The organism is Streptomyces sp. 5-10 (assembly GCF_014712245.1).
Lineage (GTDB): Bacteria > Actinomycetota > Actinomycetes > Streptomycetales > Streptomycetaceae > Streptomyces > Streptomyces violaceusniger.
Window position 1 is genome coordinate 284,222 of record NZ_JACVYG010000003.1, and the last position, 57,671, is coordinate 341,892.

The window sequence follows — 57,671 nt, forward strand, 5'->3', positions numbered from 1 at the left end:
ACTTGGTCGTCTCCTGCTTGGTGAAGGCGTGGTACTGCCCGGCGTGGCGGACCACGAAGGTGTCGATGTAGTTGGCGGTGTCCAGGCCTTTCAGCGGTGTGGGCGTGGTCCACGACGACAGCGCGGCGTTGGTGGCGGTGAGCAGGTGCGGCCGGAAGATGTACTCGGGTGTGGCGGTGGTGTCCAGCGAGACGATGATGTGGACGCCGCCGTCGTCCACGAAGAACTCGGGCGCCCAGGTGCGCTCGAGACCGGCCACCGGGAGGGTGTGGTTGCGGACGAAGGTCCAGTTGACGCGGTCGCGGCTGCGCGCGAAGCCGATGGTGTTCCCGGTCCAGTCGGTCGTGTAGACGATGTAGTAGTAGCCGTCGGTGTGCTTGATGACGCTGGGGTCGCGGATCAGCCCGGACGGCGGGGTGTAGGCGGGTCCCTTGAGCAGGGTGTACGTGGTCGCGTCGGACGACTGGTAGACGTACATGTTCGACTCGCTGCTGTTGGTGAACGCCGTCATGGTGAAGCGGGTGGCGGCCGTGGCGTCCCGCGCGGGCGCGTCGGCCACGGGCACACCGAAGTCCGGGGTTCCGTCGGCCTTCCAGCCGAGCGCCTGGACGCGGGTGTGCCGGTTGGGGTCGTTCAGCGGGTCGCCGGTGATGTCCTTGTACTGACGGGCGTGGTAGACGAGGAGATCGGTGCGGCCGTCCTCGGCGACGGTGAAGGAGTTGTGGCCCGGCCCGTACTGCTTGGTGGTGTCATCGCTGGTGAAGACCGGCCGCGGGCTCTTCTTCCAGGACGACGCGGCGAGCAGGTCGCTGCCGGCGGAGGCGGTCAGCAGCCCCATGCAGTAGTTGGCGTCGGTGGCGCTCGCGGAGTAGGTGAGGAAGACCCGGCCGTTCCGCTGGAGGACCGAGGGGCCCTCGTTGACCTTGAAGCCACGGGTCTCCCAGTCGTACGTCGGCCGGGAGATCTCCACCTGGGGCCCGGTGATGGTCCATGGATTGGCCATCCGGGCGAGGTAGATGCTCGAGTTGTTGCCGATGTCCGGGTTGCTCTGGGCCCAGACGAGATAGCGGATGCCCTGATGGGTGAAGGTGGAGGCGTCGAGGGAGAAGGAGTCGATGGGGGTGACGATGCGGCCCTTCTCGGTCCAGGTCCCGGCGAAGGGGTTGGCGCTCGCGTTCTCCAGCACCCACATCCGGATCTTCCAGACGTCGTTGGCGGGCGCGGAGGCGAAGTAGATGTACCACTTGCCGTCGATGAAGTGGATTTCCGGGGCCCATATGTGGGCGCCCATGTCGCCGCTGGTGTGCTTCTTCCAGATCACCGACTCGGCGGCGGTGGCCAGGCCGCCGATGGTCCTGGAGCGCCGCAGCACGATGCGGTCGTACTCGGGGACGGTGGCCGTGAAGTAGTAGTAGCCGTCCGTGTGCCTGAGGATGTGCGGATCGGCGCGCCGGCGCACCAGCGGATTGGCGTACGCGGGGGCCTTGGCGGCCGCTTGCGGCGCCGCGGGGGTGGCGGCCCGCGCGATGCCGGGCGTTCCGGCGGCCGCCCCCAGGACGAGGGCGCCCATCACCACGCGTCTGCGGCTGGGCTGGTGCTCTTCGCTGCGGCTCATACGGTTCTCTCCTGCTCTGGCGGGTGATGCGCCTGACGTCGGGACGGGCTTGATGCCGTCTATCGGACGGGCTCGATGCCCGTCTGCGTCGGGCGGATCTTCTGGATGGTGCCGTCGGGGCCGAACCGCATCCGGTCGATGGCGACTTCGCGATGGGTGCCGTCGCCGCCGGGGCGGGCGAAGCGGTGGTAGACGATGTACCACTCGTCGCGGCCCGGGACCTGGATGACGGAGTTGTGGCCGGTGCCGAGGATCTGATCGCCGGGGTCCTTGGCCAGGACCGGGTTGCCCGCCGCCTTGGTGAAGGGGCCGAGCGGCGAGTCGGAGACCCCGTAGGCCACGCGGTAGTCCGGGCTGCGGGTGTCGTCCTCCGACCACATCGCGTAGTAGCGGCCCGCGCGCTTGAAGACGGTCGGGGCCTCGTTGTAGCCGGGCGGGGTGATCTTCACCGGCTGGGTGGCGAAGGAGACCATGTCGTCGTTGAGCCGGGCGGCCTCGAAGGCGCCCTGACCGAAGTAGAGGTAGGGGGTGCCGTCGTCGTCGATGAAGGCGTCCGGGTCGATGGACTGATGGCCGAACTGCCCCTTGGCGACCAGCGGTTTGCCGAGGGCGTCGGTGAACGGCCCTTGGGGTCTTGAGGACTTGGCGACGCCGATGGACTGGCAGGCGCTGAAGTACATCCAGTAGGTGTCGCCCTTCCTGACCACCGAGGGGGCCCAGGCGTTCTCGTGGCACCAGGAGACATCGGCGAGGTCGAGGGCGGGACCGTGGTCGGCCCAGTGGACGAGGTCGGGCGAGGAGAAGACGTTGAAGCGGGTGCCGCTCCAGCCGGGGTGGCCGTCCTCGGTGGGGTAGATCCAGTACCGCCCCTTGGCGTACATCACATCGGGGTCGGCGTGGTAGCCGGGGAGCGCGGGGTTGGCGTCGCCGGGCCGTACGGTGGCGGTCTCCCGGATCACGGTGCCGTGGCGTACGGCCCCCGACAGGCCGGGCAGCTCCCGTTTGGCCGTCCAGTGCTCCAGGTCGGGGCTGTCGCTGTAGTAGTACTTCTTGACGGTGTAGCCGTCCATGAACATGCGATAGCCGCCGCCGGGCAGGGCGACGACGGTCTGGCCCTCCAGCAGGCTGCCCCACCCCGCCCAGTCGCCCTTGCCGGTGAAGCGGTACGGACCGGTGACGCGGTCGGCGACGGCGTGCTCGATGAGTTCGCCCGTGGCGTTCTTGATGAACGCGTGGTACGTGGCGCCCTTGCGGACCACGAAGGTGTCGATGTAGCCGTTGTAGTCGCTCTCGCTCGGCGCGATGCCCTCGAGCGGCTGGGGCTCGCTCCACTTGGTGAGGGTGTCGTCGAGCGCGGTGAGGACGTAGGGCTGGAAGTGCCGGTAGGCGGTGGGGCCGGTGGACAGCGAGACGACGATGCGGACCTTGCCGTCGGGCGCGTCGGTGAAGAACTCCGGTGCCCAGGTGTTGTTGGCGGCCACGCCGTGGTCGATGTCGGCGAGATGGGTCCAGGTGCGGCGGTCGTCGCTCACGGCGAGGCCGAAGGTGGTGCCGGTCCATCCGGTGGTGTACGCCACGTAGTAGCGGCCGCCGCGGTGGATGACGCTGGGGTCGCGGACGAGACCGGAGGGCGGGGTGTACGCCTTGTCCTGGATCGACCAGAAGTTCTGGGCGTCGTCGGACCCGTAGACGTACATATTGCTCTCGCTGCTGTTCGTGAAGGCGGTGAACAGATAGCGGGAGACCGTGGAGGGCTGCTGCACGGCGCGTCCGCTCCCGTCGCTCGGGTGGGGCTCCGCGGCGTGCACGCGGCTCGCGGTGAGGGGGACCACGAGAGCGAGGGCGGCCAGCAGCGCGAGCAGCACTGCCGGCGTTCTCCAGGGTCGGGTGGCATGCGGGGGCATCAGAGGGCTCCTGCGATCCGAAGTGATCGAATTTGTTCGGAGATTAAGGGTTCTGATGACTTCCGACAGCCCCTGGAGAGGGTGCGAAAGTTTCGAAAACCGTGGAGCCCTGGAGGACGCGCGATGGGGTGGTGGGGTGGATCAGACGAAGGTCTGGCGCTGCAGCCAGAGGTCCCTGGCGGTGCCGCTGCCCTGGATGAAGACGTAGAGCAGGTTCTCCTCGTTGAGGACGGGGACGCCGACGCCCGCGGAGCCGACGACCCCGCCCAGGGACTGGAAGCCGCTGTAGGCCGTGCCGTTCTCCGTGTTCTGCACGGCGACCCACAGGGCGTTGTCGGTGGCCTTGATGAACACGTTGATCCGGCCGTCCTGGGCCAGGGCGCAGACGGGCCGCCAGACGATCTGGGCGCCGAGGCTCACGGGGGCGCCGAACGTGTCGTAGTCGTCACTCTGTCCGACCCGCCGGACGGACCCGTCGGAGCCGCGATAGAAGATCTGCACCCGGCCGGCCGCGTCCAGGCACACCGACGGGCGGCTGGTCACGTTGGGGGCGTTGAGGGAGAACGCCTCCCAGAGGGCGGAGTTCTCGGTCTGCTGCTGGATGGTGTACAGGGTCTCGCCGGAGCCCTTGACCGCCACCACGAGCCGCCCTCCCCCGTCGAGGATGGGCGAGGGCGTGGCGAAGATGGCACCGCCCAGCGATGTCGCGGAGGTGTAGGTCTCGTACTGCAGATCCTGGTTGCGGATGTACCACAGGGCGTTGTCGGTGCCGGGGAAGAACACATAGATGCGGCCGTCGGCGCCGAGCGCCGCGGCCGGGTCGTCCCCGATGCCGGCGACCAGGGTCTGGGGTGGTCCGTAACCGGAGTTGATGGAGGTCTGGGTGATGACCTCCAGATTGTTGCTCGGGGTGCGGTAGAAGACCCGGACCTTTCCGTCCTTGCCCCGGATCGGCGCCGGGATGCCGTCGACGGACAGGCCCGGATACTGCTGCCACGGCCCCCAAGTGCCGTCGCGGGCCTCCACCCTGCTCCACAGGATGTTCGACCCGCCCCGGATGAAGACCTGCACCCGGTCGTCGGCGAACGTGACCGGGGCGGGCTCGGAGTGGATGCCGCCCTGAAGATTGATCCAGGTGCCCCAGACGGTGCCGGGAGTGGTGGAAACGACCATGAGAGGACCTCCCTCTTCTCGTGAGACCTCGTGAGGCCACGAGAGTGCGCGGATACACCGTCAATTCCCGGGGCAAGCATGGCGGATACCCGAAGAAAGCAAGATGTACGGATATGAACGACTCATGGCCATGAGAGAGGGATATCGGATTGCACACGCTCATTTGCCTCGGGAATTCGTTCGTGTGAGCGGCGAGATACTGATCGCGGGCCCGCCTTGACCTTCCCCAAGGGGGAAGCCGGAGCATCGTGGTCGCCGGGCGAGGTGCCCGGCGACGAGGAGGGCGAACATGGGGCTGCTGACCATCGGTGCGTTCGCGAGGGCGTCGCGGCTGTCCCCCAAGGCGCTCCGCCTGTACGACGAGCTCGGGCTGCTGCCGCCCGCCCGCGTCGATCCGTACTCCGGCTACCGCCTCTACGATCCGGCCCAGTTGGAGCGGGCCCGTCTGGTGGCGTGGCTGAGGCGGCTCGGCATGCCGCTGGCCGACATCCGGGCGGTGTGCGAGCTGGAGCCGGAGGCGGCGGCGCGGGAGGTGCGCGCGTACTGGGCACGCGTCGAGGCCGACACCGCCGCCCGGCGGGACCTGGCCGCCTTTCTCGTCGACCATCTGTCCGGGAAGGACGCCACGATGTCTTCTGACCACACCACCCTGGGGATCCGCTACGCCGTGCTCTCCGACACCGGCTCGGTCCGGGAGAGCAATGACGACGCCGGTTACGCCGGTCCGCGCCTGCTCGCCGTGGCCGACGGCGTCGGGGGCGGACGGCGCGCCGGCGAGGCGGCGATCGAGGCGCTCAAGCCGCTGGACGCGGGCGTCCCCGGCGGTGAACTGCTCAGCGCTCTCGAAGAGGCGGCGCACCGGGCCCATGAGTCGGTCTCCGCTCTGGCCGCCTCCGACCCCGCGCTGCGGGACGTCGGCACGACGCTCACCGCGATGGTGTGGTCGGGCTCCCGTCTTGGCCTGGTCCACATCGGCGACTCGCGCGCCTATCTGCTGCGCGACGGTGAGCTCTTCCAGATCACCCATGACCACACGGTGGTCCAGTCGCTGATCGACGAGGGGCGGATCACCCTCGAGGAGGCCGCCTCGCACCCCCAGCGGGCGCTGCTGCTGCGCGCCGTGGGCGCCGGTTCGGCGTTCGAGCCGGACTTCGCCCTGCGGGACGCCCGCGCCGGGGACCGCTACCTGCTGTGCTCGGACGGGCTGACGGGGGTCGTGCCCACCGAGGAGATCCAGCGCGTGCTCGCCTCGGAGGACGACCCGGGCCGGGCCGTACGGGAGCTGGTCGCCCTCGCCAACCGGGCGGGCGGGCCCGACAACGTCACCTGTGTGGTGGCCCATGTGGCCGAACAGGCGGTGCTGACCTCGGCGTAAGCCGCCGCTCCGGCCGTCTCGCCCGCCCGCGATTGCGGTTGTCGACCGTTGACGAATGGTGTGTGCGAGGTCTTGTCGGCCGGAAGAAGGCGTCCATATGCTCGCGACGGAAACCGGTTTCCACTCCTGCGTGACCGGGAGACGGGCTTGGCCGGCGGCGCGGCGTAAGGGGTGGGCGGATGTCCGCAGGTCCGATCCGGCTCTCCCGGGAAGCGCGCACCGCGCTCCGCCCGGCCACCACGGCGCGGATCACCGGGGGGTTCTGGGCCGCCAGACGCCGCGTCAACGCCGAGGTGAGCGTTCCCCAGGGGCCGGACCGGCTGGAGCGGGCGGGCAATCTCGCCAACCTCCGGGCCGCCGCGGGAGCGGCGCCGGAGGAGTCCGGCTTCCGGGGCGACTTCCCGTTCCAGGACTCCGATGTGCACAAGTGGCTGGAGGCGGCGTCCTGGCAGCTGGCCGACGGCGCCGAGGGACCGGCCGAGGAGGAGCTGTCCCGGCAGGTGGAGCGGCTGGCCGGGCTGGTCGCGGCCGCCCAGGCCGAGGACGGCTATCTCCAGACGTACTACCAGCTCGGCCCGGACGCCCGGCGGTGGGCGGATCCGCACTGGGGGCACGAGCTGTACTGCGCGGGCCATCTCCTCCAGGCCGCGGTCGCCCACCACCGGGCCACCGGCCGCGACGGGCTGCTCGATGTGGCGGTGCGGTACGCCGATCTCATCGACGCCACCTTCGGGCCCGGCAAGGACGAGACGGTGTGCGGCCATCCGGAGATCGAGACCGCGCTGGTCGAGCTGTACCGGGAGACCGGTGAGCGGCGCTATCTCGATCTGGCCGGGTACTTCGTGGACCGGCGCGGGCGGGGCAGCCTCGGCGACGGCCCGCCGGAGGGCTCGCCCGGCCCCCGCCCCGGGGCGCCCTACTGGCAGGACCACGTCCCGGTGCGGGAGGCGACGGCGGTCGCCGGGCACGCGGTGCGCCAGCTGTACCTCCTGGCCGGGGCCGCCGACGTGGCGGCGGAGACCGGCGAGAAGGGGCTGCGGGACGCCCTGGTGCGGCTGTGGGAGGACATGGCCGCGACGAAGACCTATCTGACCGGCGGAGTGGGCTCCCGGCACGAGCTGGAGTCCTTCGGGGACGCGTACGAGCTGCCGTCGGACCGGGCGTACGCCGAGACCTGCGCGGCCGTCGCCGCCATCCACTTCGGCTGGCGGATGGCGCTGCTGACCGGGGAGGCCCGCTACAGCGATCTGGTGGAGCGGACCCTGTTCAACGGCTTCGCGTCGGGGGTGTCGATCGACGGTGAGCGCTGGCTCTATGTGAATCCGCTGCACGTCCGCCAGGACGATGAGCACCGTAAGGCGGCCACCGGCGACCAGAACGCCCACCGGACGCCGTGGTTCCGGTGCGCCTGCTGCCCGCCCAACGTGATGCGCCTGCTGGCCTCGCTGCCGCACTACATGGCGAGCGGCGACGCCGGGGGGCTCCAGCTGCACCAGTACGCGTCCGGCTCGTACGAGGCGGGCGGCGGCGCGGTGCGGGTGGGGACCGGCTACCCCTGGGAGGGGCGGATCGCGGTGGTCGTGGACGCGGCCCCGCCGGAGGAGGACTGGACGCTGTCGCTGCGCATCCCGCACTGGGCGCGGACGTACGAGGCGACGGTCGGCGGGGAGCCGGTGGCCGAACGGGCCGAGAACGGCTGGCTGCGGCTGCGGCGGCGCTGGCGGCCCGGTGAGACGGTGGTGCTGAGCCTGCCCCTGGACCCCCGGCTCACCCGGCCCGATCCGCGGATCGACGGGGTGCGCGGCTGTGCCGCGATCGAGCGCGGCCCGCTGGTGTACTGCCTGGAGCAGCCCGACCAGCCCGCCGGGCTGCGGCTGGACGACATCGACCTCGACCCGGATGCCGCGCCGAGCCCGGAGCACCGGCCGGAGCTGCTGGGCGGGGTGACCGTGATCACCGCGCTGGCCCTGCCCCACGCCGTCGCGCGCGAGGGCTGGTGGCCGTACCGGAGCGGCGGTACGGGCTCCGCCGGGGCCGCGGGTGGCGCGAAGGCCCCCGAGCCGGTCCCGGTGACCGCGATCCCGTACTACGCGTGGGCGAACCGCGAGCCCGGCGCGATGCGGGTGTGGATCCCGGTCCGGACCCCGCCCGGCTGATCCTCGCCGACCAGGGCATGGGTCACCCCGCGTCCGCCGGAACTCGGCGGACACCCCACGCGTTCATCGCTCGAGGAACACGCTCCTGTGCCCGAGCGGCACCGGCCGACGGGAGGTGCCCCGTGAGCACCGGATCCACACCCCCAGGGGACGACGCCGACGACTGGGACGACGTCGTCCTCGACGCGGACTTCATACGGGACGCCGAGGTCACCGAGCCCGCCGCGCGCACCCGGATGCTGACCGCGCGCTGGCGGCGCGGCGCGCCCGAGCCCCAGCCCTGGCGGGCGGACGAGCCGCCGGCCGGCTGGTTCTGGAGCAAGCGCCGCAGGCGGCGCCGGCGGCGCTGACCTCGCCTCTCCGTTACCCGGTCGCAATTGCACGCGTAAAGACACCGCGCCACTTCCGGTGGGAGGATGCGGCCCGACTCACTGATCATGAGATCCGTGGTCGTTCGCCGACCCTGCCCCCGGAGGTGCCGTGTTCGCTCGCTCCGCCCTGCCGCCCGTCATAGCCGTCGCCGCCGTATCCGCCCTGCTGGCCGGGTGCACCAGCACCAAGTCGTCGGGGTCCGGCGGCAAGGACATCAGCCTGGTGAACTCCGGGAAGCTCACGACCTGCACCCATCTGCCCTATCCGCCCTTCCAGTCCAAGCAGGGCAAGAAGATCGTCGGCTTCGATGTGGACATCGTCGATCTCGTGGCCTCGGCGCTCCATGTGAAGCAGGAGATCGTGGACACGCCCTTCGAGGGCATCCAGTCCGGCGAGGACCTCAACACCAACCAGTGCGACGTGGCCGCCGCCGGGATGACCATCACCGAGGTGCGCGAGAAGAACCTGGACTTCTCCGCTCCCTATTTCGAGGCCACGCAGGCGCTGCTCACGGCCAAGGGCAAGCGGTTCACGTCCCTCGCCGACCTCAAGGGCAAGAAGCTCGCGGTCCAGCAGGGGACCACCGGCGAGGCTTACGCCCAGAAGCACGCCAAGGGCGCGAAGCTGGTCCAGTTCGAGGACCTGGCGCTGCTGCTGACCGCCGTCAAGACCGGGCAGACCGACGCGGGCATCAACGACAACGGCGTGCTCTACGACTACGTCAAGGACAACCCCGACACCGCGGTGACGGCCGAGTTCGACACCGGGGAGAGTTACGGCATCGCCGTGCGGACCGGCAATGACGCACTGCGCAAGAAGATCAACGCGGTGCTGAAGGACGCCCGGGCGGACGGCTCCTACGACCGTATCTACAAGAAGTGGTTCGGCACCGCGCCCAAGAAGTGACGCCCGCCGACGGCCATCGGAGCTGAGGAGTCCGCACACTTATGGCAATGACCCGCCGACAGCGGGCGCGGGCGATACGGGCGGTGCAGTACGCCGTGCTGATCGCCCTGCTGCTCGCCATCGTCCTGGCCGCCGACTGGGGTGAACTGCGGCGCGCGTTCTTCGACGCCGAGGTCGCCCGGTCCCTGTTTCCCGACATCATCACCACCGCCCTGGTCAACACCGTCGTCTACACCCTGCTCGGCTTCGGCTTCGGGCTGGTCCTCGGGGTGGTGCTGGCGCTGATGCGGCTCTCGCAGGTGCCGCCGTACCGCTGGCTGGCGGTGGCCTACATCGAGTTCTTCCGCGGGGTGCCCGCGCTGCTGGTGTTCATCGCGCTCGGCTTCGGGGTGCCGCTCGCCTTCCAGGTGGCGCTGGACCGGTATGTCACGGTCATGCTGGCGCTGGGGCTCGTCGGCGCCGCCTACATCGCGGAGACCATGCGGGCGGGCATCCAGGCGGTGCCCAAGGGGCAGATGGAGGCGGCGCGTTCGCTGGGCATGTCCCACAGCCGGGCGATGGCCTCGATCATCATCCCGCAGGCGTTCCGGATCGTCCTGCCGCCGCTCACCAATGAACTGGTGCTGCTGACCAAGGACTCCTCCCTGGTCTATCTCCTGGGGCTCTCCCTGGACCAGTACGAGCTGTCCAAGTTCGGCCGGGACGCGCTGAATCAGCACCGCAGCCTCACCCCGATCCTGGTCGCCGGGGTGTGCTACCTGATCATCACCGTTCCGCTCGGCCACCTGGTGCGCCGGCTCGAGGCCCGTGCGGCGAAGGCGAGGTGACCGGGGTGAAGGAGACGACGGAGGCGAAGGGGACTGGCGAGGCGGACGGCGTCGCCATCCGGGTGGCGGGTCTGCACAAGTCCTTCGGCGAGCTGGAGGTACTCAAGGGCATCGATCTCACCGTCCGCCGGGGTGAGGTGGTCTGTGTCATCGGCCCGTCGGGATCCGGCAAGTCGACGCTGCTGCGCTGTGTGAACCTCCTGGAGGAGCCGACCTCGGGCTCGGTCACCGTGGCGGGCACCGAGGTCACCGACCCGGATGTGGACATCGACCGGGTGCGGCGGCGGATCGGCATGGTGTTCCAGGCGTTCAACCTCTTTCCGCATCTGACCGCCCTGGAGAACCTGACCATCGCCCAGCGGCGGGTGCTGCGCCGCGACAAGGCGGAGGCGGCACGGATCGCGCGGGAGACTCTGCGGCGAGTCGGCCTGGGCGACAAGGAGTCGGCCTATCCGGCGCAGCTGTCGGGCGGCCAGCAGCAGCGGGTGGCCATCGCGCGGGCGCTGTCGATGGACCCGGAGCTGATGCTCTTCGACGAGCCGACCTCGGCGCTCGATCCGGAGCTGGTCGGCGATGTGCTGGCGGTGATGCGCGCCCTGGCCGACGAGGGGATGACGATGCTGGTGGTCACCCATGAGATGAGCTTCGCGCGGGAGGTCGCGGACCGGGTCGTGTTCATGGACGACGGGGTGATCGTGGAGGAGGGCGGACCGGAGCAGGTCGTGTCCGATCCGGTCCACCCCCGCACCCGGGCCTTTCTCACCCGGGTGCTGAACCCGGCCGCGGCGCGGGTCGGGGAGGTGCCGGACACGGGCCCGCACGGAGCGCGGATCGACCGCTGAGCCCTGTGCGCGCGCGGGTCCGTGGGCTGGTCAGCGGGCGAAACGCGGGGTGGTCGCCGTCCGGGGCCAGGAACGAGGTCCGCGGGGCCCGGCCCGGGCAACCTTGTCGCGGGCGGCGGCGACAAGGAGTCGCGGGCCTCCCGCCTCGACGACCGGGGTCTTCCCGGCGACTTGAGGCGGCCTTAGGGTTGGTAACCGATTACTGCCCGGTCAGGGGTTCCACGTGGGCGGTTAGGGAAGGGAGTCTCAATGGCTCGTTCCTCGGGATCGACGGGGCCCACACTGGCGGTCGTCGCCCGTGAGGCGGGTGTGTCGGTGCCGACCGCGTCGAAGGTGGTCAACGGCCGGGAGGACGTGGCCCCCGAGACCCGCCGCCGGGTCACCGAGGTCCTGGACCGCCTGGGGTACATCCGCAGGCCGCGCTGTGAGGCGCCCAAGCCGACCGCGATCGTCGACCTGGTGGTGCACTCACTCGACAGCGCCTGGTCGGGGGCGGCGCTGCACGGCGCGGCGGAGGCCGCGCACGAGGCGGGACTCGAGGTGGTGGTCTCGGCCGCGGCCACCCGGAGCCGGGGCGGCCGGCTCGAGTACGGCTGGCCGGAGAAGCTGTACGCCCGGGGCAGCTCGGGTGTGCTGTTCCATCTCATCGAGCTCGCCCCCGCCCAGTACTCCTGGCTCGATGAGCGGCGGATCCCGTTTGTGCTGATCGACCCCGCGAACGACCCGCCACCCGGGGTGCCGTCCGTGGCGGCCGCCAACTGGCAGGGCGGGATGGCCGCGACCGAGCACCTCATCGGACTGGGGCACCGCCGGATCGCGGTGATCGGCGGCCCGGGGCGGGCGGCGCGCGACGGCGGCCGGGTCGCCGGGTACCGTTCGGCGATGGCGGCGGCCGGGTTACCGGTGCCGTCCGCGTATGTCCGCTACGGCGAGATCAGCGAGGCCGGGGCGCGCCACCGGATGGGTGCGCTGCTGGATCTGCCCGAGCCGCCCACGGCCGTCTTCGTCTGCTCCGATCAGATGGTGCCGGGCGTGTACCAGGCGGTCAGGGGGCGGGGGTTGAGGGTGCCGCGGGACATCAGCGTCGTGGGCTTCGACGATCTGCCGCAGGCCCGCTGGATCACGCCCGCGCTGACGACGGTCCGCCAGCCGCTGTCGGAGATGGCGGGCGCGGCGCTGCGCACACTGCTGCGGCTGATGACCGGCGAGGTGCCGGAGGCCATCCGGACCGAGCTGTCCACCCGGCTCATGGTCCGGTCCAGTACCGCTCCGCCGCACCACGCTCCCTCATGACCGAGGAGTCGAACACTGCACGGATGGCCGGACATCCCGACCCCTCACTCGGCTCCTGAGCGCACACCCCTTCACCGCATCGATCGCTACGGAGGTACGCCCACCGTGTTCATCGATCTGCCCCTGGAGCAGCTGCGCACCTACCGGCCCCCGCTCCCCGAGCCGGACGGCTTCGACGCCTTCTGGACGCGGACCCTCGCCGAGGCCCGCACCCGCGAGCTGAACGCGGTGTTCACCGAGGAGGACACCGGGCTGGCCCGTGTGCACACCTACGACGTGGAGTTCTCCGGCTTCGGCGGGCACCGGATACGCGGCTGGCTGCTGGCCCCGCGGGACGTGGCGGGCCCGCTGCCGTGCGTGGTGCAGTACCTCGGCTACAACGGCGGCCGGGGGCTGCCGCACAACTGGCTGCTGTGGCCGTCGGTGGGCTACGCGGTCTTCGTGATGGACAGCCGGGGCCAGGGGTGGGTCCAGCACTCCCCCGGTGTCACCCCCGATCCGGTCGGCGGCACCGGTCCCGAGACACCCGGCAAGATGACCCACGGCGTCCTCTCCCCGGACGACTACTACTACCGCCGGCTGTACACCGACGCGGTGCGGGCGGTGGAGGCCGCCCGTGAGCATCCGCTGGTGGACCCCGCGCGGATCGTGGTCAGCGGGGGCAGCCAGGGCGGCGCGCTGGCCCTGGCGGCGGCCGGGCTGGTGCCGGATCTGACGGCGGCGCTGGTGGATGTGCCGTTCATGACCCACATCCGGCGCGCGGTCGAGATCACGGATGCCGACCCCTATGGCGAACTGGCCCGGTTCTGCGCGGGACAGCGCGAGCTGACGGAGCGGGTGTTCGCCACGCTCGACCACTTCGACGGGCTCAACTTCGCAGCCCGCGCCAACGCGCCGGCGCTGTTCTCGACCGCCCTGCGCGATGAGATCACCCCGACCTCCTGCGGCTTCGCCGCCTATCACCACTACGCCGGGAGGAAGGACCTCAGGGTGTGGTCCTTCAACGGCCACGAGGGCGGCGGCACCCATCAGCAGGCCGAGCAGATCGCCTATCTACGGAGGCTGCTGGGCTGATCCGGACGTGCCGGGCGGCGGTTCGATCGCCGCCCGGCACGGGGTAGACAGAGGCTACCCGCACCGAAGGAGCCGCCCGTGCCCGCGCAACCGCTGGAAGGCATCACCGTCGTCGCCCTGGAGCAGGCTGTCGCCGCCCCGTTCGCCACCCGTCAGCTCGCCGATCTGGGCGCCAGGGTCATCAAGGTGGAGCGGCCGGGGCGCGGGGACTTCGCCCGCGAGTACGACCGCGAGGTCAGGGGCGCGTCGGCCTACTTCGTCTGGGTCAACCGCGGCAAGGAGAGCGTCGTCCTCGATGTCAAGGACGCCACCGACCGGGCGCTGCTCGGGGCGATGCTCGCCCGCGCCGACGTGTTCGTACACAATCTGGCGCCCGGCGCCGTGGACCGGCTGAGCCTGGGGGCTAAGACGCTGCGGGCCGCCCACCCCCGCCTGATCACCTGCGCGATCTCCGGATACGGGGACAGCGGCCCGTACCGCGAGAAGAAGGCGTACGACCTGCTGATCCAGTGCGAGGCGGGGTTGCTGTCGATCACCGGCAGCCCGGAGGCGCCGGCCCGCCCCGGGATCTCGATCGCCGATATCGCGGGCGGGATGTACGCCTACACCGGCATCCTCACCGCACTGTACGAGCGGGAGCGCACCGGCGCCGGGACCGATCTGAGCGTGAGCCTGCTCGACGCGCTGGGCGAGTGGATGGGCCACCCCTATTTCGCCCAGGCGTACGGCGGTGCCGGAGTCGTCCGCAGCGGCGCCCGCCATCCGTCCATCTCGCCGTACGGCGCCTACCGCTGCGGGGACGGCGGTCAGGTGTTCCTGAGTGTGCAGAGCGACCGTGAATGGGTGGCCCTGTGCGAGCGGGTGCTCCGCCGCCCGGAGCTGATCCGCGATCCGCGCTTCGCGGACAACCCGCTGCGCCGCACCCATGACGAGGAGCTGACGGCCGAGTTGGAGGCGTGCTTCGCGGACCACACCGCCGAGGGCCTGATCGCGCTGCTGGACGGGGCTGGTATCGCCAACGCACGGCTGCGCGACCTCGCGGAGTTCTCCGCCCACCCCCAGTTCGACGCCCGCGACCGCTGGGGCGAGTTCGGCTCCCCGGTCGGGCCACTGCGCGGTCTGCTGCCGCCGGTGGAGGTGGCGGGCCGCAGGGCGCCGATGCGGCCGGTGCCGGGGCTGGGCGAGCACACGGATGCGGTGCGCGCCGAGTTCTCCGGGCCGGTCCCCCGCCCGGGGAATCCGGGACCCGCCTGACAGGCGGCCCGGACTCCTGTGCTAGGACGCCGGTCATGGAGATCGAGCCGATCACGCTGTCCACGCCACGGCCCGTGCGACGGCCGACGCTGGTCCAGCGCTGGGATGAACTCACCTTCCTGCACTGGCCGGTGGAGCCGGAGCACGTGGCCCCGCTGCTGCCCGCCGGTACGCGCCCGGACACCCTCGACGGTGTCACCTATGTCGGGCTGGTCCCGTTCCTGATGCGCGGCGTGGGCTTCGGGCCGGGGCCGGGCCTGCCGTATCTGGGCACGTTCTGCGAGACGAACGTGCGGCTGTACTCGGTGGACGGGCAGGGCCGGCGTGGTGTGGTGTTCCGGTCCCTGGACGCGGCCCGGCTGCTCCCCGTGCTGGTGGGCCGGCTCACCGTCCGGCTGCCCTATCGGTGGTCCACGATGCGGCTGCGCCGCGAGCGTGATGTGATCACCTACAGCTGCGGCCCGCGACGGCGCCGGGCGGCCCGGGGGCGCACGAGCCGGGCCGTGGTGAGGATAGCCGGGGCCATCGCGGAGCCCACACGGCTGGAACGGTTCCTGACCGCCCGGTGGGGGCTGCACGTGGCGTGGCACGGCCGCACGGTGCACCTGCCGAACGACCACGCACCGTGGCCGCTGCACCGGGCCGAGCTGCTCGACCTCGACGACGACCTGATCGCCACCGCGGGCCTGCCGCCCATGACGGGCCCGCCGGTGAGTGTGCTCTACTCCCCCGGGGTCGCCGTGCGCTTCGGGACCCCGCACCGAGTTTCGATCACCCAGCCCCGGAACGCCTCAGCGCGAAAAGAGGGACCTCACAGGTGTTGACCTGTGAGGGCCCTCCGCATCGCCGGGACGGCAGGATGTGAACCCGCCCCCAACCGCGGGCTTCCGCTACTTCGCGCAGAACTCCGCTTCGAATACGTCCTGGTAGAGCTGGCCGTCCTCCAGCCAGTCCCCGTTGATCTGGAAGGTGAGGCTGTGCCTTCCGTCGGCCGTCGTCGCCGCGCTGGTCAGGGACCCCCAGACGACGCCGTCATGGCCGTACACCTTCACCCCACAGGTGAGGGTGCGAACGATCACTCCCAGCCCGTAGTCGTAGAAGGTGCCTGTCTCGACGGTCGTGAGCAGTTCCTTCTGCTGGGCGGGCGGCAGCAGCGAGCCCTTCACCAGGGCGCTGTAGAACCGGTTGAGGTCTCCTTCGGTGCTGATGACCTCGCCCGTGGCACCCGACCAGGCGGGGTTGTACTCGGTGGCGTCGTAGACCTCGGGACCGGGGTTGGCCGCGTACAGCTTGGAGTACCCGATCGGGTGCGGGGAGGGCATGGTGGGGTCGATGCCCGGGAACGTCGTCCGCGTCAGGCCCAGGGGCTGGATGATGCGTCGTTCGGCCTCCTTGGCGTAGGTGCTGCCGGTCACCTTGTCGATGATCATTCCGGCGAGTACGTAGTTGGTGTTGGAGTAGTTCCAGCCCTTGCCCGGTTCGAAGTCGGGAGCGTACTTGAGCGCCATGTCGACGATCTGCTGCGGAGTGCGGGTCTCGTAGCGATGGGCGAGGAAGCCCTCACCGTTCATGTATGCCCGCCACTCCGGCGTGGCCACCATGTCGGGAACGCCGCTGGTGTGGTTGAGCAGCTGCCGGATGGTGACCTTGCTGCCGTCGTTGCCGTTGCCCTGGAGTACCCCGGGGAGGCGCTTTTCCACGGAGTCGTCGAGGCTCAGCCGGCCTTCGGCCTCCAACTGGAGCAGGACCACGCTGATGAAGGTCTTGGTGATGCTGCCGGCCCGGATGTGGTCGGCGGCAGTACGCTCGCGCCCGGTACTGGTGTCCGCGAACCCGGCGGAGCCGAAGGCGGCCTGTCCCGACGTCTCCGTCAGCGCCGCGACGCCGGGCATGTCGCCCTTGGTGTGCAGGGCGTCCAGTGCCTGCTGGGTAGCCGGCTTCAGCCCCGTGGCGGACTCGGAGGCGCTGGCCGTGCCGACCGGGACCGCCAGGGCCACCACCGCGGCGATCACTGTCGCGGCGCGGGTCAGCGGAGAGCGTGCAACGCGTAACGCACATGTGGGCATGGGGTGTTTCCTTCTGTGTCGGTTCCAGTGGGGTGCGGGCCCCGGCGCGCTGCGCAGTGCGTCCGGGCCGTGGTTCGTCAGCCTCGGCGGTGGCGCCCTCGCGCCGCCGCCGACTGGCGACGGCGGGCACGTTCCTGGCCCTTGTGGCGGCTCGGCTCCGGAGAGACGCCCGCGGCGGTGCCGGTTGCACCGTCGAGAAAATCGGACAGGGCGCCGACCGTCGGGTGGCGGAAGAGATTGACCATGGAGAACTCCCGCTCCAGCGCGGCCTCCAGCAGGCCGTGCACCCGGGACAGCTGCAACGAGTGGCCACCCAGGTCGAAGAAGTTCTCCCGCGGCCCGACCCGGTCCAGGCCCAGCACCTCACACCAGATCCGGGCGATCAGCTGTTGTGTCGGCCCAGCCACGTCCGCCTCGTCACGGGGACGGCCGGCGTCGCGGAGGGCGTCTCGGTCCACGGTTCCGGTGGCCGTTCGTGGCAGCTCGTCCAGCTCCACCCGTCGGCAGGGGGCGGGCACACCGTAGCGGTCGGGCAGGGTGGCCGGCGCGTCCGGAGCGGAACCGCAGCCGGCCTCCGTGTAGGCCGTCAGCCGCTCGACGGGGCGAACGGGCGCGTCGAGGCGGCCGCGTATCCAGGGCTTGGCCGGGTCCAGCCCGATGAAGAGGTGAGGTCGGTTCTGGCGCAGAGCGTGGACGAACGACCGCGTTCCCTCCGATCGCCCGATCGCACGGAACCCACGGGCCCGGCCGGGGTCGGCGAAGCCCTGATCGCGACTCATGCCGGTCCCGTCCCACATGCTCCAGGCGAGGCTGTGAAAGCGGCCGCCGCGGTCGCGGAAGTGATTGCGGACGAACGCGTCGAGATGGGCGTTGCCCGCCGAGTAGGCACTGACCATGGCACCGCCCAGTGAGCCGTTGACCGAGGAGAACGCGATGAAGACCGGGTCCGCCGCTTCGCCGAGGCCGTCGAGCAGCACCCGGGCCCCGGTCGCCTTGGGCGCCATCACGTCCGCCAGCTCGTCCACCGTCTGCTCAAGGAACGCGCGCCGGCGCAGGGTTCCCGCGAGGTGGATCACACCGGACGGCGCGACGGACCAGCGGTCCTCGGCCCGGCGCAGCGCCGCGCGCACCTCGTCCTCGCGGCAGACATCGGCCGTGGCGTAGAGCACGCGCTCGCCGCGTGCGCGCAGCGCGCGGTACGCCTCCAGACGGCGGCCCGTGTCGTCGCCGGTCGCGATACGGGCCTCCCACTCCGCTTCGGGCGGCAGGGGGGTACGGCCCAGGACGAGCAGCCGGGCGTCGTAGGCGTCCAGCAGGTGGGCGCAGATCTCCACCCCGATTCCGCCGAGCCCACCGCTGACGACGTACAGCCCTCCGCGGCGGAACGGAACGGCCGGGGCGGGCCCCTGGGCGCGTGGTACGGCGAGCCGCGGCACCAGCCGCTTCCCGTCCCGTACCGCGGCCTCCGTCTCACCGGGGCGGGCGGCCAGCTCGGAGAGCACGTGCGTGATCTGCTGATCCGGCGGCGCCTCGGGCAGGTCGAGGTGGGAACAGCGCAGCCAGGGCACCTCCTGGGCGAGGCTCGCCAGCAACGCGAGCCGGGCCGCACGATCGCAGTCGAGCACATCGGCGGGGACGACCTGCTGGGTGTGGCGGCCCACCACCCGGAGGGTGACCCGTCGGTCGTCGGCGCGGCGGGCGGCGAGGGCCTGGAGCAGGTGGACCAGAGCGGCGGTGTCCGCGGGAACGGCCCCGTGGCTGCCGTGGGTTCCCGGAGGCCCGTAGGTGGTGAGGTCCACTATCTCGCCCACCACCAACCCGTCGGCCGTCAGGGCGTCGAGCAGCCGTCCGTGGTCCTCCGCCCGCTCCGGACGGATGCGGTAGCGGCACTCCCCCGTCCGGCCGTACTCCTCGCCCCGGTCGGCCCGTGCCCATGGCCGTCCGCTCGCCGTGAGCTCCGCCGTCAGCCGGTCGGCCAGGCCGTCCTCGTCGGACAGGACGAGCACGGCGGTGCCGGGGTCGGCGGCGGGTCCGGGCATGGGCCGGGCGGCTCGCCAGACGCGTTCGTGGAACCAGTTGGGCAGGGTCCGCTCGTTGCCCAGCAGCAGGTCGACCTCCGCCACCAGGGCGTCGAAGCCACCGCTCTGGAAGCGCTCGCGCAGCCTGGCCCGCTGGATCTTGCCGATCTCGGTCTTGGGGATGTCCCGCCGCTCCACGGGCAGCACATGGCGCGGGTTGATGCCCACGCGGTCCACCAGCAGGCCGCGGATCTCCCGGATGGTGTCCGCCGTGTCGGCCCCGGAGCGGAGATGGAAGAACAGGGCGAGCCCGTCGGTGGTCGCGTCGGCGTCCCGCACCGCGCAGGCGGCGGTCCAGGAGTTCTCGACCGAGTCCAGTTCCTCCACCACCGACTCGATCTCGTGGCAGTAGTAGTTGACGCCGTTGACGATGAGAACGTCCTTGGCCCGGCCGGTGATGGTGAGCACGCCGTCGCGGACGACGCCGAGGTCACCGGTCTCGAACCAGCCGTCCGCGGTGAACGAGGCGCGGTTCTCCTCCTCGTTTCCCTCGTAGCCGGAGATGACCGTGGGGCCCTTGATCAGCAGGCGGCCGGGAACGCCCTCCTGAGCCGTCTCACCGCTGTCGTCCGCGATGCGCACCACCGTGCCGGGCAGAGGGCGGCCCACTTCGGTGAAGGGGTCGGTGTCGCTGGTGGTCGCGAGGGTGAAGGTGTCCGAATAGGTGACCGCCGAGGATGTCTCGGACATGCCCCAGGACGGGCGCATCGCCGTCTCCGGCAGCCCGAGCGGGCGCAGTGCCTGGAGGAAGCGGCGGGCCACGCGGGGCATGATGGCCTCGCCCGCGTTCTGGATGAACCGCAGGCAGGACAGGTCCCAGCCGTGCCCGCCGCCCTGTGCGAGGCGGTCGTTGACCAGCCCGAAGGCGAAGTTGGGCGCCCAGGTGAGGGTGACCCGGTGCCGGTCGGCCGCCTCCAGCCAGCGCAGTGGCTCCTCCAGGACCCACGATGTCGGAGCGTGTATCTGAGCGCATCCCAGGTAGACGTCGCGCACATGGAACATCACGACTCCGCCGACATGGTCGAGCGGCATCCAGTTGAACGTCACCTCATCGGGTCCGAAGCCGTTGGCCACGGAGGTCGCCGCGCACCGGGCGAGGACGTTGCGGTGGCGCAGCGGCACCGCCTTCGGACGGCCGGTACTGCCCGAGGTGAGCAGCAGCAGCGCGATGTCGTCCGGGTCGGGGGTGTGCGGGCTGCCGTCGGGCTCGTGGCCACGGAGTTCGTCCAGAACGCCAAGGCGCGGCGCCCCGCCCCAGCCGCGCCGGGCGGCGACTCGGCGCAAGCCCCGTGCGGTCACCGCATCGGCGAGCACCAGCGGCCTGCCGAGCAGCTCCCACGCGCTCTCCAACCTGTCGACCTGGGTGTTGTCCTCCTCGTAGCTGGGGCTGGGGGCGAGGGGGACGGGGATGAAACCGCCGAGGAGACAGGCCCAGAAGGCCGTGAGGTAGTCGTGGTTGTCCGGGCACTGGAGGATGGCCCTGTCCCCGGGGACGAGGCCGAGGCCGCGCAGCCCGCACCGTACGCGGGCGGCTTCGGTGGCCAGTTCGGCGTAGCTCACGTCCCTTCGCGTCCCGTCGTGGCCGATGAGCACCATGCCGCCCCGGTCGGCGGCGGCCGCGCGGTGCAGCGCCTCGGGCAGGGTCCGGACGCCGGGTTCGGGGGCCGGCGGGCCGGCGGCGATCGCCGGGCGCGCGGGGAGGCCGGCCGGGTGCGCCGGGTCGGGGCCGGACTCCTGCGCGGGCCCTTCCGGTTCCGGGGCGGCGCCCAGTTCGCCCACATGGACCCGCTCCTCGGCTTCCCGGCCCGTGTCCTCCTCGGTGATCACCGCGGCTCCGGGCAGTTCCCGCTCCCAGCGGCCGACGAGGTCGTCGTCCATCACGGGAAGCGCGGTGAGGGCCCCGGCGTCGAGGTGGCCGTGGCGGTTGAGGGGCAGCGTGGTGACGGTGACACAGACGCGCGGCACGAGGGGCGCGGGCAGCAGGGCGGCGGCCCGCTCGCGGAGGCGTGACACGCTGAACGCGCCGGCGGGCACCACATAGGCGACGAATTCTTCCACCCCGTCCGTGGTGATCCGGGGCAGTACGGCACATGCGCTGAGCGAGTCGTCGGTGAGAAGCGCGTTCTCGACCTCGGCGGGGCCGGTTTCGTGTCCGTCGATGCGTACCCGGTGCGGCTCGTCGTCGGACACGGCGAGGCGGCCGTCGGCGAGCCACCGGCCGTGGCGGGTGGTGGGCCGCGGGGCGGGGTGCCCCGGCGGTCGCGTGTGGAGCCGTCCGGGCGCCCCGTCGGGCAGGGCGCGGCCGCGGTCGTCGGCGACGGTGACCGGCCGGTTGCCGGCCCGGCCGGCGCCGAGGTCAGCGTCTCGCTGTCCCGGCCGGCAGTGCAGGGCGGCGATGTAGCCGCCCGACTCGGGGAGCGACCACAGCCGGTGGAGCGCGGCGCCGCAAGCGGCGTGGAAGCGGTCGGTGAGACGGGCCGTGAGGCGGCCGTCATCGGTGAGCACCAGGCGCAGTCGGCCCGGCCGTGCGCGATCCGGCGCCCTGTGCCCGGTTCCGGGGTCGCCGGTTCGCGTGGTGTCCTCCCCGTGGGCGACGAGGGCGCCCAGCGCGGTGGGGGCCAGGAAGGCGAGCGTGACGGCGTGGGCCTCCACGACCTCGCCGAGGCGCGCCAGGTCGGTGAGGTGGGCCGGGCACACGGCGGCGCCGTGCAGCAGCGGCCACAGCAGCGCGTGCACGGCTGAGGGCAGCGCGTCCGTCGTGTGGTGCAGGACCGAGTCGTGCGGGCCGAGTCCGAATCGTTCCTGGAGCCAGTCCAGGGTGTCGCACAGGTCTGCGTGGCGGAGGACGACCGGTCCGTCGCCGCCCCGGACGACGTATGCGGGGTCCGCGCCCCGCGGGCCAGTGCCGGGGGACGGGAGCGAGGAGCGATCGGTCCTTCCTGTTCCGGGCAGATCGACGGTGGTCATGTCGATGGCGTCGACGGTGTCCGGCATGGGCTTCGGCAGTGCGGAGGAACGGTCGGTGAGCAGGACGCCGACACCGGTGGCGGCGATCCACCGCAGGGCGGGAGCGGCCGGGAGGCCCGGGTCCACGGGGACGCAGACCGCGCCGAGGGTGAGCAGGGCCAGGGCGCTCACCACGGAGTCGGTTCCCGGCCGCATGTGCAGCCCGACGCGCTGCCCCTGGGCGATGCCCCGGGCGCGCAGCCACCGCGTCAGCTCGTCCACCCGCCGGCGCAGCCGGTCGTAGTCCAGGGACCCGGCGGACGTGGTGACCGCGACGGCCCCGGGGGTGCGGCTCGCCTGTGCGGCGAAGGCCCCGGGCACGGTCGCGTGCTCGTTCCGGGTACCCGCCGCCGCGCCGGCGGGCCGGTCCTCGTCCTGCATCGGCAGGTCCGCGACGGGGACTTGGGGGGCACGCACCACCTCGGCGAGCAGCCGGCACAGATGGCCGGTCAGGCGCGTCACGGTGGCCCGGTCGAAGAGGTCGGTGCTGTACACGACGGCGCCGTGCAGCCGGCTTCCGTCCTCCCACAGGTGGAACTCCAGGTCGAACCTGGTGGACTCGCGGGGCATCGCCTCCGCGCGCAGCTCGGCGCCCGGCAGGGAGAACTCCATGCGGGGTGGGTTCTGCAGCGCGAACATGGTCTGGAAGAGGGGGTTGCGGCCCGGGTCGCGCTCCGGCTGGAGGGCCTCCACCAGTTTGTCGAGCGGGACGTCCTGGTGAGAGTACGCGCCCGCACACATCCGACGTGTCCGGGCCAGCAGTTCGGTGAACGTCGGCTCGCCGGAGAGGTCGCCGCGCAGGGTGAGGGTATTGACGAACAGGCCCAGCAGCGGCTCGGTGTCGGCCTGGTCCCGGCCCGCGATGGGCGAGCCGATGAGAATGTCGTCCTGGCCCGTGTAGCGGTGCAGCAGGGCTGCCACGCCCGAGAAGAGGGTCATGAAGAGCGTCGCGCCGCAGGAACGCCCGACCTCGCGCAGGCCGGCGGTCACGTCGTCCGGCAGCGCGAAGTCCACGCGCGCTCCGCGGAAGCTCTGCGTCTCGGGGCGCGGCCGGTCGGTGGGCATGCGCAGCACCGGGAGTTCACCGCGCAGTTGTTCACGCCAGTGGGCGAGCCCGCGGTCCAGCTCACCGCCGCCGAGCCGGTCGCGCTGCCACTCGGCGAAGTCCGCGTACTGGATCGGCAGGGGCGCGAGTGCCGCGGGCCGCCCGGTGAGGTATTCCCGGTAGTAGGCGGCGAGTTCGCGGGTCAGGATGTTGAGCGACCAGCCGTCGGTGACGATGTGGTGCAGGCACAGCAGCAGCAGGTGCCGGTCGGGTGCGGTGGTCAGCAGCGCGGCCCGGAACAGCGGCCCGGTGGCGAGGTCGAAGGGGCGGGCAATCCACTCCTGGGCCCACTCCTGCTCCTGGTCGGCCGGCAGGCCCACCGTTTCGAGCGCGGCGGTGCCACGGGCCGACACCCGCTGCAGCGGCTCGCCGTCCTGCTCGACGAAGGTGGTGCGCAGGATCTCGTGGCGCGCCACGACGCTGTCGAGGGCGGACCGCAGCGCGCCGGGGTCCACGACGCCGGTCAGCCGCAGGGCCAGCGGGATGTTGTAGTACGGGTTGCCCCGCTCCAGGCGGTGGAAGAACCACATGCGCTGCTGCGCGTAGGACGTGGGGAAGAGCAGCGTCCCGCTGTCCTCGGCCGTTCCGGGGTACGGGGTGTTCTCAGCCGGGGACACGGCTACTCCGTCCTGTCGTCTCGGGGGGAGGTGGTGGCACGGCCGCGGCGGGCACTGGGGCGGATGCGTGGCGCGGCAGCCGGTTCCGCCGCGTCGAGGAGGGGGATCAGCCCGGCCACCGTGGGGGCCTCGAAGATCCGGCGCAGCGACAGATCGGTGCCACTGAGGTCCCGCAGGCGGGCGATCAGTTGCATGGCGAGCAGGGATTCCCCGCCGAGGTCGAAGAAGTTGTCGTGGATGCCGATGCCGTCGATGCCGAGGACGTCCTCCCAGATGCGCACGATGGCCTTTTCCCGGTCGGTGCCGGGGGGCGTGCACGGCACCGACAGGTCGGGCCGTCGGTTGAGGGACCGTCGCACGGGGGCGATGGCGGTCGGGGGTGCGGGGGCCGCCGCGGTGCGGCGGGCGGCCACCAGAAGGTGGTCGGTGTCATCCGTGCCGGCGTCCACGCCCGGGAAGGCGGTGACGTCGGCGAAGCCCTCGTCGCCGAGCAGGGCGGTCCACTGGTCGCGGCCGATGAGGGGAGAACCGTCGCGCAGGTCGTCGTCGAAGTACCACCAGCCTTCGTAGAGACCGGTCGTCATCAGCGACCAGCGCCGCTGGCTCACCGCCTCCAGCAGCAGCAGGACGCCGTCCGGCACCAGCAGCGAGGCCACGTTGCGCACCGCCCGGCGCAGGTCGGGCGTGGCATGGAGGACGTTGAAGGCGAGGACGATGTCGAAGGTGGCGGGCGGGTATCCCTGTCCGGACGGGTCACGGGTCACATCGAGGACACCGAACTCCATTCCCGTCAGTCCCCGCCGCTCCGCCTGGCGCCGGCCGTCGAGCACGAAGGAGCGGCCGAGGTCGGTGAAGTGGTACTCGACTCCGGGCAGCCCGCGCAGTTCCTCGACCACCTCCCAGGTGAGGTAGCCACGCCCGGAACCGGCCTCCAGTATCCGCACCGGGCGCCCGCCGGCCTCGGCGACCAGGCGGCGCACGGTCTCGGCGACCAGGCGCCGGTAGAGCGGGACGTCGGTGGCGGCGAGGCGGCGGTCGATGAGGGCGCGCTGCCGGTCGTCGGAGCCGTCGGGCAGCAGGACCTCCGTACCGGCCATGGTCCCCTTCAGCACGTCGGGGTAGTGGCGGACGCAGTGGTCGAGGAAGGAGAGGTCCTCTTCCTGGTCGGGGTAGCGCTCGAGGATCTCCCGGGTGAGCGCGGCCGCGTCGGCCGTCCCGGCCGCCGGGGTGAAGCGCGGCCGGTCTCCATCCACCGCGAGGACACCGTCGTCGACGAGCATGCGCAGCAGCGCGTCGAGGAACGGCCGGTAGGCGGGGACGGTGCCGAAGGTCTCGTGGACGGTGTCCCGCCGGAGCACGGCGCCGGGGGTGGTGTCGATCCCGGCGTCCTGGAGCACGCCGCGCACATGGGCCACGGCGAGCCGGTCGAGGAGGCGCGTCAGGTGTTCCGGGAAGCGCCGGGCGGCGTGTATTTTCCGCAGCCGCTCCTCGGAACGGGCCATCCGCGGCAGTTCCGCGGCCAGCTTCACCGGGAACGGGCTCCGCGCGGTCGGCGGGGCGGCGGTTCCCGACGGCCGGTGCGCCTCGATCCAGTGGCGCCGCCGCTCGAACGGGTAGCCGGGGAGCGGTACCCGCCGCGGCGGGCGACGTGTGCTCAGGGCCGACCAGTCGACGTCGACGCCATGCGCCCATGCCTGGCCCACGGTGTCCAAGAGGGTACGGAGGTCGGGTTCCTGGGCCTGCGGGTGCCGCATCGCGGGCAGAACCGGGACCTCCGCTCCGCCCTGGGCACGGACCAGACCGGTGAGGACCCGTCCGGGACCGACCTCCAGCAGCACCGGCCGGTCCTCGGTGAGCACCGTCCGCAGCCCGGCGTCGAAACGGACGGTCTTCCTGGTGTGGCGCAGCCAGGACGCGGGATCGGTGGCCTGCTCCGGGGTGATCCAGGTGCCGGTGAGGTTGGAGACGTAAGGGATCCGCGGCGCGCGGAGCGGCACCGCGGACAGGTCTCGCAGGTAGCTGTCGAGGATCGGGTCCAGCAGCGCCGAGTGGGCGGCGGCGCCGAACCGTATGCGGCGATGGGGCACCCCCTGCTCCAGGAGCCCCCGCTCCGCCGCCACCAGGTCCGCCTCCGCGCCGGCCAGGGTGCAGGAGTCGGGCCCGTTGACGGCGGCCAGCGACAGGCCGGCGGTGAGCAGCCGCGAGGCCGCCTCCTCGCCGAGGGCGACGCTCAGCATGCCCCCCTCCCCCGCGGCCCGGATGAACAACTCCTCGCGCCGGACCACCAGGGGCAGGACCTCTTCCGGGGTCAGCACCCCGGCGAGACAGGCCGCCGTGTACTCCCCCAGGCTGTGGCCGAGCAGGGCGGTGGGCCGGATGCCCCAGGAGTCCAGGAGCCGGGCCAGCGCGAGTTCCGTGGCGACGAGAGCCGGGAAGACTCCGGCGGCCGAAGCGCCGTCGGGGTCCGGCGGACCGTACAGCACGTCCCTCAGGTCCCGGCCGAGGGCCGGTTCCAGGATCTCGGCACATCGGTCGATCTCCTGGCGGTAGACCGCCTCGCCGTCGTAGAGGCCCTGGCCCATGCCCGGGTGCTGGGACCCGGCCCCGGGGAAGAGGAAGACCACGGGGCGGCCGGTGACCGCCTCGGCGGCCGGCGCGCTCGAAGCGGAGGACAGCAGGCGGACCGCGTCGGCGGTGTCCCGGCACACCAGGGCGCGCCGGTAGGGGTGGGCGCGCCGACCGGACTGGAGGGTGTGCGCCACGTCCTCGACGGGCAGTGCGGGATGGTCCCGCAGATGGCGGGCGAGCCGCGCGGTCGCGGCGTCGAGGGCTCCGGGAGTGCGGGCCGAGAGGGGGAGCAGCGCCTCGGTCTCCGGTGCGGGACCCGGGCGGGGTCCTGGAACCGGCGCCTCTTCCAGGACGAGGTGGACGTTGGTGCCGCCGATGCCCAGGGAGCTCACGCCGGCCCGGCGCGGCCAGGGGCCCGCCGACCAGGGGCGGGTTTCGGTGGGCACGTGGAACGGGCTGTCGTCGAGGCCGAGCAGCGGGTTGGGCCCGCGGAAGTGCAGGGTGGCGGGGATGGTCCGGTGTTCCAGGGCCAGGACGGTCTTGATGAGACCCGCGACGCCGGCGGCCGCGTCGATGTGGCCGATGTTGCTCTTGACCGATCCCAGGGCGCAGTAGTTCCTGCGGTCGGTGGTACGGGAGAAGGCGCGGGTGAGTGCCGAGACCTCGATCGGGTCGCCGACGGGGGTGCCGGTGCCGTGGGCTTCGACGTACGTGATGGTGTCGGCGTCCACTCCGGCCACCGTCTGGGCGGCGACGATGACCTCGGCCTGCCCGGCGGCGCTGGGCGCGGCGAAGCCGACCTTGCGGTCGCCGTCGTTGTTCACGGCGCTGCCCTTGATGACGGCGTGGATGTGGTCGCCGTCGGCAAGGGCCTCCTCCAGCCGCTTGAGCAGGACGGCACCCAGTCCTTCACCGGCGATCATCCCCGTCGCGTCGGCGTCGAAGGGGCGGCAGTGCCCGTCCCTGGAGAACGGGCCGTCCTTGACGTACCGATACCCCTGGCGCAGCGCCGGGTTGAGGGAGACGCCGCCCGCCAGGGCCATGTCGCAGCGGTAGGCGAGCAGATCCTGGCAGGCCAGGTGGACGGCGACGAGCGAGGTGGAACAAGCGGTCTGCACGGAGACGCTGGGGCCGGTGAGGCCGAGCTCGTACGACACACGCGTGGCCAGGGTGCTGTTGACGTTGCCGAGCTGGGCGTGGTGCTGGGTCAGGGTGTCCTGGCCGCGCGTGCGGGGGTGGACATGGTCGAGGAAGTACCGGCTCAGCAGGGCGCCCGCGTAGACGCCGACGGAGCCGGCGCGGGTGTCCGGTCCGTAACCGGCGTGTTCCAGGGTGTGGTGCGCGCATTCGAGGAACAGCCGCTGCTGGGGGTCGAGCAGTTCGGCCTCGGACGGCGGGTAGCCGAAGTACTCGGCGTCGAACTCGTCGATGCCGTCGATGACCGAGGCCACCTTGACGAGGTACGGGTCGTCGAGCCGGTCGGGGTCCCCGCCCGCCTCGAGGTAGTCGGCATCGGTCAGGGGGGTGACCGACTCCCGGCCCGCCGTCAGGTTGTCCCAGAACTCGTCGAGGTCGCGCGCGCCGGGGAATCGCCCGGCCATGCCGATGACGGCGATGTCGGTGCCGTACGGTTCGTCCCCGCCGGCTTGGTGTTCCGCCCCGCTGTTCACGATGGTCACCGCGTCCCTTCGCCGGATGTCCGCACCCGCTGATCCGCCGTCCGGGTGGTGTCCGCCGGACGGCGGGCCGCTCGCTGCCGCTGGCGCTGCGCCCGCGCGCCGGCGCGGTCGAGTTCGGCTGTGCTCCCGGCGTCCTCGGCATCCGGGGACAGCCGTTTCGCGAGGGCGGCCACCGTGGTGTGGTCGTAGAGGTCGAGCAGCGGGATGTCGCGGCCGAGCCGGCGGCGGTAAAGGGTCTGTGCCTTGATCAGTAGCAGCGAATTGCCCCCGAGGTCGAAGAAGTTGTCCCGCGCTCCGATGTCGCTCCGGTCCAGCAGTTCGCTCCAGATGGCGGCGATGTCGCGCTGGAGGGCGTCCGCGGGCCGGACGAACGGGGTGGCCGGGGCCGCTTGCCGGTCCGGAGCGAGGGCGAGCAGGGCCTTGCGGTCGGCCTTGCCCGCGCTGGTGAGCGGCAGGGAGGGCAGCAGGTGGAGTTCGTCGGGCCGGCTGTGGTGCGGCAGCCGGGCCGCCAGCCACGCGTGGAGTTCATCGGCCGTGACGTCCCGCTCCGGCACGCACCAGGCGGCCAGCCGGTCGCCACCCGGTCCCCCGGAGCGGACCAGTGCCACAGTCTGCCGTACGGCGGGGTGGGCGCTGAGCGCCGTCTCCACCTCGCCCAGTTCGATCCGGAAGCCGCGCAGCTTGACCTGGTTGTCGGCCCGGCCGATGAACTCGATCTCTCCGTCGGCGCGGTAGCGGGCGATGTCCCCGGTCCGGTAGAGCCGGCCGCCGCCCTCGTCCGCGAACGGGTCCGGCACGAAGGACTCGGCCGTCCGCCCCGGGTCGTTGAGATAACCCCGGGCCAGCGGCATGCCACCGATGTACAGTTCCCCGCGCACACCCACCGGGACCGGGCGCATGGCCGCGTCGAGAAGGTGGACGCGGGCGTTGGGGTTGGGCCGTCCGATGGTGACGACGGCGTCGTCCGCGCCGTCCTCGAAGACTCGGCAGCTCACCCCGATGGTGGTCTCCGCCGGGCCGTACCCGTGGTACATGGTGGCGTCGAGGCGGGCCCGGAACCGGCGGTACAGCTCGGCGGTGAGCGCCTCGCCGCCGCACCACAGGTGGCGGATCGAGCGGGCCGAGACGGAGATGTCGTCGCGTTCGAGCAGCACGTCGAGCATCGAGGCGACGATGTAGAGGAAGGTGACCTTCTCCCGGGCGATCAGCTCGGCGAGGTGGCCGATGTCGCCGTGCGCCCCGGGATCGGCCAGCACGAGGCGGGCCCCGTTGACCAGGGGGAGGAAGATCTCGTTCACTGAGATGTCGAAGCCCATGGGGGCCTTGTGCAGGACCCGGTCCTCGGCGGTCATGCCCAGCAGGGCGGACTGCCACACCAGACGGTTGGCGATCGACTGATGGCGGATCATGACCCCCTTGGGGTTGCCCGTGGACCCCGAGGTGTGGATGACGTAGGCCATGTTCTCCATGTCGAGGGGGACGGGCTCGGTCACGGGTGCGGGGGGCGGGCCCGGGAGGGCGGCCAGGTCCAGGACGGGTACTCCCAGCGGTGGCACGGCGGAGGTGGTGTCGTTGTCGGTCAGGACGAGCACCGGGCCGGCGTCGTGTACCACGGACTCCAGGCGCAGGGCCGGCCAGTCCGGTTCCAGGGGCATGAAGGCGCCGCCCGCCTTCAGAATCGCCAGCAGGGCGACCACCAGCGTGGGAGAGCGCGTCAGGTGGACGCCCACGACGCGCTCCGGCCCGACTCCCAGGGTGCGCAGCCGGCCCGCGAGCACACCGGCCCGCCGGTCGAGTTCCCGATAGGTCATGGTGGTGCCGCGCGACACCACGGCGACCGCGTCGGGGGTCCGTGCGGCCTGCTCCTCCACCAGCCGGTGCAGGGGCCGGTCCTCGGCGGGGTCGTCGTACGACCGGCTCCACTCGGCGAGGGCCCGGTGCTCCTCCTGGGCCGTCATCACCGGCAACGCGCTCAGCCGGGCGGTGGGACGGGCGAGGGCGCCCCGGGTGAGCGTGAGCAGATGGCCGAGCATCCGCTCGACGGCCTCCGGGCGGAAGAGGTCGGCTCGGGCGGTGAGCCCGAAGACGATGCCCTCGTTGGTCTCGCGGGCCTCCACGACCAGGGGGAAACGGGCGGTGCCGTTGTGGTGCGGGTGTTCCTCGAACAGCACGGTGGGCGTCTCCACCCGGCTGGGCTGAGCGGTGACGAAGGAGAAGACCGCGTCGAAGGGCGGCGCCTGCCCCACCGCACCGGCGGGCCGCACCGCCTCGATGACCCGCTCGTAGGGGATGTCCTGGTGGGCGAAGGCATCGGCGCAGGTCCCGTGCGTCCGGGCGAGGAGGTCGTGGAAGGAGGGGTCCCCGCCGAGGTCGGTGCGGAGCACGACCGTATTGCCGAAGTTGCCGATGACCTCCTCGAATTCCGCCCGGGGGCGGTTGACCACGGGAGAACCGACCGCGATGTCGCTCTCACCGGTCCAGCGGTGGAGCAGTGTCTGGTAGACGGCGAGCAGCGCCGTGAACAGCGTCACGCGGGAGTCCCGCGCCAGCTTCCGCAGGGCCCGGCTGTCGGCCGGGCCGAGGTGTGCCTGGCGCCGGATACCGTCGGTGGCGTCGTCGCCACCCTGCCGGGCCGGATCGACGGGCAGCGGCAGCGTCGGCGGGTGGGGCAGCAACCGGCCGCGCCAGTAGTCCAGTTGGTACTGCCAGGCGCCGCTGTCGATGCGCTGCCGCTCCCAGCGCGCGAAGTCGGCGTACTGTGCCCGCGGACGGGCCGCGGGCTCTCCCTCCCCGCCCGTCGCGGCGGCGTAGCGGGCGGCGAGTTCGCCGAGCACCCGGCCCCACGACAGGTCGTCGAAGACGATGTGATGCACTCCGATGGTCAGCAGATGGTCGTCGGCCGCGAACCTGAACAGGCCGAAGCGCAACGGCGGTTCCTGCCCGAGCCGGAACGGGATGCGGCCCTGCTCCGCGATCAGGCGCTCCGCCTCGGCCCTGCGCCGCGGCCCCGGCACATCGCCGAGGTCGGACAGCGGCAGCGGCACCCGGGCCGGGGCCAGGACGCGACGACCGGGTGCGCCATCCTCTCCGGTGGGATAGACGGTCCGCAGGATGTCGTGCGCCGCGACCAGATCCGTGATCACAGCGTTCAGTACGGCGGGGTCCAGGGACCCGGTGAGGCGTACGCCACCGCACAGGTTGTAGGTGATGCCGTCGGGGCTCAGTTGTCGCAGGAACCACATGCGCTGTTCGGAGGAGGAGACGGGAGCGGGTCCGGTTTCGCCGGACGCGTCCCCGCCGACCAGTGCGAACGCCGGTTCGGTCCCGCGCAGACCGGATTCAGCCAGCAACAGCCGGGCGAGTTCGCGCCGCTGCTCCTCGGGGGACAACTCCGTCTGGTGCTCGGTACTTGTCACTGCGTGGGTCCCCTATTTCTCGCTTCGAGACGGCCGGGCCGCGTGCCCGTGCACGGATTCAGGGAATTCAGCGGAATTTTGGTCGCATACTGCCGGGAGCCGCTGTCACCGACCTCGGCCGAAGGTAGCAAGGGTGCGCTGGAGTGTCTTCCAACCGCGGTAGCGATTACGGTCTCCAACCGTGGTTTTCCTTTGTTCGCCCGCACTTGCCCGGCGTCCGGGGGGAAATGTACGCTCACGGGCCCCGGGCGATGGGGAATTACCCCGGCGGACCGGGTTCGCGGCCGGGCGGCTCCAAGAGTGCGGGAGAGGGAACATGGCGGCGGAAAGCGGAAGTTCCCGGAGGTGGATACGCCGGCACCAGGCGCACCCGGGCGCACCACGGCTCGTCTGTTTCCCGCACGCCGGCGGCGGCGCCAGCACCTACCGGAACTGGGCCATGCGGCTCTCGCCCTCGGTCGAGGTACTGGCGGTGCAGTATCCGGGGCGTGAGGACCGTTACGAGGAGCCGCCCGCCGAGGACATGCGGTCGCTGGCGGATGAGATTTTCGCGGCACTGCCGGTGGCGGCGGACCGCCCGCTGACGCTGTTCGGGCACAGCATGGGGTCGGCGGTGGCGTTCGAAGTGGCCCTGCGCATCGAGCGGATGTGCCCCGGAGGCCTGGCGCGGCTGTGTGTCTCGGGCCGCCCGGCGCCGCACGCGGCCCGGCCCTCCGGCCTGCATCTGCTGCCGGACGCCGCGCTTCTGGAAGACCTCCGCTCCTTGGCGGGCACCTCGGACACGATCCTGGACAGCCGGGACTTCCAGGCCCTCTTCCTGCCCGCCATCAGGAGCGACTACCGGCTGATCGAGACCCACCGGCCCGGGCCCGGGGCGCGGATCACCGCGCCCGTGTCGGCGTTCTGCGGTACGGACGATCCGCATGTGCGTCCCGAGGAGGTGCTGAGCTGGCGTGATGTGACGACCGGGGGGTTCGAGACCCGGGTGTTCACCGGCGGCCATTTCTACCTTCACGACCACCTGCCGGAGCTGGTGGCCGAAGTGGCGCGCCACCTCCGGCCGAAGGAAGCACCGGCGTCCGGCTGAGGTCCGGGGTGCCGCGGTCGGGGCGCCACCCCGGCTGTCGTCGACGGTCAGGCGGTGGAGCGGTGTTCGGCTATGGTGCCCGCCACCCCGACCTCATACGCCAGGATCACCGCGTCGACCCGGTTCCGCAGCGCCAGCTTGCGGCAGATGCGGTTGAAGTGGGATTTCACCGTGGCCTCCGACAGCACCAGCGCGTGCGCGATCTGCTGGTTGGTGAGCCCCTGCGCGACCAGGCGGAAGATCTGCAGTTCACGCGGTGTGAGCAGGGCGAGTTCGCCGGTCGGCCGGGGGGCGGCGGGCCGGTCGGTACCGCGTAACGCCCTGAGGACCTGACCGACGACACCCGGCCTCATCGCGACGCCGCCTCTGGCCACGTCCCTGACCCCGGACACGATCGTCTCGGAGGGCTCCTCCTTGTGCAGGAAGCCGCGCACGCCGGCCTGGGCGGCGTCGAGGACCCGTCCGTCCGTGAGGCCGGTCTCGGAGGACATCAGCAGCACCACTCCGAAGCGGTCGCCCGACCGGTCCTCGACGAGTTGACGCGCCACGTCGAGGGCGTCCGGGCCGGGCAGATCGGCGTCCATCAGCACCACATCGGGGCGGTGTGCGCGGGCCAGGCCCAGCAAGGCGCGTCCATCGCCCGCCTCGCCCTGGACCCGGAACGCCGGTTCGCACTCGAAGAGGGCTCGCAGGCCGCGCCTCAGCAGGGGCTGGCCGTCGCCTATCAGCAGTCTCGAGGTGACGTTTCCGCAGGAGGGCCCCGGTAACGACGGCGCCGTGTTCGCTTCCCCCAGTCCGACCACGCCTCGCCGCATTGTCCGGGTCCCCCTCAACGAGTCATCAATGTTGTCGAAGCGCCTACGTAGCGGCACATTGCATCCGCGTCAAGCAAAGCGTAAGCCACTATCGCCCTTGCTCAACGAATCGATCTCAGATTGGCTCGAATTTCATATTACTCTGGCACATCTACTGCGGCCATGACGAGGGAATTATCAACGAGACATCGACTTTGCCCCGGCTTTGCTTAATGATAACCATTATCGTTGCCGCCTCTATGCGGCCCTATTCGGCCATCGAGACCCGGCGCACCACCTTCTCCCGATAGCCGGAACCTTACGCTCCGCCCCACCGGGGCGAAAAAGGGCTCGGCGCAAATCGCCGTCAGTGCCTCGAAGCTGACGGGCGCGTCAGGCCCACTGGATGGAACGCAGCGCCTCGCGGTCGGTCCGTCCGGCTTCGGTCAACGGGAAGGACTCGAGCAGGACGAACCGGCCGGGCAGCGGCGCACCGGCCGTCTCGCGCACATGAGCGCGCAGCTTGGCCGGGTCGAGGTTCTCCACCCTCCCGTACCAGGGCCGGTTCACATGCCGGCGCGGCGGGGCCGGCTCACTGGGGAAGCGCACCTCCGGCGGCGGGGCCCCGGTGTCGTCGGTACGGACCAGGGCCAGGTCGAAGGCGCCGTCCGGCAGCGAACGGGCCCAGCTGAGCCGGACCGTGTAGGACAGATCGTCGCCGAGCGCCCAGATCTCCTCGGGTTCGACGGCGGCCGAGGTGACGGCCGCGGCCGTCACCTCGGCCGCCGTCGCGGGCCGGTCGGATCGGGAGAGGAGTTCGGCGGCGATGTGGTCGGAGAGGACACGGGCGTTGGGGACGCCGAGCAGGCCGACACATTCGGGGCGCTCTTCAACGAGGTGGCGCCGCAGGTCCGCCGCGTTCCAGCGGTCCCGCTCCCACGGCCACCACGGATCGACGACGACCTCGCCCCCGGGCAGCTTGTCGAGCCGGATCACCGCGTCGTAGCGGAAGCGGTTCATCTCCGTCCCGCGCGAGCCGCGCCGCGGCAACACGGCCACATGCGCGACACGTGGCAACCGGTCGGCCAGGTCGACGAAGTAGCCCGGGTCGATGAGGAGTTCCGTACCCGTGCAACAGCGCCGCTCGATCAGGGCCTGCACCTTCTCGCTCGGCGCCCGCCCCGGGGCCCGGGACAGCTCCAGGCCCGCGCTGAACGCCCGGTGCACCGCCGCGGAGCGGACGTCGCCGACGAAGAGGAAACCTCCCTCGTCCACGGCGTTGAGCGCCTGGTGCACCACCCGGTCCAGATACTCCTCGTCCGGGAAGTACTGCGACACCGAGTTCGCCACGAAGCCATCGACGGACCGGGGGGCCACGGCCGACAGGTCGTCGGCCGCCGCCTGGAACAGCTCGACGCCGTCCGGCAGCCGGCCGCCGAAGGAGGCGCGGATCCGGTCCACGGCACCCGCCGAGATGTCACTGGCGACATAGCGGTCGGTGCCATCCACCAGCCGGTGCAGCAACAGCCCGGTCCCGCAGCCGACTTCGAGGATGCGACGGGCGCCCAGACCCCGGATCCTCGCCACGGTGCCGGCCACCCACGCGCGCATGTCCTCGTCGGTCAACTCGGCTCCGCTGTAACTGCTCAGCCAGCCACGGGTGTCGAAGGCGGGGTCGTCCGGTGCGGGCTGGGCGTAGACGTGGTCGTAGACCCCCTGCCATTCGGCCACGTACTGCCGTCCGAGCGCCGCCCCGCCGTCGGCGACGGCCTCGTTCCGGCGCGGGAGCACATAGGCGGTGAGGGAGAGCGAGCCGTCCACTCCCTCCTCCACCAGCACGGCCGAGCGGTCGATCCCCGGGTGCGCGTCGAGCACGCGCTCCAACTCAGCCGCACCTGCAAAAACATCGGATTTCCCCGTACTGGGAGCGGACATGGGTGACTCCTTTTCCTGGCCGGGCGTTCTGGACCACATATCCGACGCGCCCTTGCGGCTGTGCTTTCAGTTATCACGGCGAGACACAGGATTCCCGCACATGCTACCCATCGCCGGCGCCGCCGGGAAGGTTCGCTCGGGTCCGTGCACCCAGGCGTTTCCCTGATATACGGACGCGACTTTCCACTCCTGGTTGCAGGGCCAATGCGTACCCGAGTTGGAAGACTGCCCGGTCCGGCACTGGTAGCGTCCGTGCCGATCGCTGCCCGGGACATGAGTGAAGACGGCGAAATGGCTGACGTCGGGGTGAGAAAATTGTCAGAGGACATCATCGGCAAGCTTCCGGTATGGGGAGATGAATGCGTCCGGGAGTTACAGCGAACGCTGCTCTCGGACTCCTCACCTTTTCCATGCACCTTCGCGGTGGCAGGGACCAAGCGGAACAGTCTCCGATTCGGATTCGTGGAGTCCGTCGACGACGAACGGGCATGGCAGCCGCTCGGCGGCATACTCACCGAATATCTGGCAGGGTACCGGGAACTGGGCCGCGAGACCTCCTTGATCGTCTTCTTCCGTCCGGACGACAGGTCCCGGACCATGGCCGAGTACAACGAACGGTTCTGGGCGGTGCTGCAGTATCTGCACGACACGGACACCAGCCCCTGGCCGGCCGAAGTGCCCCATGACACCGACGATCCCTGGTGGGAGTTCAGCTTCGGCGGCACACCGATCTTCGTGGTCTGCAACACCCCTGCCCATGTGCTGCGCCGCAGCCGGCACAGCCCCGTCTTCTTCATCACCTTCCAGCCGCGCTGGGTGTTCGAGGGGCTCGGTGCCCACACGCCGCCCGGGGCGTCCGCACGGCGGACCATACGCAGGCGACTCAGCCGGTACGACGCCGTCGAGGCCTCCCCGGAGCTCGGCTCGTACGGCGACCCGGACAACCGCGAGTGGCGGCAGTACTTCCTTCCCGACACGCCGGACGAGCCATGGGCGAAGGACCGGCGCTGCCCCTTCCGGGACCGGACCGCAGGAGAGGTGACCGCCGGTCAGGCGGTCAGCCCCGAGAGCACCAGCCGCTTGACCCCGAAGATCGTCGGCGAGTCGTAGTACACCGGCGGCTCGGCGAGGCGGGGCTCGGGGCAGCGCTCCAGCAGCATGGACAGCGCGATCCTCGCCTCCATCCTGCCCAGCGGCGCGCCGATGCAGAAGTGGATGCCGTGTCCGAAGGACAGGTGCGGATTGGGGGTGCGCCCGATGTCGAAGGCCTCCGCGTCGGCGAACTGGCGCTCGTCGTGATTGGCCGACATCACCCACGAAGCCACCATCACGTCGGCCGGAATGTCGACGCCGCCGAGCGTGGTCTCCCGGGTCGTCAGCCGGTACGCCAGCGGGGCGGGCGGGCTGTGCCGCAGCACTTCCTCCAAGGCGCCGGGGATCGCCGCGGGATCCTCGCGAAGCGTGGCCAGTGCTCGGGGGTTGTCGTCGAGGCACACCAGGGCGTTGCCGAGCAGCAAAGTGGTACTGATGTGACCCGCCAGCAGCAACATGAGCGTGATGACGAACACTTCGCTCTCGTCGAGCGATTCGCCATCCACCTCGGCCGCCACCAGGCGACTGAGCACGTCGTCGGACGGTTCACGCCGCCGCCGCGCCGCGTGGTCGAGGATGTAGGACTCCATCTCCAGCAGCAGGCCGGCCATCTCTTCGGGGACCTGGAGCCGTGCCGCGTCGACCGCCCCCGCGTCATGGTTGGCGGAGACCAGTGAATCGGCCCAGCCCCGGAACATGGCGTGGTCCTCCGCGGGAACGCCCAGCAGCTCGGCGATGACGGTGACCGGCAGCGGGTTGAAGAACCCGCTCACCATCTCCACCTCATCGCGGCCCTCCATCGCGTCCAGCAGGCCCGCCGTAATCTCGGTGATCTTCCCTTCGAGGTCGGACACGGCCCGCGGCGTGAGGGCCTGGCTGACCAGATTGCGCAGCTTGCGGTGGCGCGGCGGATCGGTCACGCTCAGATGGCCCTTCAGGAGGTTCGGCACGGGCCGTTCTCCCGGCGCGACCTCCACTGGACTCTGCGGCGCCGGAATCAACCTGCTGAAATCGGACGAGAACGTCTCGGGGTCCCTCAGCATCGCTTGAGTCTCGGCGAACCCGAACACCTGACAGGACCGGGTTTGTTCATCCCAAAGGACCCGGTGCTTCCGCCGGTTTTCGGCCAGCCAGCTCCGTAACGCGTCGCCCCCGTCGGATGTGCCCGGCGAAGGACTGGTCACCGTCTCGGTCATTTGCTGCTCCTTTCCGACACGCCGGTTCACCGCCACCGGCCGACGGGACAACCATAACTATCCATCGACTGCTTGCCCAGCAGGCACCTCTTTTTCTCATTCCTCGGTTGTCCATGGATTCCAACTCTGGTTGGACGACATCCATCGGCGTGGCTTGTTAACTTCGCACCCTCCTGAAGTCGCGTGCGAGTGATGGCGCCACCGGCACCAAGGAAAGGGAAAAGGAACTCATGAGCCCTGTCTCCCGTATCAAGAGCGCTCCGGACGACCCCAATGGAATAGTCCGCCGATACGCGGCCAACTCGCCGTTCCGTAGTGCGACCGCAGAAGAGCTGGTCAATGAGGACAACCCGTTCCGGCGTCCGGTCCGTCCGCACGATCTCGGATTCCTGGATTATGGGAAAGTGCTGCCGGCGGACCAGGTCCTCCGGCTGAGCTCGCTGCTCGGCCACCGGATGCTGCGCACCGTCTACGACGCCGACCTGCTGTTCATTCCCGGCGGCGAAGGGCATCCGAGCCAGGCCGACGCCGCCGCGTTCCGCTCCCCCGAGAACCGGATCCTGGGCCGGCAGGCGGCGGGTGTGCTGGAGAACCACCTCTTCGACTGGCTGACCGGCGCGCGTACTCCGCTCGGCGGTGGCGGGCTCGCCGCGCTCACCGGACGGGTCCAGGCCGTCCTGGAGGAGCGGCGTTCCCGGCCCGGGCGCGCGCTGGAGGTGGCGCGAGCCTGCCGGCACCGCACGGAGGCGGCGACCTTCGCCCTCGTCCAACTGACGGCGATTCTCCCCTCCGTCACCAGCGCCGTGGGCAGGAACCTCCTGGGCGACTACGACACCGCCCACCCCACGCTGCGCGGGCTGCTCCTGGAGGACTTCCGGACCCGGGTCGGGCAGGCCCCGCTCCACCGGGAGCTCCTGGCCGAAGCCGGACTCTCGGCCGAGCCGAACGCCTACTGGCAGTTCTTCCTCTCATCGTCGCTGGCGAGCGCGAACCATCTGCACCGGGTCGCCCACGACCACGCGCGCCTGGCGGAGTTCCTGGGCGCCTGGGTCCACCGCCGCCTCGACGAGGCCGTCACCTCGGCGGGCTATGCCGATCTGGTGCGTGAGGCGTTCGGCACCGAGCACACCGCCTGCTTCACCGATGCGCCACGGATGACCGGTGAGGGCGTGGCCGCGCTGACGGAGGCCCTCGTCGCCCCGCTGGTGGACCGCTTCGGGGAGGAGGCCGTGGCCTCCTTCCACAACGGCTTCGAGGACGCCCGCCTGCTCACCGCCGTGGCCGATGAGGACCTGGCCGTCCAGCTCGACTGGGCGGACCGGCTCGACGAGTACAAGGTCAAGGCCGAGAAGCTCGACGCGCTGATCCGCGAACGCGGCATCGAGGTCGACCTGGAGACGTTCGTGGAGTCCCACGAGGAGACCTCCACCACGCATGTGCACGACGACCACCGACTGGTCGTGGTCGAGGTCGGCCAGATGCACTTCTGGAACAACGTCGGCCAGCTCATTCCCATGAACGAGGGGGACAAACTGCTGATCCCCGCCGAGCGGCTGCACGGCTCGATGGTGCGCTCCGGCACCTGCACCTACCACCAGCCCGTGATCACCGAGGAGCTGCTCAGCCAGGTCTGACGGCCCCGGCCCGACATCCGTCCGGGGAAGGACCCGGGACCACCGTCCGGCACGTCGCGAAGGAACTTCGGTGACGAACGAGCAAGGAAACGACTTGTACCGCGTGGTCGTCAATCATGAGGACCAGTACGCACTGTGGCCGGCGGACCGCGAGAACGCCCCCGGCTGGCGCGACGAGGGCACGACCGGCACCCGTGAGGTGTGTCTGCGCCGCGTCGAGGAGATCTGGACGGACATGCGACCGGCCTCGCTCCGGCGGCGGATGGCCGAACGCGGACCGGACCGGGCGGGCGCCTGATGGCCGCGCACGGCACGGCCGTTCCGTACGAAGGCCGGATCGCGGTCGTCGGCTTCTCCGGCCGCTACCCGGGCGCCTCCTCACCGGAGGAGTTCTGGCAGTTGCTGAGCCGCGGGCGGGAGGCCCACACCGTCGTCACGCCCGATCAGCTCCTGGCGGCGGGAGTGCCCGAGGACCGGCTGGACGACCCCGCCCTGGTACGCCGCCGCCCCCTCCTGGGCGGGGTGGAACTCTTCGACGCCGCCTTCTTCGGTTACACGCCCCGTGAGGCGGAGCTGATGGACCCCCAGCAGCGGCTCTTCCTTGAGTGCTCCTGGGAGGCGCTGGAACACGCCGGTTACGACAGCGCCCGCTTCGACGGCTCGATCGGCGTCTTCGGCGGCGGCGGTCCCACCTCGTACTGGCAAGGCCACCTCTGCGCCAACCCCGACTACCTGCGCGAAGTAGGCGAGTTCCAGGCGCTGCTGGGGAACGAGAAGGACTTCATGGCTCCCCGGGTGTCGTACAAGCTCGACCTGCGGGGGCCCAGTGTCAGCGTGCTCAGCGGCTGCTCCTCGTCGCTGGTGGCGGTGCACCTGGCGGTGCAGAGCCTGCTCGGCGGGGAGTCCGACATCGCGCTGGCCGGCGGTGCCACCGTCTACTTCCCGCAGCTGGCCGGCTACCGGCACCACGAGGGAGGGGTGAACTCGCCCGACGGGCACTGCCGGGCGTTCTCCGCCGAGGCGAACGGCACCGTGCCCGGAGACGGCGTCGGTGTGGTGGTGCTCAGACGGCTGGAGGACGCGCTCGCCGACCGCGACCGGATACACGGAGTCCTGCTGGGCACCGCCGTCAACAACGACGGCGCACACAAGGTCGGCTTCACGGCACCGAGCGTCCACGGGCAGGCGGAAGTGATCGCCGAGGCCCTGTCCGTCGCCGGTGCCGAGCCGGAGTCGATCTCGTACGTCGAGGCGCACGGCACCGGCACACCGCTCGGCGACGGAATCGAGATCGCCGCCCTGACGGAGGCCTTCGGCACGCGGAAGCGGAGCTACTGCACCATCGGCTCGCTCAAACCCAACATCGGCCACACCGACACGGCGGCCGGCGTCCTTGGGCTGATCAAGGTCCTGCTGTCGCTGCGCCACGAGGAGATCCCTCCCGCCGCCAACTGCCCCGTTCCGCATCCGGACATCGACTTCCCCAACACCCCTTTCCGCATCAGCTCGCGGGCGACTCCCTGGCCGAGGGGCACCGAGCCACGCAGGGCGGGAGTCAGCTCGTTCAGCGTCGGTGGCACCAACGCCCACATCGTGGTCGAGGAGCCACCACCCGCACCCGCCGCGGCCGCCCCCTGCGACCGACCCGAACTGCTGGTTCTCTCAGCGCGGACCGCGACGGCGCTCGACCGGGCCGGGACCGCGCTGGCCGAGGTGCTGCGCCGTGAGGACTCCCCCGGCCTGGCCGACACCGCTCATACGCTGCGCGCAGGCCGACGGGTCTTCACCCACCGCATGGCCCTGGTCTGCCGGGACCGCGCGGAGGCGGTGGCGGCCCTGGACGGCACCGGCATCACCCCCATTTCCGTGGGCCACGCCGATCCGGCCGGACCGGCGCCCGAACTCGCCTTCCTCTTCCCCGGTCAGGGCAGCCAGCACGTGTCCATGGGGCGCGGCCTGTACGCGACGGAGCCCGCCTACCGGGCCGTCGTCGACGACTGCGCGGACCTCCTCGTCCCCTCCCTGGGAGAGGACGTGCGCTCCGTGCTCTTCCCGGAGCCGGCCGATGCGCCGGGCGCCTCGGAGCGGCTGACGTCCACGGCACTGGCCCAGCCCGCCCTGTTCGTCACCCAGTACGCGCTGGCCAGGCTGCTGGAAGGCTGGGGCATCCGGCCCTCGGCCATGTTCGGGCACAGCGTCGGCGAGTTCACGGCGGCCTGCCTGTCCGGCGTGCTGTCCCTGCCCGACGCCCTGCGCATGGTCGCGCTGCGGGGCAGACTGCTCCAGGCCCGCCCGGCCGGCGCCATGGCCGGTGTGCCCCTGGCCGCGGACCGGGTCGGCGAACTGATCGCCAACCTGCCCGACGTGTCGGTGGCGGCGGTGAACGGCCCCGCCCAGACCGTGGTTTCCGGTCCGGTGCCGGCCGTCGAGGACCTGACACGGCTGCTCGCCCGCGACGGGGTGGACGCCAGACGGCTGCACACCTCGCACGCCTTCCACTCGGCGATGATGGACCCCGCGGTGCCGGAATTCACGGCCGCCATGGCCGGGATACGGCTGAACGCCCCGACCGTTCCCTATGTCTCCGGCGTGAGCGGCACCTGGATGACGCCGGAAGACGCCACGGACCCCCATTACTGGGGACGTCAGTTGCGCGAACCGGTGCTGTTCGCCGACGCGCTGAACGTCCTGAGGGACACGTCCGGCCGGCTGCTGCTGGAAGTGGGCGCCGGCCACACCCTGCGCACCCTGGCCTCGGGGAATCCCGGCCGGAGCGGGCCCCCGGTGATCGCCACCCTCGGCTCCCACCACGAAGCGGCCGACGGCGGGCCGGTCCTGGAGGCCGTCGGACAGCTGTGGACGCGCGGGGTGGAGGTCGATCTGGCCGCTCTCACCGGCGAGGTGCCCCGCCACCGGGTGGCGCTGCCGACCTACCCCTTCGAGCGGAAGCGGTTCTTCGTCGATCCACCGGCGACGCGCTCGACGGCCCCGATCGCCGCGGACCCGGCCGAGCACGCCCTGGCACCCGTCGCTTCGTCAGACCCCGTCGCTTCCCCGGTACCGGCCGAAGAGGCCCCGGCACTCGCCCGCTACGACCGCCCCGAACTGCCGACCGCCTATACGGCGCCCCGCACCCCGCTGGAGGAGACGCTCGCCGGTGTGTGGCAGGACGTGATGGGGGTCGACCCGGTGGGAGCTCATGACAACTTCTTCGACCTGGGCGGGCACTCGCTGCTCGCGGCGCAACTGGTCGCCCGGCTGCAGAACATACTGCCCGTCACCCTGACGGTGACCGAGCTGCTGTCACAGACCCAGACCGTCGCGGGGATGGCCGAGGCCGTCGAGCGCAAGCTGCACGAAAAGCTCCTCGGCATGTCGGACGACGAGGCCGCCGAACTCCTCGCGGAGCGGCCGCCCGGTTCTCCTTCCGAACCGCGGTCACCGCGGAACCAGTGGAACTAGCGGAGGTTGACGGTCCCATGGCCACACCCGGCCCCCTCACCGACGACGCCGGACTGTCCGCCACGAAGCGCCAGCTCATGGAGAAGTGGCTGGCCGGCGGCGGAAGACCGCAAACGCCCACCATCCCACGCCGCGCCCGCGCGCACACCGCCGACCTGTCCTTCGCCCAGGAGCGGCTGTGGTTCCTCGCCCAGCTTCACCCTGGCAACCCGTACCACAACATGGTGGAGGCCATCCGGCTCCGGGGCCCGCTCGACCGGACCGCCCTGCGCCGCGCCCTGGAGCGGATCATCGCCCGGCACGAGGCGCTGCGCACCGTGTTCGAGGTCCACGAGGGGGAGCCGCGTCAGGTCATCCTGGACCATCAGCCGCTCGCCCTGGACACGGGCACCCGGTTCCTCGACGAAGAGCGGACGGTCGAGCTGCTGCGCGCCGAGTCCCAGCGTCCGTTCGATCTCACCCGGGGGCCCCTGATCCGGTTCCATCTCGCGCCGCTCGGCCCGGACGAGCACGTCCTGATGGTGACGATGCACCATCTCGTGGGCGACGGCATGTCGATGGGAATCCTCCTCCGCGAGCTGTACACGTTCTACGAGGCCGCCACCGCGGGCCGGGAGCCGTGCGGCGTCACCGAACTCGCCGTGCAGTACGCCGACTTCGCCGAATGGCAGCGCGAGACGCTGCGCGGCGAGGAACTGCGCAAACGGCTCGACCACTGGTGCGCGGTCCTGCACGAACCCCTGCCCGGCCTGGACCGGCTCGCCGACCGGCCGCGGCGCGGCCCGTCCAGTCTTCAGGCGGTCAGCCGGTCCTTCAGCCTGGACGCATCCGTGTCGGCGAAGCTGCGCGCCCTCGCCCGCGATCACCAGGCGACCCTGTTCATGGCCTTGCTGGCCGGCTTCACGACACTGATGCACCGCCGCACCGGCGGGGACGACATCGTGACCGGTTCGGTGGTGCACGGCCGCGACCAGCCCGAACTGGAGAACGTCATCGGTTTCTTCGCCAACACCCTGGCGCTGCGCACCGATTTCTCCGGATCTCCGGCCTTCACCGACGTACTGGAGCGGGTGCGGCTGACGTGCCTGGAGGCGTACGCCCATCGGGACACCCCCATCGAGATCCTGGCGGCCGAGCTGCGGCCGGGGCGCAACGGCGGGGACAACCCTCTCTTCCAGGCCGCTGTCGTCGGCGAGGCCCCCGCCGGGGCCGCGCGCATGGGCGATCTGGATGTCGGTCCCTTCGACTTCGGGCTGGACACGTCCGAGTTCGACCTCGTGCTGCACTACTGGGAGAGCGACGGGCGGGTCGAAGGTGGCGTGCGCGGCAGCGCGGACCTCTTCGATCCGGAGTCCGTCGACCGGCTCACGGCGGAGCTGGAGCACCTGTTCGCCGTCGTGGTGGAGCATCCGGGGCAGCCGGTGGCCACCCTGGCGCTCACCACCACCTCGGAGTCCGCGTACGCCCCCGCCCCGGAGGCGGCTTCCGCGGTGCCGGACAGCGAGCCGCCCGCGTCGGGCCCCCCGGGCGGCGACGGGGACTCCGGCTGCTCCCTCACCCCCACCGAACGCGAAGTGGCGGCCGTCTGGCGCGAAGTCCTCGGCCAGCGGGACATCGACCCGCACGAGGACTTCTTCGAGATCGGCGGGCACTCCCTGCGCGCCGTCCGGGTGCTCCTGCGGCTGCGCGAACGGCTCGGTGTGGACCTGCCGGTACAGGCCTTCTTCGAGGCACCCACCGTGAGCGCTCTGGCCGCCGTGTTCGACCGGGCCAGGGGTGGCGCCGCGCATGCGTCCGACCCGGGCGAGGATACGGCGGCGCTGCTCGCCGATGCCGTCCTGGACCCGGAGATCTCCTGCCGGCACAGCGTTCCCCACGACGCCGCCCGTCTGGCGGCGCCGGAGGAGATCCTGCTCACCGGGGCCACCAGCTTCCTGGGCGCCCACCTGCTGGCCCGTCTGCTGGCCGTGACCGAGGCCCGGGTGCACTGCCTGGTGGACGCCGACGGCTCCGGGGAGGCGGAGCGGGCGCTGAACCGGGCGCTGAACCGGTATCGCCTGGAGGTGCCGACGGACCGCGTCGCCGTGGTTCCGGGAAGCCTCCGCGAACCACGGCTCGGCCTCTCGCCGATCGCCTTCGCCCGGCTCGCCGGGACGATCGACGTGATCCATCACGCCGGCTGCGAGGCCGGCCTGGCGGAGCCGTACGCACGGCTGAGGGCCGCCAATGCCGGCGGCACCACCGAGGTGCTGCGGCTGGCCGCCCGTGAGCGGGTCAAACCCGTGCACTACGTGTCCTCCCCCGGTGTGCTCCTGCACCGCGGCACCGAGCCGCGAGTACTGCGCGAGGACGGGCGCGTCCACGCCGACTCGGTCCTGCCGTCCGGTTACGTGCGCAGCCGGTGGGTGGCCGAGGAACTGGTCGACGCGGGACGGAAGCTGGGTCTGCCGGTCTCCGTCTACCGGCCCGGCAGACTCGCGGGCGACTCGGTGACCGGCGCCGGTGACCCGGCATCCGCCTTCTGGCAGTTCATCCGGGCCTGCGCGGAGCTGGAGGCGGTACCCGACTTCGGGCCGGACACCGATTTCGACCTGGTGCCGGTGGACTACGTGGCGGCGGCCCTGGTCGAACTCTCGCTGCGGCCCGCCGCGCTGGGAGGCACCTACCACCTGGCCCATCCCGTCCGTACCCGGTTCGACGCGGTCATCCAGCGGCTGCGCGCGACGGGGTACCGGCTCACCGGCACCGACCCCGACCAGTGGACACGGCTGGTGGCGGCGGACGTCCTGGCCTCCGGCACGGGCGGCGACGAGGCCTCGCTCCCGGTAGCCGCACTGACCGGCGCCTCTCACGGTATGCCCGGATTCGGCAGTCTCCGGCTGGACACCACCGGCACCCTGACCGCCCTCGCCGGCGCAACCGTCCACTGCCCGGTGGTCGACGGGGCGCTGCTGGACCGCTACCTGGACCACCTCATCGGCACGGGCCTGCTGCCACCGCCGTCCGGCCACGGCACTTCCGGCACTCCCCGATCGGAGAACCGCATATGAGCGCTGACACCACCGAGAGCGCGGTGAACACGGTGGAGCGCGGCCCCGGTCTGCCCTTCCTGGGGACGGCACAGGACGGACCAGCCCTGCGCCACCCGGTGACGCTGAGCGCCGCGCGATGGCGGAGCATCGGGGAACGCGCCCGCGCGGCGGGGCTCGAACCCGTCGTGGTGCTGCGCACCGCCTTCACCGACGTGCTCGCGCTGTGGTCGCGGGGCCCGCGGTTCAGTGTGCGGTCCCGATCCGCGGAGGGCTGTCTGCTGGTGGAGGTGGACGCCCTCGCGGAGGGCAGCTTCCTGGACCGGGCGGCGGGTTCCCGGGGCTCCGAGCGGCGCGAGGACGAGGCCCCGGCCGAGCGGCCGGTGCCCCTGGTCGAGTTCGCCGACCATATCGGGGGCGCTGCCGCCGGTCCCCCGACCGGACCGGAGGCCCTCCTCACCGTGCGGGTGGAGCCCGGCGACGGCGGAATCACGGCGCAGTGGCGGGCTCCCGCGTCCGTCCTCCCCGATGGCATGGTGGAGGACATGGCCACCGCCTGGCACGAGCTGCTCGTCACCCTGGACGAGTCCCCGGCCGCCTGGACGGACCCCGGCTCCCCCGTGCGGCTGCCCGCCGCGCAACGGCGGGCCCGGGAAGAGGTCAACGCCACGGCGGCGCCGATACCCGAAGGGCTACTGCACGAGGCGGTCGGCCGGGCCGCCGCCCTCCACCCCGATCGAGTCGCGGTCGTCTGCGGGAACCGGAGGCTGCGCTACGCCGAGTTGATGAGCCGCGCCCGGCGCATCGGGCGGCGGCTGCGCGCACTGGGGGCCGTTCCCGGCGGCCTGGTCGCCGTGTGCATGGAAAAGGGCTGGGAGCAGCCCGTCGGCATTCTGGGCGTGCTGGAGTCGGGCGCGGGATGGGTCCCGGTCGACCCCGGGCTGCCGGCCGGCCGGCGTGGGTACATTCTGGAGACCACCGGCACCGACGTGGTGCTCACACAGCGAGCGGTGGCCGGCCGGTGCGACTGGCCCGCCGGGATGACGGTGCTCGTGGTGGACGACGACGAGGAGTGGGCAGGCCTCGACGACGAGCCGCTGGCTCCGGCGCAGACGCCCGGCGACCTGGCCTATGTGCTGTTCACCTCGGGGTCCACCGGGACTCCCAAGGGGGTGATGATTCCGCACCGGGGCGCCTTGAACACCGTCCTGGACGTCAACGCCCGGTACGGGGTGACCTGCGAGGACCGTTTCATCGGCCTGTCGGCCATGAGCTTCGATCTGTCGCTGTGGGACATGTTCGGGGCCCTTTGCGCGGGTGCCGCGCTCGTACTGCCCGAGCCGGGCAACGAGCGGGACCCCGCGCACTGGGTGGAACTGGTGCGCCGCGAGTCCATCACCACCTGGATGGGCGCGCCCGCTCTCTTCGAGCTCTTCTGCGAGCAGGTCGAGCGGTCGCCGGAACCGTGGGCCGACTCGCTCCGGCTGCTGATCCTGGGCGGTGACTGGATTCCGCTCTCCCTGCCCGAGCGCGCCAAGAACATCGCGCCCGATGTACGGTTCATCAGCCTCGGGGGCAACACCGAGGCGTCGATCCTCTCCAGCACCTTCGATGTCGAGCGGGTCGACCCCGCGTGGACGAGCATCCCCTACGGCATGCCGCTGGCCAACCAGACACTCCACGTCCTCGACCCGGCGCTCCGGCCCCGACCGGTGGGGGTACCCGGTGAGCTGTACATCGGCGGCACGGGCGTGGCGCTCGGCTACTGGCGGGATCCACAGCGCACCGCGGAGTCCTTCCTCGTCCACCCGGTGACCGGAGAGCGGCTGTACCGCACCGGTGACCTCGCCCGTTTCCTGCCCGACGGGAACGTGGAGTTCCTCGGCCGGGAGGACTTCCAGGTCAAGGTGGACGGCCACCGGATCGAACTGGGCGAGATCGAGGCGGTGCTGCGGACCCATCCGGCGGTCGACAGCGCCGTGGTGGTCGCGCTGCCGCGCCAGGACGGCGAGTTGGGCAACCAGGCGCTGGCCGGTTACGTCACGCCCGTCGTCGGCGGCGCGGGGCCCGAACCGGACAGACTCCGCGCCCACCTCGCCGACCGCCTCCCCGCCTTCATGGTGCCCGCGTATCTGGTGGCGGTGGAAACGCTGCCGCTGACGGCGCACGGGAAGGTGGACCGACGGGCCCTGCCCCGGCCCGGCGCGCAAGGGTCGGACGACGGTGGGAGAACCGCGCCCCGCACCTCTGTGGAATCGCTCGTCGCCGACCTGTGGTCCGAGGTCCTGGGTGCCGACCGGGTGGGGGTGCACGACAGTTTCTTCGAGATGGGCGGCAACTCCCTGCTCGGCATCCGGGTCATGAACCGGCTCCGGGAGCGGCTCGGCCTGAAGCTGGACCCGCACGCCCTCTTCCGGCACCGGACCGTGGCCGAACTGAGCCTGGCCATTGACCAGGAGCGGGCCCAGGCCGACAGGCACGGACCGGACGGGGGGCTGCCGACCGTACGGACCTCCCCCGGATCGGCGCACGAACCGTTCGGCCTCACCGATCAGCAGGAGGCCTACTGCGTCGGCCGGACCGGGGCACTGTCCTCGGGCAACGTCTCCGCCCACATGTATCTGGAGTTCGAGGGCGAGGGCTTGGACCTCGATCGTTTCCAGCGGGCCTGGCAGCGGGTGGTGGACCGCCATCCCATGATGCGGGCCGTGGTGCTGCCCGAGACCATGACGCAGCGGGTGCTGGAGTCCGTACCGCCGTACGAGATGCGCGTGGTCGACCTGCGCGGGGCGGACGCGGAGGAGGTACGAACCGGGCTGGCCGAGATCCGCGAACGGTATTCCCACGAGGTCCGCCCGGTGGACACCTGGCCGCTTTTCGACGTGGTGGTGGCGCGGCTGGACGGGGCACGGTACCGGGTCCATTTCAGCATCGACGCGCTGTGCGCCGACTTCGCCAGCGCCCGGCTCCTGTTCGACGACCTTTCCCGCTGGTACGCGGAACCCGAGGCTCAGCTGTCGCCCCCGCCGATGAGCTACCGGGACTACGTCCTGACCACGGCGGACCTCAGCGGCACCGAGCACTACCAGCGCTCCCTGGCGTACTGGGAGAAGCGGCTCCCGACGCTGCCCCCCGCCCCCGCGCTGCCCATGGTGTGCGCCCCGGAGTCGGTGCCAAATCCCCGGTTCGTCCGACGGTCGCTGCGTCTGGACGCGGAGCGATGGCAGCGGCTCGTCGCCCGCTCGGGTGCGGAGGAGCTGACTCCGGCGGGACTGCTGCTGGCGGTCTATGCCGAGGTCCTGGCGCCCTGGGCCCAGTCCCCCCAGTTCACTCTCAACGTCACCAATCTCAACCGGCTGCCGGTGCACGCGGAGGTGGACCGGACCGTCGGCGAGTTCGCGTCCTTCGCGCTGGTGGAGGTGGACGCCGCCCTGGGCGGCGGCTTCGGGCTCCGGGCCCGCCGGATCCAGGAACGGCTGTGGAGCGACTTGAGCCACTCCTATGTGAGCGGCGTCCATCTGCTCCGCGAACTGATGCGGCTGCGCGGGGGGTTCGACGGTGCCCTGATGCCCGTGGTGTTCACCAGTGCCGTGCCGCTCGCCGGCGGCACGAGCACGCTGCTGAACGGGGTGCTGCGCCAGACGGACGGCATCACCCAGACCCCGCAGGTGTGGATGGACTTGCTGACGGAGGTCCAGGACGGGGAGCTGGTGGTCAATTGGGATGTCGCCGAGGCGCTTTTCGCACCGGACCTGCTGGACGAGATCTTCTCCGGAATGGGCGCGCTGCTGACGCGGCTGGCCGACGACGAAGCGGCCTGGTCCGCCGAGGAGCCTGTGCGGCCGGCCGGCCGGCTGACGGCGGATGGCGCGCGCTTCGGCGACGGCGGATCGCGTGAGCTGCCGGACCGGCTCGTGCACGACTCCTTCCTGGAACAGGTCGCCCTGCGGCCTTCACAGCCCGCCGTCGTCGCCGCCGGCCGGACCCTCAGCTACGCCGAGGTCCACCGGGAGGCCTGCCGCGTCGCCCACTGGCTGCGTGAGCACGGTGCCGGGCCGGGGAGACCCGTCGCCATCGTGATGGACAAGGGCTGGGAACAGATCGTCGCGGCCTATGCGGTGCTCTACGCGGGCGCGCCCTATCTGCCCATCGATCCGGAGGTGGTCGCCGGGCGGCTGCGGATGCTGCTCGACCGATGCGAGGTGGAACTCGTCCTGACCGGACGGGCCCTGCGGGAGAAGATCCCGGACGACAGGGTCTCGCTGTGCCTCGACGCCCTGCCCGAGGATGCGTCCCCGTCCGATCCGCCACCGCCGGCGCGGTCGGCGGAACCTTCCGACCTGGCCTACGTCCTGTTCACCTCCGGCTCGTCCGGTCAGCCCAAGGGCGTGATGATCGAACATCGGGGAGTCCTCAACGCGTTGCGCGCGACCACCGAGGAGTTCGCGATCGCGCCGGGTGACCGCGCCTTGGCACTGACCGCTCTGCACCACGACATGTCCGTGTTCGACGTGTTCGGGGTGCTGGGCGCCGGCGGGACCCTGGTGGTGCCGGACGCGGGATCGCGGCGGGAACCCGCACAGTGGGCACGGCTGCTGGCGAAGCACGAAGTAACCGTGTGGAACTCGGTGCCGGCCATGATGGAGATGCTTCTCGAACACCTGGGTCCGGACACCGACCCCCTCGCTTCGCTGCGGGTGGCCTTCCTCGGAGGCGACTGGCTTCCGATACCCACCGTCCGCCGTCTCCTGGAGCAGCCGGGCCTGGAGGTGGTGAGCGTGGGCGGCCCCACCGAGACCACGCTGTGGAACATCTGGCACCGGGTCACCCGGCTCGATCCCGAGCGCCGCAGCATCCCGTACGGTACGCCGATCGCCAATACCCGCTACCACATCCTCGACCAGAGGCTGCGCGACCGTCCGGTTTGGGCGACGGGTGAGATGTACTGCTCCGGAGTGGGGCTGGCGCGCGGGTACTGGGGGGATCCGGAGCGGACCGCGGCCGCGTTCACCACCCATCCACGCACCGGGGAACGGCTCTACCGCACCGGTGACCTCGGTCGTTTCCTGCCCGACGGCACCATCGAGTTCGTGGGCCGCGCGGACTTCCAGGTGCAGGTGAACGGGCACCGGGTCGAGCCGGGCGAGGTGGAGGCGGCGCTCCTGACCCACCCGGCCGTGGCCTCAGCGGTGGTGACCGGTCAGCCACGCACCGGGCGGCTCGGCCACCGGGGCCTGACCGGGTATCTGGTACCGGTGGCGGGGGCCGCCGCCGGGTCTGACTTGAGCGCGCAGCTCCGTGACCATCTGCGGCGCACGCTGCCGGAGTACATGGTGCCGTCGGTCTTCGTCACGCTTGACGCCTTGCCGCTGAACGCCAACGGCAAGGTCGACCGGCTGGCACTGCCCGTCGCCCGGCCCGAACGGGCGGCCGCGCCATCGGCGCCGCGGTCGGCGGTGGGCGAGCTGTGCGCCGACGTCTGGGCGGAGGTGCTGGGCCTGGACGCCGTCGGCGAGCAGGACAACTTCTTCGAGCTGGGTGGCGACTCCGTCCTGGCCACCCGGATCGTGGCGCGGCTGCGCGAGGTCTTCGAGTCGGATGATGTCTCGTTGCGGACGATGTTTCTGTCTCCGACGGTGGCCGGCACGGCGGAGGCCCTGGTGTCGGCGGAGGAGGTACCCGGGCGTACGGAGGCGATGGCCGACATCCATCTGCGCGTCAGGCGAATGTCGCAGGAGGAGGTGGCCCGGGAACTGTCAGCGCGCGGTGCCGTGCTGAGGGGCGGGGTCGAAGCATGAGCGCTTCGGTGAACGGCTCCGCGGGACGGCTCCCGCTCCTCCATGAGCGGGTGGCGCGGCAGGCGGCTCTGACACCGGGGGCCGACGCCGTCGTCGGCGGCCGGGAGCGGCTCACCTACCGTGAACTGCAGGATGCGTCGGAGGCACTGGCCGGACACCTGCGCCGGCTCGGGGCAGGCCCTGAGACGCTCGTGGGCATCTGTCTGGAGCGCTCTCCATGGATGGTGGTGGCCATGCTGGCGGTGCTCAAGGCCGACGCGGCGTACGTGCCCCTGGATCCGGCGTTCCCCGCCGAACGCCTGGCGTTCATGCTCCGGGACAGCGCGGCGGCGCTGATCGTCACGGAGGAGGCCTTGCGGGCGAAGGTGGGTGGCGCGCGGGGCACGGTGGTGTCGCTGGACCGCGACTGGGCCGCCATCGGTTCCTCGGGGGGCGGGGAGCGGGGGGCGGCCCGGAGCGCCGAGGGCGGTCCTGGCGACGGTTCCCGGCTCGCCTATGTGCTCTACACATCCGGTTCGACCGGCCGCCCGAAGGGGGTGGCGGTCGAACACCGCAGTGCGGCGGCGTTCATCGCGTGGGCGCTGGACACCTTCACCCTCGAGGAGCTGCGGTACACGCTGGCCTCGACGTCGGTCTGTTTCGACCTTTCCGTCTTCGAGGTGTTCGCGCCGCTCGCCTGCGGCGGCACGGTCGTCCTGGCGGAGACGGTCTTCCACCTGCCCGTGGTCGCCGCGGACCGGCCGGTGTCCCTCGTCAACACCGTGCCCAGTCTGCTCCTGGAGCTGCTGGACTCCGAGCCGCTGCCCGCCTCGGTGGTCACGGTCAACCTGGCCGGAGAGGCGTTGCCCGCCGTCCTGGCCCGGGCTCTGTACCGGACAGGAACCGTCGAGCGGGTCCACAACCTGTACGGTCCCTCGGAGGACACCACCTATTCGACGTGGTGCCTGGTCACACCCGACGCCGCCAAGCCACTGATCGGCCGGCCCATCACCGGAACCAGCGCCCATGTGCTGGACACCGACGGCCTTCCGGTGCCGGACGGCACGGTCGGGGAGCTGTACCTCGGCGGGGACGGGCTGGCCCGCGGCTATCTGCGGCGCCCCGCCCTGACCGCGGAGCGATTCGTCCCGGACCCTTTCGGGGGCCGGCCCGGGGCCAGGCTCTACCGAACGGGCGATCTCGTCCGGCGGCTGCCCGGCGGCGAGCTGGATTACGTCGGCCGGGCCGACCAGCAGGTGAAGCTGCGCGGATTGCGGATCGAGCCCGGTGAGATCGAGGCGCTGCTGGGAGAACACCCAGCGGTCCGCCGGGCAGCCGTCGCCGCCCGGCGAGGCGCTGCCGACTCGGCGGGGCTGGTCGCCTATGTGGTGTGCGAAGACGGCGCGGGCTTCTCCTCGGACCACGCGATGAGCAGCGCGCTCCGGAATTTCCTGAAAGGACGGCTGCCCTCCTACATGGTGCCCGGGGTGTTCGTACCGGTGGACTCCATCCCGCGCACCGTGACCGGGAAAACGGATATCAATTCCCTTCCCGCACCGCCCGGGTAAGTACTCACTCTTCGAAACGCAGCGCAGTGGGTGCTACACTCGCGGCCACCATGCACGGTAAGGTAACCCTTACTCGACGTCGGCGACGCCGCCCCGGAATCAATTCCAAAACCGTTTTCATAGCAGCGTGCATGGCTTGGCGAGGTCGCCGCATCTGCCACCGGAAGAGGAATTCGTGAGCGCCACGGATACCACCGCGAGCCGCCAGGCCCGTATCGTATTGATAATCACTGTCGTTGCATCGGCCTTATTGGTAATCGACATCACCATCGTTTCCGTCGCCTTACCTTCCATCCAGTCGGATCTCGGCGGATCGCTGTCCGCGCTCCAATGGATCATCATCGGCTACACCGTCACCTTCGGGGCCTTCCAGCAGGCGGCGGGGTCGCTGTCGGACCGGCTGGGCCGCAAGGTGATGTTCATGGGCGGCATCGCGCTGTTCACCCTGTCCTCACTGGCCTGCGGCATGGCCCCGAACGCCCTGGCGCTCGACGTCGCCCGATGTGTGCAGGGCGTGGGCGCGGCCTTCGTACTCGCCAACGCGATGCCCCTGATCGCCCAGACCCACGAGGGCCAGAGCCGCAACATGGCCATCGCCGTCTGGGGCACCACGCTGGGCGCCTGCGGTGCCGTCGCCCCGGTCATCGGTGGTCTGCTGGTCGACCTCACCCAGTGGCGCTACCTCTTCCTCATCAACGTGCCCATCGGCGCGATCGCGCTCTTCCTCTGCCGGACGCGGCTGCCCGCCGACCCCCCGCGCGGTTCTCTGGCAGGCATCGACTGGACCGGCGCCGCCCTGCTCGTCCTCACCCTCGGTCTGGTCAACTTCGCCCTCACCCGCGGCGAGGACCAGGGCTGGGCCAGCACCGCCACCGTGATCCAGCTCGGCCTCTCAGCCGTACTGCTCATCGGATTCCTGCTGCTGGAGAAGCGGCTCGCGACCCCCACCCTCGAACTGTCCCTGTTCAAGGTGCCCACCTTCGTGGCGGCGACCCTGATCGCCTTCTTCTCCCGCTTCGCCACCGTCGGCGGCTCGGTCTACTACATCCTGTACTTCCAGAGCGCCCGTGGCCTGAGCCCGCTCCAGACCGGACTGGTGATGATGGCCATCTTCGCTCCGCAGCTGGGGATGGGGCTGGTCGCCGGCAAGCTCCAGGCCAAGTACTCGCCGTCCCACATCATCGGGGCCGGATTCGGAATCCTGGCCCTCGGCGGGCTCGCCATGTCCTGGGCGTTCACCTCGGACACCAGCGTCTGGGCGGCCGTGCCGGGCCTCCTGCTGTGGGGCGTGGGCGGTGGCCTGGCGGGCAGCCCGTCCATGTCCTTGGCGGTGAACGTGGTCCCCAAGGAGAAGGCGGGCATGGCGTCGGGGGCGATCAACAGCCTCTTCATGTTCGGGGCCGGTATCGGTGCGGCCATCTTCGGGGTCCTGTTCCGGACCCGGATCTCCGACAAGGCCGACAGCGATCTGCGACTGGACACCACCGACCACGAGTCCGTCGTCTCCGCCGCCGCCCAGGGGGACATCACCCGCGCTCTGGAGAACGTGTCCGACGACATCGCCGACCAGGTGCGCCGCACCCTGGAATCCGCCATCGCGGAAGGAGCGGGCAACGTCATGATGTGGGCCGCGGTCATCTGCGTGCTCACGGCGGCGATCGCACTGACGCTGGTCCGCAAGAAGGACCTCCTGACCGGCGCCCCCGAACCGGAGAAGGACCCTGGGCAGGCGGAGGCGGAACCGGCCTGACCTCGAGGACCGCCCGGCCGGCCACCGGGTGCGCAGCACCGATCGTCCTCCGACGCGCGCGGCACGTCCGTCGCACCACCACACCGGCAGGAGCCCGCATGCCCTCGTTCGTCCGGAAAGCCCGCCAGCGCTTCCTGATACTGGGCGGCACCGGCTTCGTATCCGGTGCGGTGGCCGCGGAAGCCGTCGCCCGAGGCCACGACGTCACCTGTGTGGCCCGCGGCACCGGAGGGAGCCCACCGGAGGGGGCCCGCCTCTTCCGTGCCGACCGCGACGCCCCTGACGCGCTCGCCGGTCTGGCCGACACCCGCTTCGACGCGGTGGTCGAGACGGCGACCCTCTCCCTCCCCTGGGTCCACCGGGCGCTGCGGGCCGTGTCCGCGGACCACTGGACGTTCGTCTCCTCCATCAGTGTCTACGCCGACACCCATACCCGCGGCCAGACCGCCCGGTCCGCCCCGCTGCGCCCCGCGCTTCCGCACGACACCACCAGCTACGACCCGGCGCACGATCCCGAACCGTCCCAGGCCAGGTACGGAGGGGTGAAGCTCGCCTGCGAGCACGCGGTCCGGGAGGCCACCGGCGACCGGAGCTTCATCGTCCGCCCGGGACTGGTCATCGGTCCCGGCGACGACGTCGGTCCCTTCGGTTACTGGCCCCTGCGCATGGCACGCGGCGGAACCGCCGTCGTCCCCCCGGACGAGGCGGCCGACGGCTCGCCCCTGCCCGCCCAGTGTCTCGATGTGCGCGACCTGGCCGCATGGATCGTCGACCGGGCCTGCGAGCGCGCGTCGGGGGTGTTCGACGCCGCCGGACCCCCGGTCCCGCTCCGGTCGCTGCTCGGGGAGGTCGCCGACGCCGTGGGTCATGATGCCCTCGAGCTCGTGCCGGTACCGGAGGACATCCTGCGGAACGCCGGTGTCCAGCCGTGGACCGGCCCTCGGTCGCTCCCTCTCTGGCCGCCCCGGGAGCTGTACGGTGCCCTCTCCCGCGATGTCGCCCCCTCCGTCGACGCGGGTCTGCGAAGCCGCCCCATCGGCGAGACGGCCGAGGCGGTGCTCCGGGACCGACTCGACAGGGGCGCCGGGAAACGGCCCGTGGCGGGGCTGACTCCGGTCGAGGAGGCGGCCGTGCTGCGGTCCACGTGGAGCTGATCCCGGTCCGGAGGGGGCGGAGGTGACGGCGCCCGGCCTCGCTCCCGCGGGCCGGCGGCATGGTCTTGAACGGGTGCGTGTGCAACTGGAGTTGGACCAGGAGTGCCATCCGCAGATGGCATACATCCGTCACCGGCGTTGATACGTTCTGCACGTTTTGACGTTCTCTACGTCAGGAGACGCCGTGGCCCCGGCAACCCCGCCGCTTTCCGCCCCCGTGAGACTGTCCTCGTTGACCGGCCTTCGATTCGTCGCCGCGTTCGCGGTGTTCGCCTCGCACACCTACCTGGCCCTGTGGTTCGACGGGGACTGGGAAGGCGACACACCGGCCACCGTCGCCCTGATAACCGCGCGTTCGGGGGTCGGATTCTTCTTCGTGCTGAGCGGGTTCGTCCTGGCCTGGTCGGCGCGGCCCGGCGACCGTGCTCGCGCCTTCTGGCGCCGCCGGGCAGCGAAGATCTACCCGACACACGCCGTCACCTGGTTCGCCGCCATGGTGCTGATCCACTGGACGGGCGGACAGGTCGCCGCCCGCCAGGCGGTGCCGAACCTCCTGCTCGTGCAGTCCTGGTCACCGGTCTTCGACGTCTACGACAGCGTCAACGGCGTTTCCTGGTCGCTGTCGTGCGAGGCGTTCTTCTATCTGTGCTTCCCGCTGCTCATCCATCTCGTCCGGCGCATCCCCGCCACCCGTCTGTGGAGCTGGGCGGCCGGGACGGCCCTCGCGGTGATCCTGCTGCCCCTGGTGGCCACGGCGGCCTTCGCCCCGGAGCCGCACTTCTTCACCCTCCCGGTGTCGCTGCACCGGTACTGGTTCGTCTACACCTTCCCGCTCACCCGGCTGCTGGAATTCGTGCTCGGCATCCTCCTGGCCAGGGCCGTGCTGGAGGGGCGGGGCAGGGCGGTCCGGTTCCGTCACGCGCTCCCGGCTCTGGCGGTGGGATATCCGCTGGCCGTCCAGGTGCCCTTCCTGTACGCGATCGCGGCCGTCCTGGTCGTCCCCATGTCGCTGCTGATCCTCGCGGCCGCCGGCGCCGACATCCGCGGCTCCCGCTCACCGGTGCGGCACCCGCTGATGGTGTGGCTGGGGAACATCTCCTTCGCGCTGTACATGGTGCACTTCCTGGTGCTGCAGTACGTGTACCGGCTGATCGACGAGAACCACACCGCCGGGAACGGCGTACGGGCCGGGAGCGCCGTGCTCCTCTTCGCCCTCTCGCTGCTCGCGAGCTGGGCGATGTACACCTTCGTCGAGCGACCGCTGACCCGCCGCTGGGGCGGACCCCCGTCGACGCCGCGGGGGACACCGCCGGCCGCTCCCCGGCGGACGGGCGGAGCGGCCGTGGCCCCTTGAGCCGCCCCGCGAGGGCGGACCAAGGGGCCGGGGAAGGCACCCCGTACGGGGGATGGGGGCGCCTTCTGTCAGATGGCTTCAGCGGGCGCGGGCCACCCTGCGGTGGACCGTGCCGTGCGGGTCCTCACAGTGCCGCCCCGGCTCCTCCGGCCCGCCGGCCCCCGAGGAGGGCGTTCCGGGAGCGTGATCGACCTCCAGCGTGGCGTGGGTGATCCCGTACTCCTCGCGCAGATCCGCCTGGAGCACCGTGCGTACGGCGTGGCAGTCGCCCCCGGGCCTCACCAATACGTGGGCGGAGAGGACCACTTCACCGGAGGTGATCTCCCAGATGTGGAGATCGTGCACCTCCACGACGCCGTCGTGCCCCGCCATCCGATGACCCACGTCATCCGGCTCGACCCCGGAGGGGGCCGCTTCGAGAAAGATCCGGACCGAGGACCGGACCAGCGAGACCCCGGACACGACCATGAGCATGACCACCACGAGCGAGGCGATCGCGTCGGCCCGGGTGAA

The 57,671-nt window shown here is 71.4% G+C and carries 32 protein-coding genes (2 of these 32 running past the window's edge); 21 read left to right on the forward strand and 11 right to left on the reverse strand.

Annotated elements, in window-relative coordinates; translation table 11 throughout:
- From IEJ02_RS50285 to IEJ02_RS05755, 3 genes are all read right to left on the reverse strand, one after another.
- Nucleotides 1-1,615 carry the 5' portion of a family 43 glycosylhydrolase gene (locus IEJ02_RS50285; protein ID WP_191063689.1) on the reverse strand. The gene continues 269 nt to the left of window position 1, outside the view, so only the first 1,615 of its 1,884 coding nucleotides appear in the window; its start codon is at nt 1,613-1,615; its stop codon lies beyond the left edge, outside the window.
- A gap of 59 nt (nt 1,616-1,674) precedes the next feature.
- Nucleotides 1,675-3,480, reverse strand: a complete 1,806-nt coding sequence (locus IEJ02_RS05750; RefSeq protein WP_317985728.1) for a family 43 glycosylhydrolase — start codon at nt 3,478-3,480, stop codon at nt 1,675-1,677.
- 180 nt (nt 3,481-3,660) lie between these two features.
- Complete coding sequence (locus IEJ02_RS05755) at nt 3,661-4,692, reverse strand: DUF8189 domain-containing protein (RefSeq protein WP_191063691.1); 1,032 nt, start codon at nt 4,690-4,692, stop codon at nt 3,661-3,663.
- A 289-nt stretch (nt 4,693-4,981) separates the two neighbouring features.
- Between IEJ02_RS05755 and IEJ02_RS05760 the strand changes: the two genes are divergently transcribed.
- From IEJ02_RS05760 to IEJ02_RS05805, 10 genes are all read left to right on the forward strand, one after another.
- Nucleotides 4,982-6,067 (forward strand): MerR family transcriptional regulator, encoded by a 1,086-nt coding sequence (locus tag IEJ02_RS05760; protein WP_191063692.1) that lies wholly within the window; start codon nt 4,982-4,984, stop codon nt 6,065-6,067.
- Between the two features lie 179 nt (nt 6,068-6,246).
- The gene (locus IEJ02_RS05765; RefSeq protein WP_191063693.1) at nt 6,247-8,223 is read left to right on the forward strand and encodes a glycoside hydrolase family 127 protein; all 1,977 of its coding nucleotides are present in this window, start codon (nt 6,247-6,249) and stop codon (nt 8,221-8,223) included.
- A 122-nt stretch (nt 8,224-8,345) separates the two neighbouring features.
- Nucleotides 8,346-8,573 carry an SGM_3592 family protein gene (locus IEJ02_RS05770; protein ID WP_044567238.1) on the forward strand — a complete coding sequence of 76 codons (228 nt, stop codon included), beginning with the start codon at nt 8,346-8,348 and terminating at the stop codon, nt 8,571-8,573.
- 130 nt (nt 8,574-8,703) lie between these two features.
- Nucleotides 8,704-9,501 (forward strand): basic amino acid ABC transporter substrate-binding protein, encoded by a 798-nt coding sequence (locus tag IEJ02_RS05775; RefSeq protein ID WP_191063694.1) that lies wholly within the window; start codon nt 8,704-8,706, stop codon nt 9,499-9,501.
- Nucleotides 9,502-9,542: 41 nt separating this feature from the next.
- The gene (locus tag IEJ02_RS05780; protein WP_191063695.1) at nt 9,543-10,328 is read left to right on the forward strand and encodes an amino acid ABC transporter permease; all 786 of its coding nucleotides are present in this window, start codon (nt 9,543-9,545) and stop codon (nt 10,326-10,328) included.
- 5 nt (nt 10,329-10,333) lie between these two features.
- Entirely contained in the window at nt 10,334-11,170 is an 837-nt protein-coding gene (locus IEJ02_RS05785; RefSeq protein ID WP_137981670.1) for an amino acid ABC transporter ATP-binding protein, read from the forward strand.
- Nucleotides 11,171-11,419: 249 nt separating this feature from the next.
- Nucleotides 11,420-12,463, forward strand: a complete 1,044-nt coding sequence (locus IEJ02_RS05790) for a LacI family DNA-binding transcriptional regulator (protein WP_191063696.1) — start codon at nt 11,420-11,422, stop codon at nt 12,461-12,463.
- A gap of 105 nt (nt 12,464-12,568) precedes the next feature.
- Nucleotides 12,569-13,537 carry an acetylxylan esterase gene (locus tag IEJ02_RS05795; RefSeq protein ID WP_191063697.1) on the forward strand — a complete coding sequence of 323 codons (969 nt, stop codon included), beginning with the start codon at nt 12,569-12,571 and terminating at the stop codon, nt 13,535-13,537.
- A gap of 78 nt (nt 13,538-13,615) precedes the next feature.
- Nucleotides 13,616-14,791, forward strand: coding sequence for a CaiB/BaiF CoA transferase family protein (locus IEJ02_RS05800; protein ID WP_191063698.1), 1,176 nt, complete (start codon nt 13,616-13,618; stop codon nt 14,789-14,791).
- A gap of 35 nt (nt 14,792-14,826) precedes the next feature.
- Nucleotides 14,827-15,615, forward strand: coding sequence for a YqjF family protein (locus IEJ02_RS05805; protein ID WP_191063699.1), 789 nt, complete (start codon nt 14,827-14,829; stop codon nt 15,613-15,615).
- A 66-nt stretch (nt 15,616-15,681) separates the two neighbouring features.
- Here IEJ02_RS05805 and IEJ02_RS05810 read toward each other — a convergent pair whose 3' ends face one another.
- From IEJ02_RS05810 to IEJ02_RS05825, 4 genes are all read right to left on the reverse strand, one after another.
- Nucleotides 15,682-16,857, reverse strand: coding sequence for a serine hydrolase domain-containing protein (locus IEJ02_RS05810; RefSeq protein WP_191063700.1), 1,176 nt, complete (start codon nt 16,855-16,857; stop codon nt 15,682-15,684).
- A gap of 77 nt (nt 16,858-16,934) precedes the next feature.
- Nucleotides 16,935-23,663: a condensation domain-containing protein gene (locus IEJ02_RS05815; protein WP_191063701.1), complete on the reverse strand. Its 6,729-nt coding sequence runs from the start codon at nt 23,661-23,663 to the stop codon at nt 16,935-16,937.
- Between the two features lie 2 nt (nt 23,664-23,665).
- Nucleotides 23,666-27,910, reverse strand: coding sequence for a type I polyketide synthase (locus tag IEJ02_RS50290; protein WP_317985729.1), 4,245 nt, complete (start codon nt 27,908-27,910; stop codon nt 23,666-23,668).
- Nucleotides 27,907-31,326 carry a non-ribosomal peptide synthetase gene (locus IEJ02_RS05825; RefSeq protein ID WP_191063702.1) on the reverse strand — a complete coding sequence of 1,140 codons (3,420 nt, stop codon included), beginning with the start codon at nt 31,324-31,326 and terminating at the stop codon, nt 27,907-27,909. Before IEJ02_RS05825 ends, IEJ02_RS50290 begins: the two co-directional genes overlap by 4 nt.
- A 316-nt stretch (nt 31,327-31,642) precedes the next feature.
- Between IEJ02_RS05825 and IEJ02_RS05830 the strand changes: the two genes are divergently transcribed.
- Nucleotides 31,643-32,413: a thioesterase II family protein gene (locus tag IEJ02_RS05830; protein WP_191063703.1), complete on the forward strand. Its 771-nt coding sequence runs from the start codon at nt 31,643-31,645 to the stop codon at nt 32,411-32,413.
- A gap of 47 nt (nt 32,414-32,460) precedes the next feature.
- Here IEJ02_RS05830 and IEJ02_RS05835 read toward each other — a convergent pair whose 3' ends face one another.
- Together IEJ02_RS05835 and IEJ02_RS05840 are read right to left on the reverse strand one after the other, a co-directional pair.
- Nucleotides 32,461-33,216 carry a LuxR C-terminal-related transcriptional regulator gene (locus IEJ02_RS05835; RefSeq protein WP_275558067.1) on the reverse strand — a complete coding sequence of 252 codons (756 nt, stop codon included), beginning with the start codon at nt 33,214-33,216 and terminating at the stop codon, nt 32,461-32,463.
- 384 nt (nt 33,217-33,600) lie between these two features.
- A complete protein-coding gene (locus IEJ02_RS05840; RefSeq protein ID WP_191063705.1) occupies nt 33,601-35,142 on the reverse strand; it encodes a class I SAM-dependent methyltransferase in 1,542 nt (513 codons plus the stop codon).
- A 291-nt stretch (nt 35,143-35,433) separates the two neighbouring features.
- Between IEJ02_RS05840 and IEJ02_RS05845 the strand changes: the two genes are divergently transcribed.
- Complete coding sequence (locus IEJ02_RS05845; protein WP_191063706.1) at nt 35,434-36,252, forward strand: YqcI/YcgG family protein; 819 nt, start codon at nt 35,434-35,436, stop codon at nt 36,250-36,252.
- Here the strand turns inward: IEJ02_RS05845 and IEJ02_RS05850 are convergent.
- Nucleotides 36,192-37,466: a cytochrome P450 gene (locus IEJ02_RS05850; protein ID WP_191063707.1), complete on the reverse strand. Its 1,275-nt coding sequence runs from the start codon at nt 37,464-37,466 to the stop codon at nt 36,192-36,194. The two genes, IEJ02_RS05845 and IEJ02_RS05850, sit on opposite strands and share 61 nt — an antisense overlap.
- 194 nt (nt 37,467-37,660) lie before the next feature.
- On the opposite strand from IEJ02_RS05850, the gene IEJ02_RS05855 reads away from it, so the two are divergent.
- The 9 genes from IEJ02_RS05855 to IEJ02_RS05895 all read left to right on the forward strand — a co-directional run bounded on the left by IEJ02_RS05855 (nt 37,661) and on the right by IEJ02_RS05895 (nt 57,158).
- Entirely contained in the window at nt 37,661-39,064 is a 1,404-nt protein-coding gene (locus IEJ02_RS05855; protein WP_191063708.1) for a cupin domain-containing protein, read from the forward strand.
- A gap of 70 nt (nt 39,065-39,134) precedes the next feature.
- The gene (locus tag IEJ02_RS05860; protein WP_191063709.1) at nt 39,135-39,362 is read left to right on the forward strand and encodes an MbtH family protein; all 228 of its coding nucleotides are present in this window, start codon (nt 39,135-39,137) and stop codon (nt 39,360-39,362) included.
- Nucleotides 39,362-42,526, forward strand: a complete 3,165-nt coding sequence (locus IEJ02_RS05865; RefSeq protein ID WP_191063710.1) for a type I polyketide synthase — start codon at nt 39,362-39,364, stop codon at nt 42,524-42,526. Before IEJ02_RS05860 ends, IEJ02_RS05865 begins: the two co-directional genes overlap by 1 nt.
- Nucleotides 42,527-42,543: 17 nt before the next feature.
- Nucleotides 42,544-45,576, forward strand: a complete 3,033-nt coding sequence (locus IEJ02_RS05870; RefSeq protein WP_191063711.1) for a thioester reductase domain-containing protein — start codon at nt 42,544-42,546, stop codon at nt 45,574-45,576.
- Nucleotides 45,573-51,353, forward strand: coding sequence for a non-ribosomal peptide synthetase (locus tag IEJ02_RS05875; protein WP_191063712.1), 5,781 nt, complete (start codon nt 45,573-45,575; stop codon nt 51,351-51,353). The genes IEJ02_RS05870 and IEJ02_RS05875 overlap by 4 nt, the downstream gene beginning before the upstream one ends.
- Complete coding sequence (locus tag IEJ02_RS05880; protein WP_223863411.1) at nt 51,350-52,900, forward strand: amino acid adenylation domain-containing protein; 1,551 nt, start codon at nt 51,350-51,352, stop codon at nt 52,898-52,900. Before IEJ02_RS05875 ends, IEJ02_RS05880 begins: the two co-directional genes overlap by 4 nt.
- A 175-nt stretch (nt 52,901-53,075) precedes the next feature.
- Nucleotides 53,076-54,650, forward strand: a complete 1,575-nt coding sequence (locus IEJ02_RS05885; protein WP_191063713.1) for an MFS transporter — start codon at nt 53,076-53,078, stop codon at nt 54,648-54,650.
- 98 nt (nt 54,651-54,748) lie between these two features.
- Entirely contained in the window at nt 54,749-55,804 is a 1,056-nt protein-coding gene (locus IEJ02_RS05890) for an NAD-dependent epimerase/dehydratase family protein (RefSeq protein WP_191063714.1), read from the forward strand.
- 232 nt (nt 55,805-56,036) lie between these two features.
- Complete coding sequence (locus IEJ02_RS05895; RefSeq protein WP_223863412.1) at nt 56,037-57,158, forward strand: acyltransferase family protein; 1,122 nt, start codon at nt 56,037-56,039, stop codon at nt 57,156-57,158.
- A 78-nt stretch (nt 57,159-57,236) separates the two neighbouring features.
- On the opposite strand, the gene IEJ02_RS05900 is transcribed toward IEJ02_RS05895, so the two are convergent.
- Nucleotides 57,237-57,671 carry the final stretch of a cation diffusion facilitator family transporter gene (locus tag IEJ02_RS05900; RefSeq protein WP_191063797.1) on the reverse strand. The gene runs 651 nt beyond the window's last position, so 435 of the gene's 1,086 nt are visible here — the last part of the coding sequence; its start codon lies beyond the right edge, outside the window; the stop codon is at nt 57,237-57,239.

What these genes read in the sequence shown, in the direction of transcription:
- IEJ02_RS05855 (WP_191063708.1), top strand. Translation starts at nt 37,661, where the DNA reads ATGAGCCCTGTCTCCCGTATCAAGAGCGCTCCGGACGACCCCAATGGA.
- IEJ02_RS05890 (WP_191063714.1), top strand. Translation starts at nt 54,749, where the DNA reads ATGCCCTCGTTCGTCCGGAAAGCCCGCCAGCGCTTCCTGATACTGGGC.
- IEJ02_RS05765 (WP_191063693.1), top strand. Translation starts at nt 6,247, where the DNA reads ATGTCCGCAGGTCCGATCCGGCTCTCCCGGGAAGCGCGCACCGCGCTC.
- IEJ02_RS05760 (WP_191063692.1), top strand. Translation starts at nt 4,982, where the DNA reads ATGGGGCTGCTGACCATCGGTGCGTTCGCGAGGGCGTCGCGGCTGTCC.
- IEJ02_RS05880 (WP_223863411.1), top strand. Translation starts at nt 51,350, where the DNA reads ATGAGCGCTTCGGTGAACGGCTCCGCGGGACGGCTCCCGCTCCTCCAT.
- IEJ02_RS05780 (WP_191063695.1), top strand. Translation starts at nt 9,543, where the DNA reads ATGGCAATGACCCGCCGACAGCGGGCGCGGGCGATACGGGCGGTGCAG.
- IEJ02_RS05755 (WP_191063691.1), bottom strand. Translation starts at nt 4,692, where the DNA reads ATGGTCGTTTCCACCACTCCCGGCACCGTCTGGGGCACCTGGATCAAT.
- IEJ02_RS05870 (WP_191063711.1), top strand. Translation starts at nt 42,544, where the DNA reads ATGGCCACACCCGGCCCCCTCACCGACGACGCCGGACTGTCCGCCACG.
- IEJ02_RS05810 (WP_191063700.1), bottom strand. Translation starts at nt 16,857, where the DNA reads ATGCCCACATGTGCGTTACGCGTTGCACGCTCTCCGCTGACCCGCGCC.
- IEJ02_RS05875 (WP_191063712.1), top strand. Translation starts at nt 45,573, where the DNA reads ATGAGCGCTGACACCACCGAGAGCGCGGTGAACACGGTGGAGCGCGGC.
- IEJ02_RS05830 (WP_191063703.1), top strand. Translation starts at nt 31,643, where the DNA reads ATGGCGGCGGAAAGCGGAAGTTCCCGGAGGTGGATACGCCGGCACCAG.
- IEJ02_RS05805 (WP_191063699.1), top strand. Translation starts at nt 14,827, where the DNA reads ATGGAGATCGAGCCGATCACGCTGTCCACGCCACGGCCCGTGCGACGG.
- IEJ02_RS05865 (WP_191063710.1), top strand. Translation starts at nt 39,362, where the DNA reads ATGGCCGCGCACGGCACGGCCGTTCCGTACGAAGGCCGGATCGCGGTC.
- IEJ02_RS05840 (WP_191063705.1), bottom strand. Translation starts at nt 35,142, where the DNA reads ATGTCCGCTCCCAGTACGGGGAAATCCGATGTTTTTGCAGGTGCGGCT.
- IEJ02_RS05790 (WP_191063696.1), top strand. Translation starts at nt 11,420, where the DNA reads ATGGCTCGTTCCTCGGGATCGACGGGGCCCACACTGGCGGTCGTCGCC.
- IEJ02_RS05845 (WP_191063706.1), top strand. Translation starts at nt 35,434, where the DNA reads ATGGCTGACGTCGGGGTGAGAAAATTGTCAGAGGACATCATCGGCAAG.